The 46,747-nt window shown below is 57.7% G+C and carries 30 protein-coding genes; 15 read left to right on the top strand and 15 right to left on the bottom strand.

Features of this window, described 5'->3' with window-relative positions; translation table 11 throughout:
- Positions 1 to 24: 24 nt before the first annotated feature.
- Positions 25 to 1,230 (bottom strand): hypothetical protein, encoded by a 1,206-nt coding sequence (locus tag RSSM_RS08765; RefSeq protein WP_008676840.1) that lies wholly within the window; start codon positions 1,228 to 1,230, stop codon positions 25 to 27.
- Position 1,231: 1 nt separating this feature from the next.
- Complete coding sequence (locus RSSM_RS08760; protein ID WP_008676838.1) at positions 1,232 to 1,588, bottom strand: hypothetical protein; 357 nt, start codon at positions 1,586 to 1,588, stop codon at positions 1,232 to 1,234.
- Positions 1,589 to 1,802: 214 nt separating this feature from the next.
- Between RSSM_RS08760 and RSSM_RS08755 the strand changes: the two genes are divergently transcribed.
- Positions 1,803 to 3,530, top strand: a complete 1,728-nt coding sequence (locus tag RSSM_RS08755; protein WP_044301899.1) for a HEAT repeat domain-containing protein — start codon at positions 1,803 to 1,805, stop codon at positions 3,528 to 3,530.
- Positions 3,531 to 4,036: 506 nt separating this feature from the next.
- On the opposite strand, the gene RSSM_RS33635 is transcribed toward RSSM_RS08755, so the two are convergent.
- On the bottom strand, positions 4,037 to 4,210 hold the full coding sequence (locus RSSM_RS33635) for a hypothetical protein (protein WP_160168117.1): 174 nt from the start codon (positions 4,208 to 4,210) through the stop codon (positions 4,037 to 4,039).
- Positions 4,211 to 4,214: 4 nt separating this feature from the next.
- On the opposite strand from RSSM_RS33635, the gene RSSM_RS08750 reads away from it, so the two are divergent.
- The 4 genes from RSSM_RS08750 to RSSM_RS08735 all read left to right on the top strand — a co-directional run bounded on the left by RSSM_RS08750 (position 4,215) and on the right by RSSM_RS08735 (position 8,802).
- Positions 4,215 to 4,631 carry a DUF6384 family protein gene (locus RSSM_RS08750; protein ID WP_044301908.1) on the top strand — a complete coding sequence of 139 codons (417 nt, stop codon included), beginning with the start codon at positions 4,215 to 4,217 and terminating at the stop codon, positions 4,629 to 4,631.
- A gap of 52 nt (positions 4,632 to 4,683) precedes the next feature.
- Positions 4,684 to 6,108, top strand: coding sequence for a hypothetical protein (locus tag RSSM_RS08745; RefSeq protein WP_044301898.1), 1,425 nt, complete (start codon positions 4,684 to 4,686; stop codon positions 6,106 to 6,108).
- Positions 6,109 to 6,285: 177 nt separating this feature from the next.
- Positions 6,286 to 6,771 carry a hypothetical protein gene (locus RSSM_RS34620; protein ID WP_236621025.1) on the top strand — a complete coding sequence of 162 codons (486 nt, stop codon included), beginning with the start codon at positions 6,286 to 6,288 and terminating at the stop codon, positions 6,769 to 6,771.
- A gap of 915 nt (positions 6,772 to 7,686) precedes the next feature.
- Positions 7,687 to 8,802 (top strand): EAL domain-containing protein, encoded by a 1,116-nt coding sequence (locus RSSM_RS08735; protein ID WP_008676823.1) that lies wholly within the window; start codon positions 7,687 to 7,689, stop codon positions 8,800 to 8,802.
- A 58-nt stretch (positions 8,803 to 8,860) separates the two neighbouring features.
- Here RSSM_RS08735 and RSSM_RS08730 read toward each other — a convergent pair whose 3' ends face one another.
- The 8 genes from RSSM_RS08730 to RSSM_RS08695 form a co-directional block, all read right to left on the bottom strand.
- Positions 8,861 to 10,195: an ABC transporter permease gene (locus RSSM_RS08730; RefSeq protein WP_044301897.1), complete on the bottom strand. Its 1,335-nt coding sequence runs from the start codon at positions 10,193 to 10,195 to the stop codon at positions 8,861 to 8,863.
- Positions 10,189 to 10,962 carry an ABC transporter ATP-binding protein gene (locus tag RSSM_RS08725; RefSeq protein WP_008676819.1) on the bottom strand — a complete coding sequence of 258 codons (774 nt, stop codon included), beginning with the start codon at positions 10,960 to 10,962 and terminating at the stop codon, positions 10,189 to 10,191. Before RSSM_RS08725 ends, RSSM_RS08730 begins: the two co-directional genes overlap by 7 nt.
- Positions 10,959 to 12,575 carry an efflux RND transporter periplasmic adaptor subunit gene (locus tag RSSM_RS08720; RefSeq protein WP_008676815.1) on the bottom strand — a complete coding sequence of 539 codons (1,617 nt, stop codon included), beginning with the start codon at positions 12,573 to 12,575 and terminating at the stop codon, positions 10,959 to 10,961. The genes RSSM_RS08725 and RSSM_RS08720 overlap by 4 nt, the downstream gene beginning before the upstream one ends.
- 341 nt (positions 12,576 to 12,916) lie before the next feature.
- On the bottom strand, positions 12,917 to 14,320 hold the full coding sequence (locus tag RSSM_RS08715) for a UTP--glucose-1-phosphate uridylyltransferase (protein WP_008676812.1): 1,404 nt from the start codon (positions 14,318 to 14,320) through the stop codon (positions 12,917 to 12,919).
- A 290-nt stretch (positions 14,321 to 14,610) separates the two neighbouring features.
- Positions 14,611 to 15,948, bottom strand: a complete 1,338-nt coding sequence (purD, locus tag RSSM_RS08710) for a phosphoribosylamine--glycine ligase (protein ID WP_008676809.1) — start codon at positions 15,946 to 15,948, stop codon at positions 14,611 to 14,613.
- Between the two features lie 417 nt (positions 15,949 to 16,365).
- The gene (locus RSSM_RS08705) at positions 16,366 to 19,902 is read right to left on the bottom strand and encodes a hypothetical protein (RefSeq protein ID WP_008676806.1); all 3,537 of its coding nucleotides are present in this window, start codon (positions 19,900 to 19,902) and stop codon (positions 16,366 to 16,368) included.
- Between the two features lie 314 nt (positions 19,903 to 20,216).
- Positions 20,217 to 20,834, bottom strand: coding sequence for a DUF3467 domain-containing protein (locus tag RSSM_RS08700; RefSeq protein WP_008676804.1), 618 nt, complete (start codon positions 20,832 to 20,834; stop codon positions 20,217 to 20,219).
- A 95-nt stretch (positions 20,835 to 20,929) separates the two neighbouring features.
- Positions 20,930 to 22,420, bottom strand: coding sequence for an anthranilate synthase component I family protein (locus RSSM_RS08695; protein WP_008676800.1), 1,491 nt, complete (start codon positions 22,418 to 22,420; stop codon positions 20,930 to 20,932).
- Positions 22,421 to 22,710: 290 nt separating this feature from the next.
- On the opposite strand from RSSM_RS08695, the gene RSSM_RS08690 reads away from it, so the two are divergent.
- From RSSM_RS08690 to RSSM_RS08665, 5 genes are all read left to right on the top strand, one after another.
- Positions 22,711 to 23,028, top strand: a complete 318-nt coding sequence (locus RSSM_RS08690; protein WP_008676798.1) for a DUF485 domain-containing protein — start codon at positions 22,711 to 22,713, stop codon at positions 23,026 to 23,028.
- Positions 23,025 to 25,040: a sodium/solute symporter gene (locus RSSM_RS08685; protein WP_008676796.1), complete on the top strand. Its 2,016-nt coding sequence runs from the start codon at positions 23,025 to 23,027 to the stop codon at positions 25,038 to 25,040. Before RSSM_RS08690 ends, RSSM_RS08685 begins: the two co-directional genes overlap by 4 nt.
- A 798-nt stretch (positions 25,041 to 25,838) precedes the next feature.
- Positions 25,839 to 27,167 (top strand): transcription termination factor Rho, encoded by a 1,329-nt coding sequence (gene rho, locus RSSM_RS08675; RefSeq protein ID WP_008676790.1) that lies wholly within the window; start codon positions 25,839 to 25,841, stop codon positions 27,165 to 27,167.
- Between the two features lie 301 nt (positions 27,168 to 27,468).
- A complete protein-coding gene (locus RSSM_RS08670) occupies positions 27,469 to 27,882 on the top strand; it encodes a Dabb family protein (RefSeq protein ID WP_044301895.1) in 414 nt (137 codons plus the stop codon).
- Positions 27,883 to 28,048: 166 nt separating this feature from the next.
- Positions 28,049 to 29,716 carry a DUF1598 domain-containing protein gene (locus tag RSSM_RS08665; protein ID WP_236621024.1) on the top strand — a complete coding sequence of 556 codons (1,668 nt, stop codon included), beginning with the start codon at positions 28,049 to 28,051 and terminating at the stop codon, positions 29,714 to 29,716.
- Between the two features lie 126 nt (positions 29,717 to 29,842).
- Here the strand turns inward: RSSM_RS08665 and RSSM_RS08660 are convergent, their stop codons facing one another.
- Positions 29,843 to 32,689: an alpha-L-rhamnosidase gene (locus RSSM_RS08660; RefSeq protein WP_236621023.1), complete on the bottom strand. Its 2,847-nt coding sequence runs from the start codon at positions 32,687 to 32,689 to the stop codon at positions 29,843 to 29,845.
- 740 nt (positions 32,690 to 33,429) lie between these two features.
- Here RSSM_RS08660 and RSSM_RS08650 point away from each other — a divergent pair.
- Positions 33,430 to 35,964: a glycoside hydrolase family 2 TIM barrel-domain containing protein gene (locus tag RSSM_RS08650; protein WP_008676779.1), complete on the top strand. Its 2,535-nt coding sequence runs from the start codon at positions 33,430 to 33,432 to the stop codon at positions 35,962 to 35,964.
- Positions 35,965 to 36,222: 258 nt separating this feature from the next.
- On the opposite strand, the gene RSSM_RS08645 is transcribed toward RSSM_RS08650, so the two are convergent.
- The 3 genes from RSSM_RS08645 to RSSM_RS08635 form a co-directional block, all read right to left on the bottom strand.
- Positions 36,223 to 38,601 (bottom strand): glycoside hydrolase family 95 protein, encoded by a 2,379-nt coding sequence (locus RSSM_RS08645; protein WP_008676777.1) that lies wholly within the window; start codon positions 38,599 to 38,601, stop codon positions 36,223 to 36,225.
- 372 nt (positions 38,602 to 38,973) lie between these two features.
- Positions 38,974 to 40,896: a DEAD/DEAH box helicase gene (locus RSSM_RS08640; protein WP_008676775.1), complete on the bottom strand. Its 1,923-nt coding sequence runs from the start codon at positions 40,894 to 40,896 to the stop codon at positions 38,974 to 38,976.
- An 82-nt stretch (positions 40,897 to 40,978) separates the two neighbouring features.
- Entirely contained in the window at positions 40,979 to 41,551 is a 573-nt protein-coding gene (locus tag RSSM_RS08635; RefSeq protein WP_008676774.1) for a hypothetical protein, read from the bottom strand.
- A 485-nt stretch (positions 41,552 to 42,036) separates the two neighbouring features.
- On the opposite strand from RSSM_RS08635, the gene RSSM_RS08630 reads away from it, so the two are divergent.
- From RSSM_RS08630 to RSSM_RS08615, 4 genes are all read left to right on the top strand, one after another.
- Positions 42,037 to 43,131, top strand: coding sequence for an LOG family protein (locus RSSM_RS08630; RefSeq protein ID WP_044301900.1), 1,095 nt, complete (start codon positions 42,037 to 42,039; stop codon positions 43,129 to 43,131).
- A 136-nt stretch (positions 43,132 to 43,267) separates the two neighbouring features.
- Positions 43,268 to 44,362, top strand: a complete 1,095-nt coding sequence (gene ygfZ, locus RSSM_RS08625) for a CAF17-like 4Fe-4S cluster assembly/insertion protein YgfZ (protein ID WP_044301894.1) — start codon at positions 43,268 to 43,270, stop codon at positions 44,360 to 44,362.
- A gap of 5 nt (positions 44,363 to 44,367) precedes the next feature.
- A complete protein-coding gene (locus RSSM_RS08620) occupies positions 44,368 to 45,009 on the top strand; it encodes an ECF-type sigma factor (RefSeq protein ID WP_008676766.1) in 642 nt (213 codons plus the stop codon).
- The coding region (locus tag RSSM_RS08615) for a serine/threonine-protein kinase (RefSeq protein WP_008676764.1) at positions 44,999 to 46,747 on the top strand (1,749 nt) is incomplete at its 3' end. The genes RSSM_RS08620 and RSSM_RS08615, both read left to right, overlap by 11 nt.

The raw sequence follows: 46,747 nt of genomic DNA, 5'->3' as shown, positions 1-46,747 counted from the left end.
GAGTGCACCTGACGGTTTGCGTGATCAGGCGGCGAGGTAGGCTCGGCAGCCGTTGGTGGTTTGCTGGGTGTGCTTCCAGTACTCGTTCATAGGCTCGCTGTCGCTAATGTAGGCTGCGCGAAGGCCCAACACGGCTTCGCCACCGTCGGTTGACCAGAATTTCTCGCTGCCTTTGACTCGTCGATTGACCTGCTTGACCGTCGATTCCATGATCGAACTGGTCAGCGGATAGCCGCGACGGCGGTATTCCGGGTAATTCATCCGGCCACGATGATTGCGGTAGTACACTCCCGACCGGCGAACGATCTCTCGGGGATCGGTGTCACTCGCATCTCTTGGAGGATCTCCAAGTTCCAGCTGATGCTGATCCAGTTCCGCAATCACCTCGTCGACTTTCCCCTGCCAGATCAACGTGGCGAAACGACGATAACACTCCCACGACTGCGCGGCCTCTGGGGAGATTGCCCGCGCCGCAGCCAAACTGTACGACAACGCATGCATGATGTCCAACACGCTGGTGAAGGTGCCAAACCACTGCTGCTGCATCGATTCGATCGCCGTCGAACCATCCGAGACGAAGACCCGCTCGGTCGCTTTGAAAAAGCCCGCGTACCACGCCGCACTTGCCACCATCGGCCCGAACTCGTTCCAGCTTTTACCGCTGGCGACGACATCTTTACTGAGCAGTTCGGGGCGTTGCCATGGTGACTGATCACTTGAATCACTGCGGTCAGCTTTCAGGTTTTCACCGGCCACCTTCCCCATTTCAGCGAGTTTCTTGGCGATGCAAACGTCTTGCAGAAAGTCAGGCAGTTCGGCGTCGGGGTCTTCTCGATGAGACTTCGTTTTCATCGATAGCAAGATCGCCATGCGGCTTTCTTTCCAGAAGCTATCCGACTCCGGTTTCTCCTCACCGCGATTGAACTGCTGGTAGCGTCCTCCATCGCTCATCACAACGGCCAACTCGCAAGCCTCTTTGTCGGCCGGGCCGGAGTGGTTCTGGTCGGGAATGGATTTCTCGAGGAAGGCTTCCTGCAAGATCTGATCCAGGTTGCGTCGAGCCTTGCCGTTTCGCAGCGTCGCGAGTCGGATTCGCTCGGTCTTGATGTCCAGTTCGGCGAGTTCTCGGAGGTCGTCGCTGGCGACTTGGTAGCTTGCTTTGTTGGCCCCGGCGTAGACCATCTTTCGTTCGACCTTGGGGCTGATGGTCGCTTCGACGCGGAGTGCCAATTCAGCCAGCCGAGGGAAAAAAAGACCGGCGACATCGCCGGCAAAAGTAGCCTTCGTTGACCCACTCGGCCTCGCCGCGAGCGGTTTGAATGATCATCGGCTCATCGTCGTCAGGGTCGTGTGGCTTGGGCACCGCTTTGCACTGGGGACAGCGGATGGGCCTTTCTTCGTTGGGCAATTCCTTGGCCGATTGGTTCAGGGCCAATGAACTGAGCAGATCCGTCAGCTCATCAGTTTCGATCTCGAGCTCGTCGAAAGTCTTGGGTGTCCCGTCGTCGTGGTATCGCCCGCCATTGATTTCATTTAATTCCTTGGCGATCTCCAAGGCACGAGCACGATTCTTTGGTGAAATGGCCATCCTAGCCCTCCTGGCTTACCGAAGTTCATGGGAAAAGAACTCATTCTCGCCACTCACCCAATCAAACACCATGCCAATCGCAAACCATCAGGTGCACTCGCAGACCCTCAGGATTTGCCACTGATCTTGTGTTCGACGCGGGTAATTCACTAGCTCTATCGAAACGAATTGAAGGCAAACCCCAAGTCCCGCCCTTTCACCTGTGAATGACACCATGTCCGGACTCCCAACCCATCCTCTCTGCAGAGCGGCCATTTGCCTTGGGATGCTGTTGTCGACCGGATGTGCCTCGTGGCTCAGTCGCGGCAATAAGGACGACAGCGAACATCTCGAAAAGCTGATGCGAGTTCCCGAGCCACCGGACCTCGTACGGGAGGCCGCCATTCCTCATGGGCTCAATGAGATCCGGGTGGACGGCGTCGCCGTCGTTAACCAATTGCCGGGAACGGGCGGGCCTGCGTTGCCGTCGAGTTTCCGCGATCAACTGCTCGACGAGATGAAACGCAACGAAGTCGCTGACCCGAACGGTTTTCTCGAACAGAACGACAACGCCCTGGTCCAAGTTCGCGGCCTGATCCCTCCGGGTGCCCGTCGCGGCGATTCGATCGACCTGCAAATTTTGACTCCGCCGAAGACTGAAGCCACCGACCTGCACGGCGGCTGGTTGCTCGACACCCGTTTGCGGCATCAACAGCTTCTGAACAACTCCGTTCGCAGCAGCGAAGTGCTGGCGATCGGGACCGGTCCGGTGCTGACCCGCGGCGACTTTGACGGAACCGACGACACAACCCTTCACGTGTCCGGCCGAGTGCTCTCGGGAGGCCTGGTCCAAACCGATCGCAAACTCGGACTCGTCCTGCGTCCGAAATTCCAACACGTCAAAATGGCCAAAGCGATCGCCGAGGCCATCAACCGACGATTCTATTTCTTTGACGGAACCACCCGGCGTGGTATCGCGAAAGCGATCGAGGACGATTTTATCGAGATCGATGTCCACCCACGCTATCGACATCACGAAGAACGGCTGCTGCAAGTCGTCCGTGCGATTTCGGTCGCCCCGGAATCGAGCGATACCCAAGCCCGGTTGGTTAAACTGAGCGAAAGACTGCGAGTCCCCGCCGAAGCTGCCGATGCGGCGCTGCAACTCGAGGCGATCGGCGAAGGGGCCATCCCGACGCTCGTCGAAGCCTGCAACCTCACCAATCCCGAACTGCGTTTCTACGCCGCCGAAGCGCTCGCTTACCTCGATCGCAGCGAAGCGGTGGAACCGTTGCTCGCGGGCATTCGCAACGAACCCGCGTTTCGATCCCCGTCGCTGTCGGCGCTGCTAGGTCTCGAACACTCCTCGGCGGTGACCGGTCTGCAAGAACTGCTCGACGAAGACAGCCTCGAGACTCGCTACGGTGCGATGACCGTGATGCGTGATCGCAAGGACGCCCGCTCGTCACTCGGCGGCGAAAACCTCAACGGTCAATTTCGTTTGTACCAAATCAAGTCCAACGGCCCGCCCGCCGTGGTCGTGTCCCTGACGCGAAAACCCGAAGTGGTTCTGATGGGCGAGGTCTCGCCGTTGGCGTTGAAGTCGTTCTTCATCGGCCCGGCGGGAATGATCGTTCGCCGGATGAACGCCAACGAAGCCTCACTGAACGGATCGGTGAACGCTCGTTTGCGAATCAGCCGTTTCCGCCCCGGTCGCCCCGACGCTTTCGCAGAAGTTGATGCCACGCTAGCGGGACTGATCCGCGGCATCACCGAAGTCGGCGGCGGATACGGCGATACCGTCGCGACGCTTCGAATGGCGAAGGAGCAAGGCGTCCTGGTCGACCAGCTCGCGTTTGACCCATTGCCCAAATCGAAACGAACCTACTACCGCGACGACGAGTCGGATGAGGACGCAACCGACGAGGCCCCATCGGACGAGGAAGACGCCAAAGAGCTTTAGTGGATTGCTGCAGCCAAAACGCAGAGTTGAGGCCGTAGCGAAAGTTGCCAACGGTTTGTCGATTTAATCGTTTTACGGCAATACCGTTCAATGAAGCACCGGGTTGTGGCGTTTTCGTTTAACCGGTAACCGTAGGCGACGCTTGACGGAACACAACCTACCCTTCGGGCACGGGTTAAACGAAAATTGAACGGTATTGCGTTTAACGGGCAGCCAAAGGCGACCTACTTGCCACTGCACGTCGCCTACGGCTACCGGTTAAACGAATACAGGTTGACTATTAAATAAATCAACAGCCCGCCAAGACTTTCGGTGATTCAAGAGGCCTCACCCTATCTTTTGGCATGTTTCGCGATCCCAATGTGTAACTGCCTCATCCCACTCCCGAGCCCATTCCCACGTCAGGTTCCCTGGTGAGCCGAAGCGCATAAGCACTCGGGTTCTTGAGCGTGTTCGGCTCGAATCATCGCCTGATGCTTCGACTCGAGGCCTCACAGCCATTCTGCTCACGCGAGCCGCGTGACAAATTCGCCGTACTCGCACGCACGGCCACTGACAGGATAGAATGCGGCGAGCCGGCAATACTGCGGCAATGCCCCGGGAAGCTTTCGCGTACCGCACGCGAATCCTGCCAAGGCATCCGAGAGTCCGCGACAGCGGGCGAGACTTAGTTGGACCATGACGATGAACAAGAGCGCCCAGGCTCAAGCACCGCCGCCGCTGTCAACGAGCGAACTGAAACAGAAACGAGCAACCACCAAATTGCCCGGCGAAGAAATGACCATCGCAGAGACGCTGCGGGTCATGGACGTCGCGCGTGAAATGCGCGAGCAGCGGGAAACGGCGGAAGAAATGTTCCGCCATGACGAGGTCCGCATTCGCCTGCGAGAAAAGCTGATGCGGACCGCCGCGCTGTCCGGCGACCGAGTCACCGAGGCGGAAATCGACGCTGCCATCGATCAATACCTGTCGAATTTGCACACGTACGAATCTCCCAAGCCCGGATTCAAGAAATTCCTGGCCTATTGCTGGATATGGCGGTACCGCATCGCCACCGCAGCCGTTGCGGCCGGTGCCGCCGGAGCGTGGTTCCTCCTCTAGCCAACGCCCGCAACCGAAATTCCACGCCTCACCTCACGTATCCGACTCTTTCATGCCGCTCCCTGGACCTCACGTATATCGTCAGATCGTATCCGCCTACGACGAGACCGCCGCTCGCATCGAACGCTTGCGCTCGGAGATGGGCCAGGTAGAACAACAGCGTGAGCAACTCGAAGACGACCGAGACCAAACGCTCTCCAAGCTCGCCGAACATTACCTGCCCGACCTTTCGCCCGAATCGGTCCAGCAAACCTGGGTAAACGTCCGTCCGACGATCCGAGAGATCCTGCTGCGGAAAGAAAACCGCGTCCGCGAACTGAACGAACAACTCAGTGATGAAGATCGCATCCGTCGTCATCTCGAAGACGACTTGCAACGCGTCAACGAAAGGCTCGACGAAGCCGAAACGCGTCAGAGCGATATCGCGAAACAAGTCGAAGATTATCTCGCCGAACAAACCGAGTTTGTCGACTTGTCCAACCGAGCCGCCGAAGCAGAGGTCGCGTTGCAGCGTGCGGAATCCAACCTCGACGAGATCAGCCAAGACGCCGCGAGAAAGCTGCCCGCGTACAACGAATGCAAGCTGTTCTCGTACCTAAAAGACCGCAACTTCGGCACGTCCGAATACACGCATCGCGGATTCACACGTCGAATGGATCGGATGCTGGCGAAGTACGTCGGATACAACGAGGCGAAGCGCAATTTCGACTACCTGACCAACACCCCTGCGGCGATGCGAACGATTATCGCCGAGGATCGCATGGCGTTGGGAACCGTTGTGATGAAAATACAAGACAGCCGAGACGCGGCGGCGAAGAAGTTCGGCTTGATGGACCAAGTCCAAACGGTCGAATCACTGGCGAAGGAACGCGAAGCGGCTCTGGCCTCACTCGATTCGGCCGCCACGGACTGCGAGTCGACCATGGCCGAATTGAACGAACTCGAAAACCCGCGTTGCGAATACTACCGCGAGGCCATCAACGTGTTCCGAAAGATGCTTTCTGACACGCACTCGAGCGACCTTCGACACGCTGCCCGCCAAACCCCCGAGATTACCGACGATCAAATCGTTGCGTCCCTTCGTGGCATCGAATCGCAGCTCGACCGCAACGACCTTACGACCTCCCGGCACCACGACGCACTGCGTCAGGCGGCCGAGGTTCATCAAGCGGTTGGTCGTTTGGCCCAAAGGTTCCGTGCCTCAGGATATGACCGAAACCGGTGCCAATTCTCTGACGCTCTGGACATCGGTTCCTCGCTCGATCGCATCCGCAGTGTTCACGACGTGGACGATTTATGGAGAGCGATTCGCCGCAACCAAAGTTGGGGTCCAACGACGATGGACAAAATATCCAACGTCGCAACACATCCGATGACCCAGGTAATGATCAACGCGATGGCTCATGCGGCCGGTGCGGCCATGAGCGAACACGCGCGGCGAGCAGGCCGACGGGCCAATCGCCGCAACGGTTGGTAACCACCGCCCGGTCGGTGGGGCGAGTTCAGTCGTCTTTTTTTGGAAATTGATCTTGCGGTGTTTTCGCATTACTAGCGATATGCGGGGACATCCAAACCGTGCTCGTGTTTGAACACCGAGCACGATCATGTCGATCCAAAAACTGCATCCAAACTGAACACGCACCGGGAGTATTCGTTGAATACCCATCGCCCAACAGCCAATACGACGCAACCACGATCCACTCGCGCCGCGTCGTTCGCTCGAATTTGTGTCGCTTTCCTCGTCGTGGTCGCCGTATCAACGGCTAACCCGACCGACGTCGCCGCTCAAGACAGCGAACCGTCGGCATTGTCAAAACTCAACCCGATGAACTGGAAAGTTCCTTCGTTTCGGTTGCCGAGCTTTCTCGTCCACGACGACGATCAAGAACGCATTGTCGAACGCAAGGACGGACTCGTTTCCGATGTCAAAAGCACGGCGTCGCGATCCTGGCAACGCACCAAGGAAACGTTCAACCCGGCACGCCTCAACCCAATGAACCTGTTTGCCGGATCGTCCACCGACAGCACGACCGAAAAGAAGCCGGGCTTCTTCAGCTCGCTGCTCTCGCCCGCTCCGCCTGAACCGGAAGAACGCGTCGCCACGGTCAACGACTGGCTCGGACAAGAACGCCCGAAATAAGAACACACAATTTTCAAGCACGTTGATCTGTCGAGATCACGCGTCGCACCAAAACGCTGAAACCGACGTGTCATCGAGAGAACAACCCTCTCTCTCGCTGACACGTCGGCTTTTTCATGCGCTCTCCTGAAACCCTTCCTCGCAAGTAGAGACCGTAGCGAGAGTCGCCAAGACTTTCGGCGATCCACCAGCCCGCAGCGCAAGCAAGGGATCACACACAAACACTCGCTTGCGCGTCGGGCTGGTAACCTATCGGTGATCCTTCGGTTCTCGATTAAATCAGCCAAGACTTTCGGCGATCCACTGTGCCTCCCGGTATTCATGGCGGCCTGTTGATCGAATCGGTTTGCCAAATATTGCAGTGAACGGCAAGGCGATAGCTGGCAGGTAACGTCTCGCCCATGCAGTCGCCGAAAGTTTTGGCGAGTATCGCTACCAGGTCTTTGGATTCGCCAGACGTTCAGGCCACAAAAATTGGGCGACGTTGACTACGTCACCTTTCAACGCACTTAGCGGGCCTGTTCTGCCCGGCTGCTTCGCGATATCCGCGGCAAACGGCGATCGGCGGATGCGGTTTTGGATCGATCCTCAACAGCCACCGCGTTTTCTGCAAAAAATACTTTCACAGGTCTCCTGCGATTGTGCCGAGGCGTTTTCCCTCGCATTCGGCAAAGTCGCTACAGCCGGCCGGCCGCGCCGCAGATATGCACTCAGATTGAACACATGGCTAGATTCTTATCAAGATTCGTGCATCGGATTGGAAAGTAGCGCATTTTTGTAACCTAGTTTTTCACAGGATTCAAAAGCCGCCGCTATCAACGGTTGGTAGCAACGCTTTATTGAGTCCCGAATCCATTTCGACAATCGGGTTCGGATCCCTGCCCCAAGTTTCCTTTAACTGCTGAACATGTTGTCATGACTGCTGTCGACAGCGCCTCGCTCGACTCCATTCGCCGCAGCGTCTCGCCGCACGAGGACGTTTGGTTCCTTTCTGGACCGACGGGCCCGAGCGATTCGTTGCAACACACTCCGGTTGATCGCCAGCCCTTCACGGTTGGTCGACAGTCGGGAACGTCGATGAAGCTACAGTTCCGCACCGTCAGCGGAAATCACGCCGAACTGCGTCTGATTGATGGACGCCTCGTTATTCGTGACCTCGACAGCACCAACGGCACCTACGTTAACGGAACCCGCATCACCGAACCCACCGTCGTCAGCGACGAGGACCTGATCCACTTTGCCGAAGCCCCCTTTCGAATTCGTCGACAATCGCCGACGGGGATGACCGCCGGAACCATTTCCGAGAACGTTTGCGATCAGGCACTCGCGTTGGTGCAGTTCGATCGCTTGATGAGTCAACGTTTAGTACGCCCTCACTTCCAACCCATCGTGACCCTCAAAGGAGCACGTTCAATCGGCTTCGAAATTCTCGGCCGTGGTAGCGTGTTTGGATTGGAATCCGTCGGGGCGATGTTCCAAGCCGCCGAACAACTCAACCTCGAAGTCGAACTGAGCCGTTTGCTTCGTTGGGAAGGCCTACGTGTCGGACGAGAGATACCGGATCAGCCCACGCTGTTCGTCAACACACACCCGAAAGAAATGGAAGACGGTCAGTCGTTGATCGATTCGCTATCGAAAGTTCGCACGATGGCATCCAATACAACGATCGTTCTCGAGATCCACGAAGCCGCCGTTACCGACCCGGCATCGATGCGTCGTTTGCACGCATCGATGAAGGACCTCGACATCCAACTCGCCTACGACGACTTCGGTGCCGGCCAAGCACGTCTCGCCGAACTGATCGAAGCACGTCCAGACTTTGTCAAGTTTGACATCGGGCTGATCCGCGGCCTCGACGTCAACGACGGCAACCGCATGCGGATGCTGCAATCGCTCGTCAACATGGTCCAAGACCTCGACATCTCGGCTCTCGCCGAAGGAATCGAAACAGCCGAAGAAGCAAAAGCCTGCCTCGAACTCGGCTTCGATCTCGCCCAAGGCTTCTTCTACGGCCGCCCCGCCCCAGCGTAACCAAGACTCGGAACCAAACCGTCGGTCTTGGAAAGACCGACCTACGTGACTCACGTCTCTACTCGTGACGCAGCGCGTCGATCGGGTTCATCCGTGCCGCTCGGATCGCGGGATACAAACCGCTGACCAAGCCGACTGCGACCGCGATCACGACAGCTAACGGAATCGTCTCCAAGACGATCGACGGATGCGAATCTCGTATCGCACTCGGCAAAGCGGCGAACTGCTCGGGGAAACTCGTCGCGACCAGCATGATCGCGCCGCGGTACATCGGTGGCCCCAAGAAGCCGAGCACGATCCCAAGGGCCGCGCCAGCGAACGAAAGCAGAATCGTTTCGACCAAAAACTGGCGAACGATGTCTCGGCGTTTTGCACCGAGTGCACGACGAATCCCGATCTCCCGCGTTCGCTCGGTCACACTCGCGAGCATGATGTTCATGATCCCGATGCCACCGACGAGCAGCGAGATGCACGCGATCAGAACGCCAATACCGAGAAACATCAAACGCAAGTTCCGGGCCTGCTCGAGCAATTCGAGTGGCACGACAACCGCGATGTCTTCCGTATCGGCATGTTTCGCCGACAGAATGCTCTCGATCACCTTCGCCGTCGGCCGAACCTGAGACACTCGCTGGACCTGCATCGTGATTTGGTTCAGTTCCATAATTTCAATTTGAAACTGACCACTGCGACGGGTCACGATCGTATCGCCGATCCGCTTTCGCATCGTCTCGATCGGAATGTAAACGTCTCGGTTGAACTCCTGCGAATCCAACGATCCGCCGATCGCGGCCGACGCGTTTCGCGGTTCGAGCACGCCGACGATCCGGTAGTAGTCCGTATGCTCGGGAACATACAACCGTTTACCGAGTGGGTCTTCGTACGGGAACAGCTCATCGGCCACTTCAGCGGCGATCACACAAACGTTTTCGTTTCGAGCCCCGTCCGCATCACTCAAAAAGCGACCACCGCGTTTGCGAATTTGCAGCCGATTGACGTCTTTGTAGCGTGGCGTGCAACCGACCAACCGTCCCGAGATCAATTTATCACCACGCATGAATTGGCGTTTGATCTCTCGGATCGGTACCGCGACATCGAGCGTCGGCAGCGTCGCGAGAATCTGATCGAGTTCACTGCGGAGCAACCCGTACTTCGTCGCCGCCATCCCGGTCAGTTTTTCGTCCGGTGGTTTGATCGTACGAACGATGATCGTCGTCGCACCGAGCGATTCGATTTGCTTTTGCACCTGTTCACTGGCACCTTGGCTGATCGCAGTCAGCACGATCACCGACCAAACACCGATCAAGATACCGAGCATGGTCAGCCCGGTTCGCAGCGGGTGCAGCGTCAGGCTCTTAATGCCCATTCGGATGGTACGAAGCCAGACTAGCATGCGAGCCCCTGCTTGTTCTTCACCGCCAACGCGGCCGCGGCTTGCATCTCGCGGGCAGTCTCGCGGCGTTCGTCACTGACCGCCTCGTCGCTGTGCAACATCCCGTCTTTGAGCCGGATGATCCGCCGAGCGCGTTCGGCAACGTCGTCTTCGTGGGTGACCAAAATGATCGTTCGGCCTTCCCCGTTGAGATCATCAAACAGAGCCAAGATCTCGTCGGTCGTCACACTATCAAGGTTACCGGTCGGTTCGTCAGCAAGGATAAAGTACGGATCGTTCACGAGACTCCGCGCGATCGCGACACGTTGCTGCTGGCCACCGGAGAGTTGATTGGGGCGGTGGTCGAGTCGGTCACCTAACCCGACCTGTTCGGCGAGCATGATCGCACGATCGCGTTCTTTCGTCCCCAACAATCCTTGGTAGTACAACGGCACCTGGATGTTTTCGACAACCGTGAGTTGCTGGATCAGGTTGTACGATTGGAAGACAAATCCGATGCGTCGACTGCGAATTTCGGCGAGTTGATCGTCCGTCATTTGGCTGATGTTGTCATCGCCGAGGAACAGATTCCCCGCCGTCGGTTGGTCGAGACAACCGAGCATATTCAACAGCGTACTTTTGCCGCTGCCCGACGGTCCCATGATGGCAACATAATCTCCTTCGGGCACGTCGAACGAGACACCTCGAAGTGCGCGCACGGTCTCACTCTTGAGCACATACTCTTTGGTCAGGCCGTCGATCCTCGTTGCGAGAGCTTGTTCGCTCATGCGGCCGGATTTTCGATTTTGTCTTTACCGGCCCCCGGTCGCGGCTTGCCGTTTCCGTCGCGCGGCCCTCGCATTCCTTTTGCGCTGTCACCGTCACCACCGTCGGTTTCCGGTTCCGCATCCGCCGTCGCGGTGACCGACGGTTGATTCGCCAAGGCGACCATGTCGCTGTTGTCTTCGACGATGACTTCAGGAAGATTCATTAACGACAAATGTTCGCGAAGATTCAGAACCGCCGTTTCGCCCGCCTCGAGTCCAGACGAAATGCTGGCCATGGTGTCGTTCGTCGCCGCGATCTTGACTTCGCGTGTTTCGAATTCCTGTTCCCCTTTTTGCACCAAAGCGAACATTTTGTTGTCATGTTCATAGACCGCTTGGATCGGAACCTGAATCGCCTGAGGTAACTGCTCGACGAAAATTTCAACCGCGGCGGTCATTCCCGTACGGATGACTTCCGGCGGATCCACGATCTCGATGATCACACCGTATTCTTTGATCGACGAACTATACCAACTGCCCGGTTCGGCATATCGGTTCACTTTGGCGACGTGACCTTTGAGAACCATGTCCGGCAACGCGTCGATGCGGATCTTTGCCGCCATCCCTTTTCGCAACAGCGTGATGCGGGATTCGTTGACCTTGCAACGCACCTGCATGCGAGTCGGGTCGGGCAACCGGATGATCGCCTGTCGCTCACGAATCACCGCCCCCGCCTCGACAACAAACTCCGCGTTGCCTCCACGGTGGCTGTACTTGTTGGCGTGAACCACGACACCGTCGGTCGGTGCGATCATCACGCACTGTTCGATCTGTTCCTGAATCTCTTTCAGCTCGGTTCGTTCCTCGAGCAGTTTTTCTTCCGCGGCCGACAGGTTCGCTTTCGCTGCATCGATATCGCTGTCGTACTGCACCAACATTTTGCGTTTGGTGAGTTCCTGCAAAACACGCAGCCGTCCCTGAGCCGCTTCGAGTTGGTTGCGTGTGTTGGCCAATGCGAACTTGTCCGCGTCGAGTTGCAACGCATTCACCAACCCTTTGGCCACCAACCGCTCGCTACTTTGGAGGGCGAGTTGTGCTTTGCGGAGTTCTTGTTCGGCGACGGCGATTTCGCTCAAAATCGCCTTCTCTTCTGTTTTGTAGATCCCCTCGAGGTACTCTTGCCGCGAGATCGTGGCCTGTTCGAGCAGCGCCGCCGCGGTCGCCAAGTTCGCTTCGGCGGTAATCACCTCGATCTTGTCCTCTTTCAACTCCATTTCGAGGTTGGAGGAATCGAGTTCGACGAGTTTGTCGCCCTTCTTCACCCGGGTACCTTCATCGATCACCCACAGGATCGCCGTCCCGGTGTTTCCCCGCGATCGAATTTCACAGACCACTTCGGTGTTACTGCTGCTCTCAATTTCCCCCTGCTCGATGATCGTGTGGTCAAACGGGGCCTCGGTCACCTCGCTGACGATCAGCGAATCGGGTGCGAGCTGAGCCTGCCGTTCTTGATAGACGTCGTAGCCGTACCATCCGGCACCGGCGATCAAAGCGGTGAAAACGAGCAACGCAATCTTCGCTCCGCCGCGACGATGGGCTCGCCGGCGAAGGTCAGTGGAGGTTTGGGGAGGCATGGGAAGATCGGTGGGCTGTGGGGGAGGGCGCAAAGCGATCGGGTTCCTACCCGAGGCAGGGATGAAACCCCGGCAATCGGCAAAACGACCGGACAAATTCGCAACTCGAGCGGTTTCTCAGGGTCGTTTCCGATTTCCCGAGACGCAGCACGCCAAAACGCTTCCGACGACATCCGGTCACATAGAAACCGTGCGACCGATGCGGCGGAGCGTCCAGCAGCATCGGGCCGCAGAAACGGGCTGTCTCGGTCGATTCAGACGTTCAGGCGTCCGCGTCCTTGAGACAGGGAACCTCGAGTACTACGAATCTCTACCGAAAAAGGTCGTCCTCCACAGTCTACTCACGCGTCAAAATATTGGTCAGCCTCGACGCGGGTATTTTCGGGCAACTTCTCTTTCAACTCGCATGGATCGAGCGCGAATTTGGCGTTAATCTCGACTTTGACGCCGTCGGCAACGCTCCCGCCCGCTTCCTCGATCCATCCCCGGTGCAAATCCACAATCGCTTGGCGAGCAAGCAACGGCGTGTCCTTCTCGGCACCATCGGCGTTTTTGATCGGCGCGAACGCCTTCGCCGGGTCGACTTCGTAGATAATCGTTCGTTCAGCGGACGGGAGAAGGTCGAAAATGAAGGTCTCGAATTTGGTCGCGTTAGGCGACTCCGGTTTGACCTCTTCGCCCGAATCCGAAAGGTAAGGCACCTTCTTGCTGGCCCGGTGAAACGGCAACGACGTCTCGCTGCCTTTTTCGCGATCGAGAAACGCGACGTCGAAAATGTGCACCGCAATGCTGCCGGCCCACAATTTCAACCCGCCACCTTCGTCGGTCATTTCAGCCGCTTCGTCGGGAAGGTCGCTGTATTCGATCACGTGAGTTCGCCCGTCCACCTGGACCACGTTGCCGACCTTTTCCGTCGGATAGCGTTTGCGAATCACCTGCGACGTCATTTCGCTTTTGGCGAGCAAGTGGTGACCGATGAATTCAGGGTCGCACAGGGTGACCAACGGGTTGTCGACCTGGAAGTAAAACAGGTGCTGATGCCCGTTGGATTTCATCCTTTCGAGACAACCGTTGCGGTCGAGTGCACGGAGTGTTCCCCCGTGACCGTCCGGACTCAAAGCGAGCGAGTCCTTCGAGGCCAACAACAATTTGCCGTTATCAGAATCAACCGCGGGCATTGTTCCTTGTTTGAAAATGACGACTTGATCGTCGGCCAAACCGAGATTGTTGTTCTCGTCAAAATAAGCACGCGTTTCGGCGTCAGTCGCTTCGCTGATCATCAGGTACCAAGGAATCGTGACGCCGTATCGTTGTCCTGTCGCGGCCAACCGGTCGGCAAAGATTTGAAACAACGTCCGCTGACTCAGCGGCCCGGCAGGGAACATTCCCTTCGGCAAATCGAAACCGAGCCGGGTACCTTGACCGCCGGCGACCAAGATGACCGCGACCTCACCCGCCCGAAGTGCTTCTTCGCCTCGTTTGCGAGCGTCTTCGGGTGACCAATCCACTCCGCTACCGTCGGCCGAAACCGCCATCGGCAACGTCGCGTTCTTAGCCATCGTTGCAAAGTCGATCTGCTCGTCTTCGCCTTTGATCAGGGTGGCCAGCTCATCAAAATCGATGGCCTTGATTTGCGAGGCCAATTGCTCCCGCGAGGCTTCATCGAGTTCGTCCCAATAACGAAGCACGTGGGTTTGATCGTACGGCTTCAGGATCGCGGTCAGTTCTTCGACAGTCGTAGTCATTGAATTGATGGAAAGGTTATCGGGAGATGGATGAGAAGTGTTGCCGGGAAACGGGAAGTGAAAGGAACCTTGGCGTTAAACGTCTGGAGTAACGAGTAGTGAATCTCAAAACGAAGCGTCGAGAGTCGTCTCAACAAGAGCCGCGCTGCGTCGGAACACTCGTGGCGCTTCGAAGCTTAATCTTAGGGTAACGAAACTCATCAAGAGTATCGGGAGGGCTCGTGAATCACCGAAAGTCTCGGCGACTTTCGCTACGGTCTTCAACCCGAATTCTTGATCGTGACGCACCACTAGGAGCGATCGGTAATCGCCACCGCGAGTGCTTTGTCGCTGATGTCTTTGCGGCACCATGCTCCTTGCCAACGGATTTTGGAAACTGCTTTGTACGCCTGCAACTTCGCCGCGCTGATGGTGTCGCCCATTGCGGTGACACCGAGCACACGGCCGCCGGAGTTAACGATTGCCTGCTTCCCGTCGCTAGCGTCACCCGCAAGACTCGTGCCAGCGTGAAAGACCTTCACGTCTTCCATCTCGTCAGCCGCGTCGATGCCGGTAATGGTGTGTCCCTTTTCATAGCTGCCGGGATAACCCTCGCTCGCCATGACCACACATATCGCAGGTCTCGGGTCGAACGTCAGGCTTTCGAGTTCACCCAATCGTCCGTCGGCTACCGCCTCCATCACGTCGACGATGTCGGATTGCAAACGCATCAACAAAGGCTGGCATTCGGGGTCACCGAAGCGTACGTTGAATTCGAGCACCTTCGGGCCGGCCGGTGTCAGCATTAGGCCTGCGTACAAAACGCCTTTGAACGGTCGTCGTGCTCGCTTCATCGCGTGAACGACGGGAACGAGAATCCCCGATTCGACTTCCGCGAGGGTTTGTTCGTCGAGAACCGGCGCCGGGCTGTACGCCCCCATTCCGCCGGTGTTCGGTCCGGTGTCTCCGTCGTTGGCCGGTTTATGGTCTTGCGCGGTCGGTAGCGTCAGAATCGTTTCACCATCGGTAATCGCCAACACGCTGACCTCAGGACCGGTCAAACGTTCCTCGATGATCAATTCTTTTCCGGCGGCACCGAACTCTTTACGAGCCCCGATGCGATCGATCGCCTCCAACGCTTCGCTGCGGGTTTCGCAGACGACGACGCCCTTGCCCGCGGCCAAACCGTCGGCTTTGACCACCACGTTGACCGGATCGGACGGGTCACTGTATCGGTCCTTGATGTATCGCATCGCGTCATCGGCCGCCCGGAATGTCCGATAGTCGGCGGTCGGAATGTCTGCCGAACGGAGCAGGTTTTTGCAGAAAACCTTGCTGCCCTCGAGTTCCGCGGCGGCGCTCGACGGACCGAAAACCTTCAACCCCGCCTCCTGCATGTCGTCCACCAAACCGGCGACCAAAGGAGCCTCCGGTCCGACGACGACCAAACCCACGTTGTTCGACTTTGCGAACTCGATCAACGCAGGATGATCGGATTGATCGAGATCGACGTTGATGGCATCCACCGCCGTTCCGGCATTCCCGGGGGCGACGAAAACCTTGTCCACTCGAGGGCTTTGGTTGATCTTCCACGCCAAAGCGTGCTCGCGACCGCCGCTACCGACGACCAAAACGTTCATTGGATTCATAAAAGACGAACAATTGGGGATGACGGCAGACCCAAAGTCGCCGAATCCGAATAGGGGTACAAATGAAAACGCCGGCGAGGACAGATTGACAACTACGTGCAATCCCTGCCGGCGTTATGCTAACGAAATCTGGCATCCTACCGAGTACGCGGGCCTGACCCGCATACGACAAACTTTCCCAAAGTTGCTCCCATCGGTAAACCGGGCATCCACCTGAGCTTTTATCGAGCCAGAACAGCTATCCGGCTCGGCAGTTTTGCGGCAAGTCCGCGATTTGCCCGCCGCATGCGGTGAAATTTGCCCGCCGTACGCGACAAACGCAGTACAGCGACTCAAAAGCCGGCCCCGAAAAGCCGGACCTGATAGCCAACTCAGATAGCCAAATCTGACGACCGGCTTTCCCAGACCCGAGACGCCTTAGGTTGCCGATGCCAAACGATCGAGCATGACCGGGTCGGTCGGCGACGGCGACATCGGATCGAGCCCGAGGGTGCCTTCGAGCGACTTGACGTAGTCTGCTGACTCGGCGATTTTCCGCTGATCGCTCGCGTACTGCAGACGTGCTTGCAGGCCGAGACGGTCAACGGCTTCCTCGTTTTCGGGGCACGCGATGTACTCCTTCAAACGTTCTTCAAACGCCTTCCAGTGCTGGATATCGTGAGTCTGTTTGGTTTCCAAACGACGTTTGTACCAATCGCTCTGGATCAGCGTTTCGCGTTTGAACAGATCACGAACTTCTGGCGAGTCGATCGTGTGACCGTTGTGATCGCCCTTTGTCATGATGTCGAGCACGGCACGAAGCGGCGGGCAGGCGAGTTCATACCCGAAGTCATCGTAGTAGTTCTTCGACACGCGAGCTTGAGCTTCCGCGATTTGCAGAATCCCGTCCGCGAACGCATCTTCGTCTTGCGTTTCGGGACGCAGGATCGATTCGGTGAATACCTTGGCAGGGTTGTCGAACACACGAGCGAGATACGTGCGAACAAACTTCTCGGTGATCCGATAACCCAAACGGCTGCCTGGAATCGGCGTGCCTTTGTAGGTGAAGTCTTCGACCTTCTCGAGCATGCCGTTGGCGATCAAGTTCGCCGGCTCGCGTTCCTCCGCACCCATCCGGCACCAAACCTCAGGGATCAACAATGAGATATCGTGCCCGACTTCGAAGTGCGGTCCGATATGACCAGCCGGGGTGCTGAAGCCGCCCAACTGCGTCAAGATCATCGACACGATCGCCGAGTTCAAATCGATCGCTGGGTGCAGGGCGTTGAACGGCCCCTTGGTCAACGCACCTTCACTCCCCGCACCCGTCGTGCTCGGGCTCTTCCCGGTCAACGAACACACATAGTCCATGATCAACTCGGGCAGCTCTTGGTAGTGCAGCGGCGAGTACACGGCGAGCGAACGGATACCGGCTTCCCGGTCCGGCGGATTGTTACGACGTCCCGACAACACCGCACCGACAGGCGTCAGCACAGGTTTGCCCGGTGCGAGTTTGCGATGCAATTGCAAACCACGCATGGCGACATAGGTCTCCAGGTGCCGGACGATGTCAGGACGGTCCTGTAGGTATCGAGGGTTCTTGGTTCGGGTACCGTTGACGATCCGAGGATCGGCGGTACTGACCACGTACCCGTCTTCGGCCGCAGCGGCCTGTTCGAGCAGCTCTTCCATCGGTCCGGTGAACTTATCGAACTCGATCGCATCGCGAATGATATCTTTCGCTTGCTGGCTGGTGAGCGGTTCAAAGTTACTGATGAAGTTGTTCGGGCCGGAAAGATCCAACTCAGTCTGTTTGTCCAGTCCACGGTGCACGGCATCGTCAGGACGTTGGAACAGACGATACTCACAGTTCTCGACGAACTTGTAACTGCCTGCCGGTGAGATCATCGAACCGAGGTTCTCGAGGCTGCCGGCAGGGATCACGACGCTCGCCGAGATGTCGTCTTCGCGTTGAACCTTTGCCGCGGCGATGAAGTCCTGACGCAGCTTGAACGTCCGCCATCGCGAATCTTCCAAACCGACACGCAGGTAAGTTCCGACCAACGTCCGGTCGCCGATCTTCAATTCGTGGCCGGGTGAACCGTTAACAATGTCGACGCGGAATTGCTCTCGCCAGTTGGTTTCCGGACTCGTGCCGATGAACCGTTTAACAATCAGTGCGATCGCGTAAACGTGTTCCGGAATGCTCTCGAGCCACGCGTTGTACTCGTCGTTGTATTCGGGCGACGGGGTCAACAGCTTGATCACGCTACCGAGCGATCGTTTCTGGTCGAGCACTTTGCGGGTCGGCCGCTCGGCATAAACCTTCGCACCTTCGGCTCCGGGGGCCCAACGTGTGCTGTAGTCTTTCGCGAAAATCTCATCGACCAACGCAAAGTCTTTGTCGTGATCTTTGACAAAGATCGGACCATAGAGCATGTAATCGCGAAGACTCTTGCTAATTTCGCTCTTACCGCCACCGGAAACCGTGCATGGTTTGTGGCAGAACACACCTTCGCCGGCCGTACCGATCAAACGCCAACTCGGTGCGTTCGCGTGTTTGGCAAGCTGCAGTTTGTAACCGCTCGGGGCGATGTAAACTTCATCCGGCGAGAGCGGAATTGACTGGGTCACACCGGCGGCGTCTTTCCACCGAATGTGACGGTGATGCAACGACGCGAACGCACTCTCAGGAATGTAGATCACCTGAGGGTACTTCTTATCGATGCCATACCCTTCGGGCTGGATATCGATGAAGTCGGTGTACTTCTCGGCCACTTCGGCAAACGTCTGCCCGTTGTACAAACGGCTCTTCACCTGGAAGTGATCGCCGAGCGAGTACGACGCGAACGCGAGTGCACCACCGGCGTGCTCCTCTTCGGCACCGCCCATCAAGTTTGCCGCGTAGCTGAGTTGCGTCTTGACCTCTTTCTTGCAGTAGCCGTAATAGTTGTCGGCGATCAACGTAACGATCACGCCCGAATCATCGCGGCAAGTCAGCTTGAATGCCGAACCGTCGTTGTAAAGTTCGTCTTCGGACTTCCAACACATCCGGTCACGACGTTGACGCTCGGTCGCGTCGTCATAGTGCGGCAGGCCGACTTCCTTTTTCGTCATCGACGTCAGGTGCGTTGCCAGAATCACACATCCGGTGTGGCCACTCCAGTGAACCGCATCGAGTCCCGCGTCACCACCGGCGACCAACGGATCGCCCGCGTTGCCAAAGATCGACTCCACAAAGTCCAAATTGCTGCAGTGAATCCCCGGTGTGAAGAATCGGGTTTCCATCGTCTTAAATTCGGTCACACCCGGAACAGCCGGGGCGACGAGAGGACGGAGCATCAGGGACACCCATGTTCTTGCCGGTTCCGGTGAAGTTTGGGTGTACGGCAACTCCATGTCGCTGTCCGGCGGGGTCATCGCAGCCGAGAAGAGTTTAATGAAAACTTCTTTTGGAACAGCGCGTTTATCACCCGGGATCGGCAAACCGCCTTCAACAACGTGGAAGGTTCCCGCGGTCGTTCGGCGGTCGGACTTCGGATTGTTGAGCACGCCGTTGAAGCAGCGGTACGATTTGACCAGTTCATTCTCGAAGGACTTCTCGCCCAACGGGAGGCTCAACTCGCGGGCCAAACCATGACGGTCCAGGTTGAGCGATCGCGAAGGCAGCTTGAGATTTTCAGCGCCCGCACAACCATCGAAATATCGGGACAAGAACTCTTCAATCCGTCCATCGATCGGAGGTTGGTGTTGACGGAGGATCGCGTTTCGTTCGCGGAAACTTTCCAGCAACTCACGCGGCAAAGCCGACTTTGGTTGCTCTTGGCCGGACTCATGCGGCGGCGTCAAACCGGCCATCGCGAGTTGGAAGGTCAGGTAACTTTGACGGCGTTGGCGTTCCGCGGGCGATGATGCCAACTCGGCGTCCCAGCCCACGGCTCGTTGCAATTCTGCGGAGTCTCGAAGCAATGACACGGGGGGGCTCCCAAACAAGGTCTCGGTAGTAAACCCAAGGTCGCCGGTGGCGATCTTAGGACCTACCCGAAAACTCATCAGCCGCTCAGCGTTCGCCGCGGCTGGCTCGAAGCAACCGGAGCTAACTCCCGCCGGATAATCTATTTAGCGAAGTTTTCGAATAGGTTCTTATCGTGCCGAACAGCTTAGCAAATTGCGCACGAAGACAAAGCGGTCAGGGGTGCGACAGTTCTAACGTGAACACCTTCTCACACATTTGAACGAGCATTGTTTCGACTGCGCAAACCAAATCGACTCGGGAGCATCCCGCGGATTCAGAGATCCGTATCGGGTTTGTCGGTTGGGCCGCCTGGTTCCTGTGTCGGCGGGGGCGGGTTCTGCCGCTCCTGAACCTGACGCACTGCGCCTTTGAGCGAATCGAGCAAACGAGGCACCTGCCCCGCCGCCAGGAACACCCGTGCACTGACGGCCGACTGTGGAAAGAAACTCGTTAGGAAATCCAGCCCAAACTCGGTCGCACCGTGCCCGATCATCACGCCGTTGGCGTAAACCCCCGAGAGCGCCTCGTCGGGCAGTTTGAGGTCGTCATAGATTTCCTGCGGACTCGGGCGTTTCTGATCGGGGTTGGGGTTGGCCGGAGGCGCCGCGGGCTCACCAAATCGACTGCGAAAGATATCCAGGTTCTTCTGCAACGCGTCCACGAACTGCGGCATGACGGCGTGTGGGATGACCACACGGGTCGCGACCCGATGCGGCCGACCGATCGTTTGTAAAAAATCGATGATGAATTCGTTTTGCCCGGTCATCACGATCGCCCCAGTACTGAAACAACCACCGGCGACATGATCGGGGACACGGGCACGCAGGGCGGGATTGTCGTTCGGAGCAGGCTGCTCGGGCTGTTGTTCGGGTTGTTGGTTGTCAAAAGTCATGAACCTGCCAATCGATTTCAATGCCGACGAATATGTTGATTCTCAATCATGACCGCGATCGATATCGCGACGCCATGCCGTGCCCGGCATTGAACTTAGCCTGCCGGCGCGATCGCTTCGAGGAGGCTGGCCGCCTTCACCCATGTTTCTTCGGTTTCTCGCACCGGATGGCTGCGTGCGGTGATTCCGCCACCGACCGGAAACTCCCACACTGACTCACCTGTGGACGCTCGGCGCTGAGTTACCGTGCGGATCAGAATATTGAAATCCGCCGCGCCGCTGAGGCTGACGTAACCGAGTGAACCGCAGTAGGGCCCTCGCGGTCGCTGCTCGAGCTGCGCGATCGTCTTCATTGCTTCCACCTTGGGCGCTCCCGTGATGCTGCCACCCGGAAAACAAGCCGCCAACAAATCGGCCACCGTGGCGTCATCGCCGAGCACTCCCTGCACCGTCGACACCAAGTGCTGCACGCTTTGATAACGTTCGAGTTCGCAGAGCTTGGTCACCTCAACGCTCGCATCGGTACAAACGCGAGACAGATCATTTCGCATTAAATCAACGATCATGATGTTTTCGGACCGATCTTTTTCGCTGCGCAGAAGTTCTTCGCCTAAACGCACAGTTTCTTCTTCATCGCTCGTCTTCGCGACTGTGCCTTTGATCGGCCGGGTCACGACGACGCGTTCGGAATTCTCGCCGACGCGAACCTGCAGGAAACCTTCCGGTGACGAACTCAGAACGTGATACTCCCCGGCATCGAAATAGGCCGCATAAGGAGCCGGGTTGGACTGTCGTAGTCTCGCGTAAAGATCAACCGATGAATCAGTCGCCACACAAGACAACGTCTGCGCGAGATTCACCTGAAACGAATCGCCCTGACAGATCCGATCAACAATTTCCTTCACCGCCGCCGCGTAACGTTGATCGGTGAAGTTGCTCGATACCTGCGAACGGGTAAAACCGGCCTTCGACACGTCCTTTAATTCCATGGGGTCAACCGCGGGCTGCTTGCCGAGGAAATCGAGGACCTGATCGGCGCGTTTTTCTGCGCGGGCACGATCGGTCTCGAACGTTTCGCCGAGCCCCGTGCTGAGCAACCACACGTTCCCGCGGGCATGATCCAACGCGAGCGTCCAGTCATACAGCCCGATCGCCATGCCAGGTATCGATTCCCGGGCATCATCACCACGCTCTTCCTGCAGAGATTCATCCACCCGGCGCAGCGAGGGCTCGAGCCACCAAGAAGACTCGTACGCGAGCAACCCCGCAATTCCGCCCCAAAACGGCGGCAAATCGGCATCCCGGGTACTAGGGGACAGGTGCTGTAGTTTACGACACCACTCGTGCAACACCGGCCACGGGTCCGGTGAATCCACGTCCACCCCACACCACGCGACCGGATCGGCGGCCAAGAACGAGTAACGCCCTCGGTCGTATTGATTGTCCGACGCTGAATCGAACCAGATGCAGTTGGGCAGATGATTCAGTCTCGCAAAACAACCCGCCAACCCGTCCGACAGCAGCGAGGCCCAACGAGAATCCTGATCGAGCCTTCTCGCCACGTGAATCGGTCCGCTGGTCTGCACTCCCAAATTTCTTCCTCACTCGATATCAGTTGCTCGCCCCAAACCGAACGCTCTCAAACACGTCCGTCAAAAAACGCTCGGTCGCGAATCCCCCATGAACCTAACCGAGACGACGGGCACGGCAATCGACGCTTGGCCAGTTTACGATCCGGTTTTTGGAATCGGAACACAAATTTCTGACTGCGCAACACGAGGATGTATAGACGAGTGCCCACAACGAACGTTTGATCGGCTATCCTGTGGCCGACATTCCCACCTTCACCCCCGCCTAACAACCCAGCGACCGACTCTTGTCTGAACAACCTGATTCTCCGCTCGATGCCGAAGCGACGCAGAAGGCATCGCGTCTCGGATTGACGCTTTTCTTTATCTACACGCTCGTCTATCTCGGCTTCGTGCTGCTCAACGCGTTTGCCGCCGACACGATGGACACCGTCGTCGTCGCGGGGCTGAACCTGGCGATCGTGTACGGGTTCGGATTGATCATCGTGGCGATCGTGATGGCATTTATTTATGGCTTCGCCTCGCGAACCGACAACGCCGTCGCGGCGCCCACTAGCAGCGATCACGGCAGCACCACCGATGGCACGGAGGGTTCTGCGAAATGATCTACGATCCATCAATAACCGCAGTCGTGGTGTTCTTCCTCTTCGTCGGCTTTACCGTCGGGCTGAGCTTTTATCTCGGCAGCAAAGCAAAGTCCTCGGCTGGTTACTTCGCCGCCCACGGACAGATCCCATGGTTCATTAACGGAGTCGCGTTCGCGGGCGACTACCTCTCGGCAGCCTCGTTCCTGGGAATTTGCGGCATGATCGCCGCCTACGGCTACGACGGCTTCCTCTACTCAATCGGCTATCTCGCCGGCTGGATCGTCGCGTTGTTCGTGATCGCAGAACCGATGAAGCGACTCGGCAAATTCACGTTTGCCGACGCACTCGACGCAAAGTTCAATTCGCCCGGCATCAAAGCCGCCGCCGGGATCAGCACGCTCATCGTCAGCGTGTTTTACCTGATTCCTCAAATGGTCGGCGCTGGCGTACTCATCCAACCGCTGCTGGGATTCCCGCACTGGGTTGGGGTTGTACTGGTTGGATGTGTCGTGATCACCATCGTTGTCACCGCGGGGATGGTTTCCACCACGTGGGTGCAGTTCCTCAAAGGTTCGCTGCTGGTCGTGTTCAGCGCTGTGCTCGTGGTGTTGGTACTCAAACAAGGATTCCGAACCGACCGGAACGCGTTCGAAACCATCGGTCCGCTCGCGATCGCATCCGACAATTCAGATCCTGGATCGGACCAGGCGAACGGCCTGCGAACACGCATCGCCCAGGAAACCGGCCGATCGCTGTACGCTGCCGGTGCGCAGCCTGACGCCGCGGACAGCAACGACGGTTGGTCGGAATCGGAAAACTACATCCGCTTTGCCTCTGAAAGCGACGATGGTTTCGACGTCTTCCGAATCGAGCAACGAGAGGACGGGATGTACCTGACCGAGGCGCAAGCCAAAACGGTGAACACCGACGGCAAAACGCTGATCGGTGGATTGCCGAAGGGGACAGACAACGGAGAACGGACCCTCAAACCGGTCGGTCACCTGAGCCGACTGCCCGAAGAGTTCAACGCACCCGATTCCGACGACGGATCGGCCAACGCATCGGAAGAAACCGGCAGACTCGGACCGATTCAGTTCTTCGACGTGCTACGGCGCAGCGAAGTGACGTTGTGGGGCAGCGACCGGATCGCGGGGACCGACGGAACCGTCACGACGGTTTACTACCAGAAACCAACCTCCGGTTCACGCGTGCTCCGCCCCGGCGAACACCCACGGTTTGCGGGCATACGCAGCGGCCGATGGACCGACCGGGTGAACTTCCTGTCACTGATGCTGGCGCTTTTCTGTGGGACGGCGTCGTTGCCACACATTTTGATTCGTTATTACACGGTCAAAGACGCCGCAGCGGCCCGCAAGAGCACGATCGTGGGAATCGCGAGCATCGGTTTCTTCTACGTGTTGACTCTGTACCTCGGTCTCGGTGCGATGACCAGCGGAACGTTGGACGTCACCAACAGCAACATGGCGGCACCGCTGCTCGCCCGAGGAATCAGCGATCTGTTGTTCGCAATCATTTCAGCGATCGCATTCACCACAGTTCTCGGCACGGTCAGCGGTCTGATCCTCGCCAGCAGCGGTGCGGTTGCCCACGATCTGCTCGGCGGCGTGATGGGCGTTCAGTTCTCCGAAGGCAACCAAGTCCGCGTGGCCAAAATCGCAGCGGTCGTCGTCGGCGCGATTTCGATCGTTCTCGGAATTCTCTTCCAAAACCTCAACGTCAGCTATCTGGTGGGGTGGGCGTTCAGCATCGCCGCCAGCGCAAACCTGCCTGCCCTCGTGATGCTTCTCTTTTGGAAACGCACCACCGCGGCAGGGATCATCGCCAGCGTTGTCGTCGGCATGTTCAGCTCGCTCGGTTGGATCCTGTTGTCCGCCGACACGTTCGGGAAAGTGTACGGGATCGATCCGGCGAGCAGCCCGATCCCGTTCAGCCAACCCGGCATCGTGACGATCCCTCTCGCTCTGCTAACGCTGGTCGTCGTCTCACTGATGACGCAGAAAGCTCGCTAATCCGGGAGGTTTCGCTACCGAGGAACCTTCACCGCCGACCACAGTGGATTTAAAAAGCGATGGACTCGGAAAATTCGACTCGTATCCCACACGTCGCTGCGATTTCCGGCTGAAACGCCCGGGAAAGCAGCGTGATGGCGGCAAAATGGGTCGATCCGATTTTGCCTGAAAAAGTTCGCGTGGGGGCCGATTGCAGGCAAACCCGGCTTGACATGCCCCCACAGTCGCCTATATTTGCGAGTAAATGGCATTGGTTTTGGCCCAAGGGTCTATCGACCTCATCGTCCAATCCAATCTTTCCGTGGCCCCCAGAACTGAAACGCTTTTCGCATTTTCAGCGTGTGGCCTCACCCAGTCGGTTCCTTTTTCTGCGTAACCAACTGGGCATCGATCGCGAATTTTTCGAATCATTGGCACGATAATTGATCCGGATCTCACATCCGGTCGCGCCGCAGACGGCGGGCGATACTCAATTTGACAATGTAACAGGTGTGTCCCTGACTCGTTGGATGGGAATCTTTTTGGCAAGGACTTGCCGTTCGTGTGAGCACTTGATCGCACGAACACACTGGTCGCCCTGATGGTGATACCGCCACCTTCGGTGCACTCGACCTCACAATCGTTTTTCAAACGCGGTTCCTCTTGTTGGTTGCCTTTATCGGCTCGGTGTTTTCGCCACCCCCGAAATGCGTTGGTCTTCGCTGAAGACCGGCAAATCTTCGTGTGGATGCTGTGTTGAAAACACCTCAAATGCTCTCCTTCGCGGAGGCTCCGAGACAGGTTTACCTGGATTAAAAGATGGCAAAAAAGAAGCGCTCATCACGCAGCCGAGGTGGTTTCGGCTCTCAGAATGGCTCCTCAAACGGATCGTCTTCCGGTGGAAACGGGGGCAGCAAACCTCGCACTCGTCGTCGCCGCCGTGGAGGCGGAGGCGGAGGCGGCGGAAAGCAGAACGGAGGATCCAACGGTGAACCGGCGGACTTCGTCAGCGACGCACCACTCGAAGAGTGGGCCGGCATTCTGGAAATGCACCCCAACGGATACGGGTTCCTGCGAAGCGCGTCAAACAACTACACACGTGAACGTACCGACCCGTTCGTTCCCGGAACCATGGTCGAAAAGTTCGGCCTCCGCCAAGGCGTCATGCTGCACACGATGGTCCAGCAGGCCAAACGGCAACAAGGCCCGCGGGTCCGCGAAATCCTCGACGTTGACGGCCAACCGCCGGAAAAATACCCGGACATGCCGCTGTTCGATGACCTGACGGCAATCAACCCGGAAGAGTTCCTGAAACTCGAAAAGGGAAAACAACCTCTTACCAACCGAGTCATCGACCTTCTCGCCCCACTCGGTCGTGGACAACGCGCGTTGATCGTCGCACCGCCACGCAGCGGCAAGACAATCATGCTTCAGCACATCGCCGAAGGCATGTCGGAAAACCATCCCGATGTGAAGTTGATGGTGCTGCTGATCGACGAACGACCTGAAGAGGTCACCGACATGCGGCGCAGCATCACCAACGGCGAAGTCATCGCGAGCAGCCTGGATATGGATATCGAAAGCCATGTCCGACTGAGCCAATTGGCGATCGATCGTGCCAAACGTCTCGCCGAATCAGGCCAAGACGTGTTCTTGATGCTCGACTCGATCACCCGCCTTGCTCGTGCGTTCAACAAATGGGTCGGCAAGTCCGGCCGCGGTGGAGCAACCGGTACCGGCGGTTTGGACATCCGAGCGATGGACGTCCCGAAGAAACTCTTCGCCACCGCACGTGCCTTCCAAGAAGGCGGCTCGCTGACCATCGTGGGCACCTGCCTGGTCGATACGAACAGCCGGATGGACGAAGCGATCTTCCAAGAGTTCAAAGGTACCGGGAACATGGAAGTGGTTCTCGATCGCCGACTCGCCGATCGTCGTGTCTACCCCGCGATCGACATCTCGCAATCTGGAACACGACGCGAAGAGCTGCTGCTCGACGAAGAAACCTACGAAACGGTCTCGATGCTGCGTCGCACTCTGAGCGAAATGCACCCGGTCGATGCGATGGAACAGTTAACGAAACAGCTCGGTCGCTTCGACGACAACGAAGGTTTCCTGAAACTGATCTCCGGTGCCAAACTCGCCTAGCCCCGCGGCACAGTTCAGCTCTCGGGTAGCCATAGTGGATCTTGCGAATGATCCTCATGCAGCAGGATCTTCCACAGAGATCCACTCCCCCAAAAGAAACAGAGCTGGCACAAACTGCTAGAACACGGCACCGCTCGACAACCAGCCGATGGTTTTGACAATGGCCACAGGGCTCGAAGAAAGCCATCGTCAGACCGGGCACACGAGACGAATTCTTTGGTGGTCACGAACGCCGCGACACCTACTGCGGTAGCCGGCGCGGTAAGATGTGGGAGCATTTCCAACTCCCCTCTCGTACGTGATGAGCACCACTCCCGTGAAAACGACGTTGTCCCTTTTTGTCGCCATCGCTCTGCTGGCGATCACCTCCATGCAAGTTGCCGCTGTGGGTTCCGAAGCAAAATCAGAGACCAAGAAACTACGTCACGTCGTGATGTTTGGCTTCAATGAGTCCAGCACTGAGGCGGACGTCCAGCACGTGGTCGACGAATTCGCGAAACTGCCCAGCAAGATCGACTCGATCGTGGACTTCGAACACGGCGTCAACAAAAGCCCCGAAGGCCTCAACGACGGCCTGACGCACTGCTTCCTCGTGACGTTCGCCGACGAAGCCGGCCGGGAAGCATACCTGCCGCATCCTGCCCACAAAGCCTTCGTCGAAGTCCTCAAACCTCACATGGCCAAAGCCGTCGTGGTCGATTATTGGGCCGAGTAGTCTCGACATCGATCGATACGCAGACTTCTGATTACTCCGTCTCGCATGCGAAATTTGCCAAAAATTTTGCGGACGATCGCGGACTTGATACATTTCTAAGACGCGAGCTTCGAAAGTCTTCGAGTTCGCGTCTTTTCTTTTGCTCATCGAGGAAGTTGCGATGCGGATGCCTTTGACCGTTAGGGTGCTTTGTTTCTTTGCCGCGTTCGCGACGTTACCCACCGGGCTGCTCGTCCCCCCCAACGCACAGGCTCAGCAAGGCGGCTTTTCGGGGCAATTCGGTGGCCCCATCGCGGTCAACGAACCACTCTCGGGACCGCAACCCGGTGCCGGCGCGGGCCTTCCCGGCGAGAACGCCGGTCGCGGCGGCGGCTCGATGGCCGATTTCGATTCACTGATGACGCTGATCCAACAAACCGTCGAACCGGATTCTTGGGAAGCTCTCGGCGGCGTGGGAACCATGGCACCCTACCCGCAAGGCGTGATGGTCGATCCGCGTGGACTGCTCCGCGACTACGATCCCCAAACACCGGTGAAGACCGACAACGCCGCACTCATCTCCAAGATGCTCGCCGGGCGACAAACCGAACAACGCGACCTTCCCGCGAACGAACACGACTGGCGATCGCCCGCTCGCGCTCGATGCATTTCTATCCGCCGAATGATGCAGGCACTCGCAACACGAAACTTGCAGATGCAGCAGTCCGGCCCAACCGCGAACGAGTCAACTGCCAACGGGGACACACAGATCGACGAGGAACTCGAAGCGTTTCGAGCCATGGCAGGCCTATCTCGCGTCACGTTGGCTCTGGTGACGGCCGATGATTTGATCCTCGCCGGTCCGGTTGCCGGATTCGATGAATTCGACGGATGGCAAATTGATCGCAAGACCGGAATGCCGCCGATGAGCCTAGTCTCGATGGCGGTTGGACTAAAAGCAGCCCGGAGCGGCGTCGCCTACGGTTGCACGATCGACCCGACACCCGAAGGACTTCGCAACGCGGCGGCGTTTGGACAGAAGGTAACCGGCGGCGAAATCCCGATGGCTCGGGCGGCCGATGAACTCGCCTCAGCATTGGGGCGACAAGACATCCTGGTTTTCGGAACCACGCCTTCTCACGAGGTCGCATACCTCATGGTCGAAGCCGACCGACATATGAAACGCTTGGCTCTCGGCGACCAACCGATGCCCGAACGCGTTCGCAACTATTTGCAGATGCTCTCATCAACGGGCGACGGCACACCGCCGACCGACCTATTGCTGCGACTCTGGTTTACGTCGGACATGATGGATGTCCGAGCCACAGACGTCGACGGCGACAAGATCGTTCAAATCGCCGGCCGACCGATCCGGCTCAGCGGCGAGAACGAACGCGCCCAACTCGACGGAGCCCGCGGCAATCGCACGGTCGATCCGGCCTCGCTCGCGTTCGTCGAACACTTCAATCAAAACTGGGTCGGCATCCGTACCCAGTATCCGATTTACGGGGCCCTGGAATCGGTCTACATGGCAACCGCGATCTGCGAATTGTGGAAACGTGTCGCCACCACGTCCGACCACGAAACACTCCAACGTGCCATGATGTACTTTGCCGCAGAACAAGCCGAGAAGCTCAACCCACCGACGCAGGTCGACTCCATCGCCGTCTATCATCGATACCGAAAAGGCCGCAAACAACACCAAGTCTTGATGGCCAGCGGCGGAGTCAAAATCGCACCAGAAGAACTCGTGCCGCTGAAGACCGCAGACTATCCGGGCTTGAAACCATATATCAAATTCCGCGACGAACGCCCCACCAACCGATGGTGGTGGAACGCGAACATCGAGAACTAATCAGTCCGCGTAGCCCCCGCCACTTCGTCCCCCGCCACCTTGCCGCGGCCCCGCCCCGCGAGCCAATGGCATCAGACTTCGGGCTCGCTTCGAACGACGCCCGCACATCGTCAAACGAACTAGACGCTACGGGGTCCGCTCGAGTTGGAACTGATACACGCCGCTGCCGACCCGAACTCGCCGGCCTGGCGTCAGCACATCGCATCCGGCCGACTCCTCCAGCGACACGCCGCTTTCGCGCACCGCCAACGTCCCCGCCGGGAACTCAATCTCGGCCGTCGTATCTACCGGAACTCTCACTTCCAACTCAGCCGACTCGCCATCCACGCGCCAATTCGATTCGATCAATCCACGAACCGTCTTATGCGAACAGCGAACCCAGGTCAGCCCCGACGCAAACTGTGGCCGGATGCTGATTCGGTCCGAACCGACCGCGTCGGGAGCGACCTGGATCCCACCGAGCCAACGAAAGAACCACGCCGAAACGGATCCGAACATCGGATGGTTGTTCGAGAACGTTCCATCGCTTCCCGCCCAATGCTCCCACAAAGTCGTCGCGTCGTTTTCGAGCATCCATCCCCACGACGGAAACGTGTTGCGACTCGCGATTCGGTATGCGAGATCGCTGCGTCCGTTCGCGGACAACTGTTCCATCAACATTCTCGTTCCGAAGATCCCGGTCGTCAGATAAGCCCCCGATGCCTTGCCGCCACCAGGGTGCTTCAGCTCGATAGGATCCTCGACCGCGGAAACCATGCGATCGAAGATTCGATCACGACTCGCATCGGGAGCGACACCGAACCCGAGCGCCAACGATTGACGGGTTTGCGATCCATCGTCGACTGTTCCCGTTTCGGGATCTAAGTAAGCATCGGCCCAATGGTGCGCGGCGTCGTCCGCCATCTCGTCGCAGCGTTTCGCATCGTCTTCTCGTCCGACGATCCGAGAAAGGCGGGCAATGCGTCGAGCCGCATCGACGAACATCGCCGTCGTGATGACCGGACCTCCCGATCGCGTGAGCGCCTCGTGATCCCCGAGCCCCTTGACCACGAGTCCGTTCTTGCGTCCCGCGTTCTCCAACTCCAACCACTTCATCGCGACCGGCAACTGCTCCTCGACGAGCGACGCATCGCCGTAGTGACGATAGAGTTGCTCGATCAACAACGGATGCGCCATCGCCCACCCCACGCCGCAGTAGTTGATCCCGACAAACGGCGCGGTATCCGTCAAATTGCCGTCAGGCCGAGCCGCGTCTGCCCAGTCGCGTACCGTTTTGGCATAGAAGCCCGACATGTCAAAATTCATCAAAAACGCTTCGCTCGTCGCGGCGATATCACCGCCATAGCCGAAACGTTCTCGGTGCGGGCAATCCGATTGCACGCCGACGACATTCGCCAAGAAAGTGCGACGTGTCGTCTTTTGAATTTCGTTGAGTCTTTCGTTGGAGCACGCAAACTCGCCAGTCGATTGCAAGTCGCTGCGCAGTGGAAAGCCTGTGATGTCGTCCACTGAAAACCCTGCAGCAGCCGACTCCGGTAGACCAGTGACCTCCATGAATCGGAAACCATGAAACGTGAACTTCGGACGAAACACTTCCGTTTCCGCACCTCGGCAACTGTAACGATCCTCTTGCCAAGCGAACTCGGGTGCTCCCGGTCCACCTTTCGGCACCACCGTTCCATCAGCGAGCTTGCGATTTCCTTTGATCTGACCACAAACGCTGGTCATGGGATTCAATGTTCCGTCCGGATACAACAACTCGCCAAAACGAAACCGCAACTCAGTACCGGCCGGCGCGTGCAATGACACTTCGGGAACGCCTGTGAAATTCTCACCGAAGTCCACAATCTGAACGCCGGGTTTCGGCGAAGTGATCGCAACCGGGTCAATCGGTTTGCCGGCGCGGATTGGTGGTGTCACCATCGGCGTCAACGGCTCGAGCGGTGCATCGACCACCCGCACGGACTTCCAACCGGAGCCTTCCGATCCGACCTCGTCCCAACCCGTTTGCTCCAATCGAGCGTCTCGAATTTCTCCGAGATAAACACTGTTGAACACCGTCGGCCCCGGCTTCCACTTCCAATCGCCGTCGGTCGTGATCACCGACTGCGTCTCATCGTCATGCTCAACGACTAAGCATGCGATCGCGCGCGGTCGTCCCGTCTCGATACTTTTTCGAATATTGCGATGCCCCCACATCCGCAGCGGCAACGGATTGAACCAACCGTTGCCCAACTCCATTGCGATGCAGTTTTCACCTCGCTGAACTTGCTCGGTCACATCAAATGAACTGAAAAGAATCCGCTGGCCAAACTCGGTCCAAACGCTATCAAGTTCGTGATCCCCGACACGCTCGCCGTTGACCGACGCGGTGTAGTAACCGAGCCCCGCGATGTGCAATCGCGCCGAGGCAATCGGTTTGCTCATCACGAATTCATGACGCAGCCTCGGTGCCGGGTCGAGATCGTAAAACGCAGCGTCGTTCTCGGGCAGCGGTTGACCATCGTCGATCCACGTCGCCCCCTTCCAATCTGCCGGCGTGACCGGAGCCACCTCCCACGACGCCACGCCACTCCATGTTGGCGTGTCATCCGTGGTGTTTGCCCCGTTCGCAGCGTCGGGAGTCTTCGTTACCCAGCACCCGACCTTCCAATAGCAACGTTGACCGGCAACGAGAGGCTCGCCGCTGTAGCGAACCTGCGATAAACGACTCGCGGGCACCTTTCCGGAATCCCATAGGTCACCCGTTCCTTCAGAAAGCAACTCGGGCGAACTCGCCACGAGAACCCGCCACGCGGATTGATACAGTCCACGCTCGCCGCTATCCGTCGCCACTTCACATCGCCAGGACAGCAACGGTGCTGACGACGTGCCGATCGGGTTCGTTTGCCCGTTCGCCTTCAAACCCACCGGCGTCAACGCATACACATCGGATGACACCATCGCGAGGCACGTGACAACAATAACAAGCACTCGAAAAATCATGTCGATCCTATTCTCACCCGGGAAACGCCAGAACATCGCACGTTGAAACACTGAAACACGCATTGACATTCTATGCAATAAACATGACGCACATAGAACCCTGCGACGTTCTTATGTTGCGATCATCTCTTATACACCGATCAAGGTGTCATCCAAAACCTTTAACGGTTCCTGAATTGCAAACGACATGATAATTCGCCAACGTATCAAACCAATCATCGTTTCTCAGCCAGCCATACAGTTCTCGGCAACCACACAGCACCGCGTCATCGAACCCGTTCGAACACCTCTGCAGCTCAATTTTCCGTCGATTCGCGTTTGCGTTTCACATCAATATGCCGTGCACGTCGCCACAACGCCCTATCAAGCACATTGCGACCTAACGCGAACCTAAGTGCCTATCCGAACATAGGTTCGCCGATCAGCGTTTGCCGCATTTTGTTCAGGAAAACCGGGGCGAACGCCTGACGGCTCATTGGTTTGCCGCGGCTTTCGGACAGCCATCAATTCGCCTCGAACGCACCGCTACCATTCGCAGCACGAACCTCAATCAACCTGCTTGCAATCCTTATGCGCACTACGCTCTCCCATGGACGCCACGAGCACATCGAATCTCACTCAAAATCATTATGATGTTTTTAGGTGACAATCTTTTGACAGCCTTCTGTCTTTAATCCTCGCAACGATTAACATCGCCAAACCTTCCGAACGTTTCCACGAGACGCAACATGCCGACCCGACACACAACTTTCCAACGCATTTCATGTGCGCAAACGGTGTTCTTCGCAGCCTTATCCTGCATTCTCGCCGCCACGGCGGAGGCGAAAGACAGTCCGCGAGACCGTGTGAACTTTGATCGCGGATGGTCGTTTCATCACGGCGAACTCGACGGCAATACCTTCGAACAAAAACGTCTCGATCAAACCGGATGGATTCCCATTGACCTGCCGCATGATTTTGGCATCGAAGGCCCGTTCGAAAAGTCGAACCCGAGCGGTGGACCGGGCGGCTACCTCCCCGGTGGAATTGGTTGGTACCGCAAATCGTTCGAACTGTCGAAGGAGCTGTCCGACGAATGCGTTTCGATTTGCTTCGACGGCGTGTACATGAACAGCGAGGTCTGGATCAACGGTCACAGCCTCGGTGTCCGCCCGTACGGATACATCAGCTTTCACTATGACCTGACGCCCTACCTCAACCCGAACGGAGAAAATGTTTTGGAGGTGCGGGTCGACAACGCGAAGCAACCGTCATCTCGGTGGTACACCGGCTCGGGGATCTATCGGCACGTCTGGTTGACAACCACGAGCAAGATTCATGTTGCTCAGTGGGGAACCCAAATCGCCACGCCGAACATCACCGCGACGGCGGCGGACGTTTCCATCAAAACATCGGTCAGCAACACAGGCGACTCGGCGACCTCGGTGGAAGTGAAACAGAAGATCGTCGACGACGGTGGAAACGTCGTCGCGAGCGGAACTGACACCGTGATGGTTGGCGAGGGCGAAACCAAAGTCGTTTCGCAGACAATCCAACTTCCCACCCCTGAGCTATGGTCGCCGCAATCGCCCAACCTCTACGTGATGAAAACCGAGTTGATCTGCGACGACTCCTCTAAAGGCACGAAACGAGTTGCGGACCAATATGAAACGACGTTTGGTGTTCGGGAGATGCGTTTCGATCCCAACGAGGGGTTCTTCCTCAACGGCGAAAGCATGTTGTTCTTAGGTGTTTGCAACCATGATGATCTCGGACCGCTCGGTGGGGCGTTGTGGGACGACGCACTCGAACGCCGTTTGTGGATGCTCAAAGAGATGGGCTGCAACGCGATTCGCACGGCTCACAATCCGCCGCCGCCGGAACTACTCGAAATATGCGACCGAATTGGGTTCCTCGTTGTGAACGAAACGTTCGACAAGTGGCGTTTCGGATGGGGATTCGAAGACGGCAAACTCGTCTGCGGCCGTCGTTCGAAACAAGGTTACGCGTCTTACATCGATCAATGGCAGGAGATCGATCTTACGGACCACTTGATGCGAGACCGCAATCACCCGTCGGTCATCATGTGGAGCATCGGCAACGAACTCCCCGAGGCTCAGAAACACGGCGAATTGGAAACGGTCAAACGCATGAGCGATCTGTGCCACCAACTCGATCCAACCCGTCCGGTAACCGTCGGTTGCAACTTCATCGCCGGAGCGAACGAGTCAGGCTTTGCCGAGATGCTCGATTTGGTCGGGTACAACGGAGGCGGCCGGTCGTGCTACCAATACGAAGCCGATCATGAACAGTACCCCAATCGTTTCATCTACGCGTCCGAAGTGCCTCACACGCTGCAAACCCGCGGCGAGTACCGAACCCACACTCGGTATCGCGAAAAACAAACTCAACCTCCACACCTGACCCCTGCGGAAGTCTTCACCGAAACACACGGTCGGTATGAGTCCTCCTACGACAACGCAGGCGTTCGGATCAGTGCTCGCGATTCCTGGCGATTGACCAAGACGCTGCCGTTTGTCGCCGGCGAATTCCGTTGGACGGGTTTTGACTACATCGGCGAGTCTGGCGGATGGCCGCGAGTGTTGGGCAACTTTGGAATCATCGATCTTTGCAACTTCCCCAAAGACACCTACTACTTCTACCAAAGCCAATGGACCGACGAACCAATGGTCCACTTGTTGCCGCATTGGACATGGCCTGGGAAAGAAGGCACCACGATTCCGGTTTGGTGTTACACCAATTGCGATAGCGTCGAGTTGTTCTTGAACGGGCAGTCGTTGGGCACACGCGGATTCACAGAAGAAAACGACATGCACATGCAGTGGCTCGTTCCTTACCAACCCGGTGAACTGAAAGCTGTCGCGACGAAGAACGGCAAAGTCGTACGCACCACGGTGACTCACACGGCCGGTGATGCCAATTCGTTCTCGGCGACCCCCGATCGAACCGAACTCGATGCCAACACCCGGCAACTGTCCTACGTGACCCTTCGCGTGCTCGATGCCCAGGGAAACTTTGTCCCACACGCAGCGACGAAAATCTCGCTGAAGATCGAAGGGCCCGGACGTTTACTCGCGACTGGCAACGGTGACCCGATGAGCCACGAAAGCTTCCAATCGAACGTCATCACGACCTTCAATGGTTTGGCCCTCGCCATCGTTGCCGAAACCGGTGACCCCGGAGACATCGTGCTCACAGCAACGGCCGAGGACATGCCAACCGTCCAATGCCAGATTAGCGTAACTGCAGCAGATCCCCGCTAGCTTTCCAACGCAGCAAGGCTTTCGGGTAGGCGGTAGTGGATCTTGTTGAAGATCCCGCTGCATGAGGAGCCTGCTGTAGGAGGATCTTGTCACACGAGGATCTTTAACGAGATCCACTACTTGAAAACGGCGCTGACAATAACGACGAGAGCGGAAACCAGAGTTCTGGCGAAGTCAGAAGCAAATATCGCGTGGGGCCACTTCACGCGAAATGCAGCGTCTCAGACGATGATTCGGCAGACCTTCACCGATCGGTGTTCACGCAACGTCGATGACGTGTGTCTCGCCGGGTTTGATCTCCGCTGCCCATGATTGCTCGCCATACGTCACGCGGCAGGGCAGTCCGGCGGACGAGCGAATCGAGGCGGTTTCCAATTGGCCATTCTTCCACGAGAGGTCCACTTCGAAACCACCGCGTGCCCGCAAACCCCGAACGTGACCGTCCGGCCATGAACTCGGCAATGCCGGCAGTAACCGGATCTCATCGGCATGGCTTTGCACGATCATTTCGCAATAGCCGGCGGTCGCGCCAAGGTTGCCATCGATTTGAAACGGCGGATGCGAACAAAGCAAGTTCGGATAAACTCCGCCTCCGCTTTCACCGTAAACCATCTTCGTGCTGTAAACGACATTGATCAGATTGCGAAGCAATCGATACGCTCGATCGCCGTTGCACAACCGGGCCCAAAAGTTGATCTTCCACGCACGACTCCAACCCGTGCTACCGTCACCGCGTGCGTTGAGGGAAACCTCCGCGGCTGCAAATAGCTTCGGCGTCTTCGAACGAGTGATTTGACGTCCCGGATGCAGGCCAAATAAGTGTGACACGTGCCGATGGTCGTCGGTCGGATCATCTTTGTCCTCCTCCCACTCTTGCAGTTGTCCCCATTTGCCGATTTTGGGTTTGAGCAGTTTCTGTCGCAGCCCTGCGATGTGGTCACGAAATTCCTCGTCATCTCCCAAGACGTCGGCCGCTTCGATCGTATTGGTGAACAAGTCGTAGACGATTTCCTGGTCATACGTGACGCCCTCTTCCGACGGACCATGTTCGGGCGACCATCCGTCTGGAGTGACCAATGTTCCGTTGGCTCGACGAACCAGGTGGTCGTCCCAAAACTGGCTTACCTCTTTCAGCACGGGATACGCGGTCGAGCGAAGATATTCGACATCGCGTCCGAACGCGAAATGCTCCCAGAGGTGCTGGGCGTACCACGCGCTTCCGGGCGGGTTCCACTTCCAAAAAGAAATGCCACACGCGTTATTCATCGTCTGCAGCGTCCATCCGCGAACGTCGCCATAGTGACGCCGCGTGTTCGCCGCACTCACCTCGCGAATACTCGAAACGTAGTCGATGAACGGGCGATGGCATTCGGCGAGGTTCGTTGGCTCGGCCGGCCAATAGTTCATTTCAAAGTTGATATTGGAGTGGTAGTCGCCTGCCCAGGCTGGCCGATTGCTGTCGTTCCAATTTCCCTGCAGGTTCGCAGGCAACGATCCAGGACGCGAACAACTGATGAGAAGATAACGGCCGAACTGACAGAACAACGCCTCCAAATCAGGATCCTTGGCTTCGTCGTCGGCGTACTGCTGTAACCTTTTCAGTGTGGTTAAACGCAATCTATCGGGAGCCGTTTTACCAACATTCACTGAGAACCGCCGGAAAAGTCCCTGATAATCCGCGACGTGCCGGACGATCAATTCGTCAACGCCGAACTGAGTCGCTGCGTTGACTCTCTCGGTGACGGCCGCATGCGGGTGCTCCCCGATCCACTGTTTCGTATGGTCTTGCACGAAGTTGGTTCCGGCGGACAGCGTCAACGTGACACTGTCGCAGTTTGCAAACGAAACACTCGGCCCGTCCGCCGCGTCGGTGTCTGCTGACTCGCCGCGAGAAATCGCCCCCTGTTCACATTGCACGACGAGCTGAGCCTCGTATTCGAACCCGTTGTCGAGCGATCCGACCGAAACGAGCTTCCATGCCCCTGACTCACCATCGATCGCTTGGATGTCTGACTGATGCATGTCCGTCAATCGCACACGACCGGTCAACGCACCCGGCTGATCCGCGGTCAGATGCACGACGATGACGCCGTCGGGATGGCTGGCGAAAGCGGTGCGTTGGAATTGGACCCCGTCGCATTCATAACTGACCGAATGAATCGCACGATCGATATCGAGTTCCCGGCGATAATTCGTGACGCTCGCCATGGCGTGTCCGAGATCGATAAAGACATCCCCAAACGCCTGATGAGCTCCCAGGTTCTGCTCTTCTTCTTCCAGGGTTTCGCCGAGCAGTTCATTGTTGACGCGATCGCCGGACCAAAGGCTGATTTCGTTGAACTGCATGCGTTCGGTTTCGGTGCCTCCAAAGAGCATCGCACCGAGTGGGCCGTTCCCGATGGGGAGCGCCTCGGTCATCCAAACCTGTGCCGGACGGTCGTACCATAGCTTCAAACGGTCCGTGTCCCCTTTCCGATCATCATATTGGATCTCATCGCCACGAGCATCGTTGCTCTGGAGGACCAGCGAAGAAAGCAGTTGAGATTGCGTGCCCAACACCGTCGCCGCTGCCGCCGAAGAACGCAAGAAATGCCGACGAGAGAATGGACCACGAACCGTATCGAAGTTGCCTGACATGAGCCTGTAGCCTGCAAGAGTCATTCAATGAATGCGTTCAATTGTAGACCGCAGCAGCCTCGCACAGAAAACTGCGCAGGTACGTACCAAAGCCATGCGTTGCGCCGAATCGATGACACCGCATGGTGCGACAACTCGTCACTAGGTTTGGCTTCTCGCGGTACGCTTTGCCTCCGCACGTTACCGCCCCGAAGGACACATCCCGGGCAACAACGGATCGGCTGTCGCGGGAACGACGCAGAAATTTGATGCACGCGATTTCTGTAGCTGGAATCGCCAAAATACAGGCCACCGAAGCTTGGCGACATCGGCTACATCTTTGTAAATGACGCTTGAGAGGAAACTCGAATCATCAAGCGTTGAGAAAAGACGTCAGGCGACCTTTTTGCCGCCCGGTGCCCGTAGATCGAACAGCCCAAAGATCTCGTCTCGCGTTAAACCACCGGTTCGGGTCAACGGACTGTTGGAAGCAGGTTTAGGTGCCTGATCGTGAGTACTGACCGGTTCGTTCTGGGCAGAGAATAGGGTGTCGAACATTTCTCGTTTCTGATCGAGCACCGATGCGATACGTTGCTCGATCGTGCCGGCGGCCATCATGCGGGTTACCGTCACACTACCTGCAGCGCCGATACGGTGAGCACGGTTGATCGCCTGGTCTTCGATTGCGGGGTTCCACCAACGGTCGAACAGAAACACGTAGCGACAAAACTGCAGGTTCAGCCCCACGCTACCCGCACCGTAACTCATCAGAATGATGCGTTTCTCGGGGTCGTTCTTGAACTGATCGATCACGGTCTCGCGTTGTTTATGCGGGATTTTGCCGTGATATTCCAATACTCCGAATCGGTCGAGCGACGGACGCATCTTTTCAATCGTCTTGGTCCACTGGCTAAACAGAATCGCCTTCTGTCCGCTCGCGGCGACCTCTTCCATATCCGCCTCGAGACGCTGCAACTTGGCACTCGAACCGGTCACGGGGTCAAAGTTGCAAATCTGTTTCAACCGCAGCACCAATTCAAACACGTGCTGCACCGTGAGTGATTCCTCGAGTTCCTCGAGGTGGATGATCCCATCCGACTCGGCCGCTTCGTAACGTGCCCATTGTTCGGGCGTCAGATCCACGTCCGCATCCCGAAACAACTTCGGCGGCATGTCGTCGAGAACCATGTCTTTGGTGCGACGCAAAATGTAGTCACCCGCCGCTTTCGCCATCTGGGGCAGCGGCATGCCGGTCGTCAGGTATCCCGGCGACAGGAAGTCAAAGATGCCGACGAGATCATCCGGCGAGTTCTCGACCGGAGTCCCGGTCAATGCCCACGAACGCGTCCGCGGGATCGCTCGCACGATTTCGCTGGTCGTGTTGTTGCTGTTCTTGATCCGCTGCGCTTCATCGAGGGCGACGAGATCAAAGTGCAGACCGCTTTCGAGCACGATCTCTTTGTCACGCATCAACAATTCGTAGTTCGCGATCTTCACCGGCGCGTTAGTTGCCCGCCACTGGAACTCTCGTTTGGCCGCGTTCCCTTCGATCGCCATCACCGGAATCTCTGGTGCCCAAACCCCAAATTCGCGCAACCAATTGCTGACCAGGGGTTTTGGACAAATCAACAGAATGTTCCGCAGCTCGCCACTGCACAGCAGCATCCTCATCGTGCTGATGGCCTGCATCGTTTTGCCGAGCCCCATCTCGTCGGCGAGAACGCACGCGTACCGAGGAAACAAAAACGCGATGCCATCGAGTTGATACGGAAACGGCTCGAACGGGAAGTTCAGTTGCCCGCTGCCGACGAGCAGGTCGAGTGGCGGCTGCAACAGGTAGTACAACCGATCCTGCAGTTTAACGATGTCGTTAGGCGGTTTGATTCGCGCGTGTTTGATGGACTTTCGACGCGGCTTCTTTGAAAGCTTGCCCACAGCGTCATCTTGGCCAATGCGACCGGCCACCGATGCTTTGGGGGCGTCCTGATTCTTGGGAATCCATGATGCCGCCTCAGGAAATAGAAACCCATTGGTCTTCGCCCGCAGCGCCGGCAGTTTGATCGGGACACGGGTTGTCTGCAGCGGCGACAGGTCGAGGGTACGCGTCACGACCTCGAACCCACCGTTGTGAAACGTCTCGCGTTCGCACAGCGATACATCGTCGAACGGTTCACCGCACGGCAGCAGCGACCAACTGAGCGCCGCGTCAATCTCGCAGGTTAGCTCGGGTTGCGGCGTGGCGTCCGCGGGCACACCGATAGCAACCTCGTGGGACGCTTGCGATGGGCGGGGTGCCGACAAAGGATCGAGCGACACGGGATCCCCCGACAAGGGATCGACCGATGGCGCACCGTCATTCGGCGTCGTGGCGGAGTCGGGTTTGGCACGAAAACCACATTCACGCCGCCCTCGCCATCTGGCTCTGCGCTTCACGGATCGCTTCCGTGATGCGTTCAAATGGCTCGAACGTGTCGACCATTTCATTGAGTCCTGCGATCGCGGTTTCGGCATCATCGATGCGTTCCATCGCGACATGCAACGTCGCGTTTCCCAATGCGAGCCGGCAGTGCCCCTCGAGCAGACGGGAACGCTTCTCTTCATCACGCTGGACCACGGCCACGACCGTCGATCCCACCGCAGATCCCGCAGGCAGCGACGAAGCCGAACGGGGCAGGTTTTCCTGAAGCGTGATCGCTTCGGTTTGTCCGCAGCACAGCAGCGAAATCGGCGTGCGACATTTTTGCAGTAGCGTCGGACCGATCACTTCGCTGATCAAGTGCTGTCGAAGAGTCGTACCGAAGAGGATCTCGTGGGCGCGTGAGGGTCGAATCGGCAATGTGCACTGAAACTCGAGCGGGCGGCCCGAAGCGTTGAGCACTAACAGCCCTCCGGTCCATCCGGTGCGTTCGGATTCCACCGTGGTGAAATAGCCGATGGTGGTGGCCGCAGCAGCGTCCTTGCTAGATCCCATGCCTTGTTGTCTTCCCCCCAGTCGGTGAAAGTGCCCGTGAGGTTCCCTCCTCACCGGTACTCTCCTCACCATCGGCACCGATTTCGTCCCAACTTGAGTCACCGGCGACCTTTTCCGCAGGTCAATCGGACGGCTCGGATTGCGGCGAGTTTGACGCCAAAATGGATCGCCAACCCCGCTGTTTTACCCAGACCGCACAACCGATAGAGTGATGCGTCTGTAGTCGGCCGGATGATACCTGTAGAATCGTGCCTTATCGAAGATTGTTGTACAAATGACGCCCACACGGGGTGTCGAAATTGCAGGATTGGCTAGAACTCAAATAAGGACTAACGATGAGCCCCACAACGCCCCCGACGCCCTCCAACCAAGACGCATCTCCCAACGACGACGACAACGCCCCGGAGGGGGCAGGAGCACCCGAAAAAGCATCCGCCGCTGATTCCCGAAAGTCACCCAAACCCCCACGCAGCCGACGCCCCCGAATGCCCAAACAACCCGAACCCGATCCCGATACCGGAAAGCTGCCTAGCGAAGCGATCGGGGAAGACGAACTGCATCGCCCGCAACCCGCCGATGAACCGATCTCGCGGGTCAATTCACAAGACCTTTATCAGGTCATGCGGCACACGATCGATCGGCTCGAACGTGACGACACCGCTCGCGGCGATTTGAAGATCTTGTCGCGAACGCTGCGCGAACTTCGCTACGCCTTCCAAGTCTTCCGGCCGTTTCGACGTCGACGCAAAGTCACCATTTTCGGATCCGCCCGTACGGCGCCCGACCAACCCGATTACCTTTCCGCGGTCGACCTCGGTCGGCGGATGGCGGCGCACGGGTGGATGGTGATCACCGGTGCCGGCGGCGGCATCATGGAGGCCGGCCACAAAGGCGCCGGACGTGACGCCTCGATGGGACTCAACATCATGCTGCCTTTCGAACAAGGTGCGAACGAGTACATCGACAACGATCCCAAACTCGTGACGATGAAGTACTTCTTCACTCGCAAATTAATGTTCGTGAAAGAATGCAGCGGCGTGGTTTGCCTGCCCGGTGGTTTCGGAACGCTCGACGAAGCCTGCGAGACACTGACGCTGCTGCAGACCGGCAAACAAACCATGATCCCGCTCGTGTTGCTCGACCATCCCGAAGGCAGTTACTGGAAAGACCTCGGTGGTTTCTTCGACAAACAACTGCTGCAAAACGGAATGATCAGCCCCGAGGACAGTGCCCTCTACAAAATCACAAACTCCGTCGACGACGCGGTTGATGAGCTGCTGACGTTCTACAAAGTTTACCACTCGATGCGTTACGTTCGCGATCAGCTCGTGCTGCGCTTGCGTGTCCCCTTATCCGACGAACAACTCGACCAAATTCGCACCGACTTTGCGGACATCGTCAAAAAGGGAACGTACGAACAACGCGGGTCGTTACCCGAAGAGTCTGGCGAGAAAGAACTCGCCGCTTATCCGCGATTGGTGTTTAACTTCAACCGTCGTTCGCTCGGCAGACTCCGCATGTTGATCAATCAAATCAACGGGTTGGAACTCGCGGAAGGCTGCATGGTTTCCTCCCGCTAGCGAACGTATTGACTCGCAATCCCTATCGACAATCCTTTGTTTTCTGGTTTGCGTCGACGCCAAATCAACCTGCGTCGACGCCGGGGCATTCCAGAACCGTCACCTATCCCATTGAGAGACCGTTTTGATTCTTCGAATGCCATCACTCACTGTGCTCGATCTGCTCGGCAATGATGCCACGGCGATCCTGCACAACTTGACCACTAACGAGATCAAGACACTCGAACCCGATGGGCCCGGCGCCGAGTCTTTCATCACGAACGTCAAAGGTAAATGCGTCGGACACGCGTTGGTGTATCGCACCGCGAATGGGTTCCGCCTGATCGGTGCGAGCGGACAGGCCGACGCGATTGCGACGCAAATGGACAAATACACGATTCGCGAAGACGCCGTCCCACACATCCGAGATACCGAGATCGCGAGTTGGCTGGTCGTCTCCGATGCGACCGCGGGCCTGTTTGAAAACAACGATGTGGACTCGGCGAGTCTGCTCAGCCGAGCCGAGTTGCCGATGCCCTCCACGGCAACCAAACAAGACAACGAAACCGCAAACCCTCCATCCCTGACTGCGTATCGCGTCCCCTGGGCCGGATTAGCAGTGGCCGGATCACCAGAAGCCGAATCACCAGAAGCCGAATCACCCGAGGCCGGATCAGAAGAGGCCAGCACAGCGAACTCGGGTTGGCGGGGAACGTTGATTCTCGCGGACTCGTCCGCTTCTCTCTCCACCACCGACGTCGCCCACGCGGTAGCGGATGCGTTGCAACAACCCCGCGGCGCCCTCGAGGTTATCGACGACGCCAATGCCGAAAGCCGGTTTCATCAACTGCGGATCGCCGCGGGCTATCCCTGGCACGGGGTCGACTTCGGAGACACACATCTGCCGCAGGAAGTTCGCCCTGAAGAAGAAACCATATCGTTTACCAAGGGATGCTACCTCGGCCAGGAAACGATCGCCCGGCTGGACGCGTTGGGACAGGTTCAGAAGAAATTGGTGAAGTGGTCCCTCGAAGGTCTCGACGGCCACACTCCGGAGGTCGACACGAAGCTGTTCGCCGGTGGTGAGAAGCCGGTTGGACGTCTGACGAGTATCTCAGACGCCTCTCCACCATCGGGCAGCGATTCGCTGTTCGCACTCGGATTCGCCCGACGGAGCCATTTCGACATCGGTGCGGAAGCCAGCGGCACGGTCGGAGAACACTCATTTATCGCAAAAGTGGCGGGAGTCTGACCGCGATGGAACTCACATTGGAACAATTTGCCGAGCTTCTCGAACAGGTCCGTGACGGTGACGAGGAGGCAACGACCATTCTGTGGGAGCGTTACTTCCAACCGCTCGTCCGGCTCGCAGGGACTCGGTTACCGAAAAACCTTCGACGCACCGGCGACGAAGAGGACATCGCGTTGTCGGCTTTTCACAGTTTCATTGCCGGAATCCGAAGGGATCAGTTCCCAGATTTGGCCGGTCCTGATAATTTATGGGGATTGCTGATCACCTTAACGAGCCGCAAAGTGAACGCGCATCTGCGTCGTCAAACGCGTCAAAAGAGAGGTGGCGGGAACGTTCGAGGTGAATCGGTGTTTCTCGACGCGAGCGGTGACTCCGGTCCGGCGGGTCTGGAACAGATGGGCGGGGGTGACGACGCGGTACGCCCCGACGTGCGTGCCGAACTCGCCGAAGCGTGCGAAGAATTGCTCGACGCGTTGCCCGACCCGCAACTCAGAGAGATCGCGGTATTGAGAATGGACGGGTACCTTGTTGATGAAATCGCCAAACGACTCGAAATCAGCAAACGCGCCGTTGAACGAAGATTGCAGTTGATTCGTAAAACATGGTCCGAGCAGCGAGAATTGGAGGAGGAGCGAGATGAAACTTAGCGATCTACCTGCTCGTGAATTGGCTCGGCTCGATGCGATCTGCCTGGAGTACGAGTCGCAAGCCCGCGAGACGCTCCGTCGCGGCGGGGATGTGAAGAGTCTCGAAGAAGAAATCCGACCGCTCGTCGAACGTTACGGCGGCGAGCACGCTCCGTTGCTGCGCGCCGAACTCCAGGCCATCCTCGAAGAACTCGTTCGCGGCGAAGGCGATCCGGCCCCGCAACACCCCGCCGTCGCCTCATCGGGGGCCGCCTCAACGCCGTCCGACCGCAATCCGAGCTCGACCAATCCGACCTCGACCAATCCGACACCTGGCAATCCGACACCGGCGAGCGGCCAATCCGTGCAAACCCCGGCGCCGCAAACTCCTTCTGCGGAAACCGCTTCCCCGCAAAACCAGTCCACGCACTCACAAACACCACAACCGACTCCGGCCGACGCCCACGGAGCGGCAACGGAAGGATTCCTCCATCAATCTTCCGACGCCAACGCCGACTCCTCGGGAGATTCTCCCGCACCGCTGCCGCGTCTGGGCGACACGATCGGGCCGTACGTTCTGACCAGCATCCTCGGTCGCGGCGGTATGGGAATCGTTTACCGAGCCACGGACACGCGGCTCGACCGCAGCGTCGCGATCAAAATGTTGTCGCTGCATGACCGACAAAGCCATGTGTTGGTCGAACGCTTTCAACGCGAAGCGAAAGCCGTCGCGGCGTTGACGCACCCGCACATCGTCGAGCTGTTTGACATCGGCGTGTTCAAGGGCATGCCCTTCGTTGTGATGGAACACCTCCGCGGCGAAACGTTGCTGCAGCGGATGCAACGCGATCGCATCGAGAGTGAACCGATCACGACGCAGCAAGTTCGCAACTGGGGAATTCAACTCGCCGACGCGCTCGCGGTCGCCCACTCGAGCGGCGTGATCCACCGAGACATCAAACCTGAAAATGTGATGGTGATGCGGCGAACGCATCCGTCGTCCACCACCGGCAGTGCGAAGAGCAGCGACTCCCAAACCGGCAGCAACGAGTCGAGTCTGAAACTATTCGACTTTGGGTTGTCACGAGTCGGCTCAACGAACTGGCAGAAAGACTCCGGACTCACGCGAGCCCTCACCCCCGAAAACATCAACAAAATCTCCGATACCGATTCGGCAACCCGCGTCGGCATGATTCTCGGGACGCCCGGTTACATGGCTCCCGAGCAAGCACGTGGAGGAGTGATCACCCCGGCGGCGGACGTCTTTTCGCTCGGATGCGTCCTGTTCGAAGCGATGTTCGGACGCCCCGCATTCTCCGGTGAAACGGCGACCAAACGATTCTCGGCGGTTCTGGAAAAACAAGCCTTGGCCGATCCGGCTCGACGCCGTGACGATGTCGCGTTGTCGGACCTGATCCTGTCGATGCTTTCGAAAGATCCCGCCGCACGACCGTCCGCGGCCGACGTTTTAGAAACACTGAAAGCCACCACTCCTGACAGCCAAATTTCGCGACGATCGGTTTCGACGATTACCGGATCCACTGCGAACGTGGATGACGGAGCGGTCGTGATCAGCCGACGACGTTTGGTCGAAATGATCGGCGGCGCCGTGGCGGGCGGACTGCTCGGCGCGACGGTTTTGCCGAGTCGTGCCTCGGGCGAGATGCGAGCGATTCGCTCGATCGGTGTACTGCGATTTCAAAGCGCGAGCGAAACCGCCGACGCGAAAGGCGATACACCGCCTCCGGATCGACGTCTC

The organism is Aporhodopirellula sallentina SM41 (genome assembly GCF_000346505.1).
Lineage (GTDB): Bacteria > Planctomycetota > Planctomycetia > Pirellulales > Pirellulaceae > Rhodopirellula > Rhodopirellula sallentina.
This window is presented reverse-complemented; position numbering and strand designations above follow the sequence as displayed.

Coding starts and splice junctions, on each gene's coding strand:
- RSSM_RS08760 (WP_008676838.1), bottom strand. CDS start 1,588: ATGGCCATTTCACCAAAGAATCGTGCTCGTGCCTTGGAGATCGCCAAG.
- RSSM_RS08755 (WP_044301899.1), top strand. CDS start 1,803: ATGTCCGGACTCCCAACCCATCCTCTCTGCAGAGCGGCCATTTGCCTT.
- RSSM_RS33635 (WP_160168117.1), bottom strand. CDS start 4,210: ATGGTCCAACTAAGTCTCGCCCGCTGTCGCGGACTCTCGGATGCCTTG.
- RSSM_RS08750 (WP_044301908.1), top strand. CDS start 4,215: ATGAACAAGAGCGCCCAGGCTCAAGCACCGCCGCCGCTGTCAACGAGC.
- RSSM_RS08745 (WP_044301898.1), top strand. CDS start 4,684: ATGCCGCTCCCTGGACCTCACGTATATCGTCAGATCGTATCCGCCTAC.
- RSSM_RS08735 (WP_008676823.1), top strand. CDS start 7,687: ATGACTGCTGTCGACAGCGCCTCGCTCGACTCCATTCGCCGCAGCGTC.
- RSSM_RS08730 (WP_044301897.1), bottom strand. CDS start 10,195: ATGCTAGTCTGGCTTCGTACCATCCGAATGGGCATTAAGAGCCTGACG.
- RSSM_RS08725 (WP_008676819.1), bottom strand. CDS start 10,962: ATGAGCGAACAAGCTCTCGCAACGAGGATCGACGGCCTGACCAAAGAG.
- RSSM_RS08720 (WP_008676815.1), bottom strand. CDS start 12,575: ATGCCTCCCCAAACCTCCACTGACCTTCGCCGGCGAGCCCATCGTCGC.
- RSSM_RS08715 (WP_008676812.1), bottom strand. CDS start 14,320: ATGACTACGACTGTCGAAGAACTGACCGCGATCCTGAAGCCGTACGAT.
- purD (WP_008676809.1), bottom strand. CDS start 15,948: ATGAATCCAATGAACGTTTTGGTCGTCGGTAGCGGCGGTCGCGAGCAC.
- RSSM_RS08700 (WP_008676804.1), bottom strand. CDS start 20,834: ATGACTTTTGACAACCAACAACCCGAACAACAGCCCGAGCAGCCTGCT.
- RSSM_RS08685 (WP_008676796.1), top strand. CDS start 23,025: ATGATCTACGATCCATCAATAACCGCAGTCGTGGTGTTCTTCCTCTTC.
- rho (WP_008676790.1), top strand. CDS start 25,839: ATGGCAAAAAAGAAGCGCTCATCACGCAGCCGAGGTGGTTTCGGCTCT.
- RSSM_RS08670 (WP_044301895.1), top strand. CDS start 27,469: ATGAGCACCACTCCCGTGAAAACGACGTTGTCCCTTTTTGTCGCCATC.
- RSSM_RS08665 (WP_236621024.1), top strand. CDS start 28,049: ATGCCTTTGACCGTTAGGGTGCTTTGTTTCTTTGCCGCGTTCGCGACG.
- RSSM_RS08650 (WP_008676779.1), top strand. CDS start 33,430: ATGCCGACCCGACACACAACTTTCCAACGCATTTCATGTGCGCAAACG.
- RSSM_RS08645 (WP_008676777.1), bottom strand. CDS start 38,601: ATGTCAGGCAACTTCGATACGGTTCGTGGTCCATTCTCTCGTCGGCAT.
- RSSM_RS08635 (WP_008676774.1), bottom strand. CDS start 41,551: ATGGGATCTAGCAAGGACGCTGCTGCGGCCACCACCATCGGCTATTTC.
- RSSM_RS08630 (WP_044301900.1), top strand. CDS start 42,037: ATGCCCAAACAACCCGAACCCGATCCCGATACCGGAAAGCTGCCTAGC.
- ygfZ (WP_044301894.1), top strand. CDS start 43,268: ATGCCATCACTCACTGTGCTCGATCTGCTCGGCAATGATGCCACGGCG.
- RSSM_RS08620 (WP_008676766.1), top strand. CDS start 44,368: ATGGAACTCACATTGGAACAATTTGCCGAGCTTCTCGAACAGGTCCGT.